The organism is Pseudonocardia sp. ICBG601, assembly GCF_020496245.1.
On record NZ_JAHLJA010000027.1, the window covers coordinates 57,333 to 103,340 of the forward strand.

32 protein-coding genes and 9 pseudogenes (1 of these 41 cut by a window edge) are annotated in these 46,008 nt (G+C 75.4%); 29 read left to right on the top strand and 12 right to left on the bottom strand.

Going from position 1 to position 46,008, the window contains the following annotated elements; all coding sequences use genetic code 11:
• A protein-coding gene (locus tag KPL57_RS09990; RefSeq protein WP_226351366.1) for a hypothetical protein crosses the window boundary here: on the top strand, positions 1–882 show its 3' portion. The gene continues 399 nt to the left of window position 1, outside the view; 882 of the gene's 1,281 nt are visible here — the last part of the coding sequence; the start codon falls outside the window, past its left edge; its stop codon occupies positions 880–882.
• Between the two features lie 406 nt (positions 883–1,288).
• Here the strand turns inward: KPL57_RS09990 and KPL57_RS09995 are convergent, their stop codons facing one another.
• A complete protein-coding gene (locus tag KPL57_RS09995) occupies positions 1,289–1,933 on the bottom strand; it encodes a hypothetical protein (RefSeq protein ID WP_226351367.1) in 645 nt (214 codons plus the stop codon).
• Between the two features lie 120 nt (positions 1,934–2,053).
• On the opposite strand from KPL57_RS09995, the gene KPL57_RS10000 reads away from it, so the two are divergent.
• From KPL57_RS10000 to KPL57_RS10060, 13 genes and pseudogenes are all read left to right on the top strand, one after another.
• Entirely contained in the window at positions 2,054–2,881 is an 828-nt protein-coding gene (locus tag KPL57_RS10000; protein WP_020623762.1) for a TIGR02569 family protein, read from the top strand.
• Position 2,882: 1 nt separating this feature from the next.
• Positions 2,883–3,692, top strand: a complete 810-nt coding sequence (locus tag KPL57_RS10005; RefSeq protein WP_226351368.1) for an NAD(P)-dependent oxidoreductase — start codon at positions 2,883–2,885, stop codon at positions 3,690–3,692.
• A gap of 131 nt (positions 3,693–3,823) precedes the next feature.
• Positions 3,824–5,197 carry a NarK/NasA family nitrate transporter gene (locus KPL57_RS10010; RefSeq protein ID WP_226351369.1) on the top strand — a complete coding sequence of 458 codons (1,374 nt, stop codon included), beginning with the start codon at positions 3,824–3,826 and terminating at the stop codon, positions 5,195–5,197.
• A 3-nt stretch (positions 5,198–5,200) separates the two neighbouring features.
• Positions 5,201–7,257 (top strand): annotated as a pseudogene (locus KPL57_RS10015) (molybdopterin oxidoreductase family protein); the annotation flags it as partial.
• Between the two features lie 288 nt (positions 7,258–7,545).
• A complete protein-coding gene (locus KPL57_RS10020; protein WP_226351370.1) occupies positions 7,546–7,923 on the top strand; it encodes a hypothetical protein in 378 nt (125 codons plus the stop codon).
• A gap of 283 nt (positions 7,924–8,206) precedes the next feature.
• Positions 8,207–9,646 carry an FAD-dependent oxidoreductase gene (locus tag KPL57_RS10025; RefSeq protein WP_226351371.1) on the top strand — a complete coding sequence of 480 codons (1,440 nt, stop codon included), beginning with the start codon at positions 8,207–8,209 and terminating at the stop codon, positions 9,644–9,646.
• 96 nt (positions 9,647–9,742) lie between these two features.
• Positions 9,743–12,448, top strand: coding sequence for a DNA helicase (locus KPL57_RS10030; RefSeq protein WP_226351372.1), 2,706 nt, complete (start codon positions 9,743–9,745; stop codon positions 12,446–12,448).
• A 242-nt stretch (positions 12,449–12,690) separates the two neighbouring features.
• Complete coding sequence (locus tag KPL57_RS10035; protein WP_226351373.1) at positions 12,691–13,215, top strand: AAA domain-containing protein; 525 nt, start codon at positions 12,691–12,693, stop codon at positions 13,213–13,215.
• Between the two features lie 134 nt (positions 13,216–13,349).
• Positions 13,350–15,896, top strand: coding sequence for a nitrite reductase large subunit NirB (nirB, locus tag KPL57_RS10040; protein WP_226351374.1), 2,547 nt, complete (start codon positions 13,350–13,352; stop codon positions 15,894–15,896).
• Positions 15,893–16,330, top strand: coding sequence for a nitrite reductase small subunit NirD (gene nirD, locus KPL57_RS10045; protein WP_226351375.1), 438 nt, complete (start codon positions 15,893–15,895; stop codon positions 16,328–16,330). Before nirB ends, nirD begins: the two co-directional genes overlap by 4 nt.
• A gap of 106 nt (positions 16,331–16,436) precedes the next feature.
• Positions 16,437–17,627, top strand: a complete 1,191-nt coding sequence (locus KPL57_RS10050) for a uroporphyrinogen-III synthase (RefSeq protein WP_226351376.1) — start codon at positions 16,437–16,439, stop codon at positions 17,625–17,627.
• Positions 17,624–18,331, top strand: a complete 708-nt coding sequence (locus KPL57_RS10055; RefSeq protein ID WP_226351377.1) for a sirohydrochlorin chelatase — start codon at positions 17,624–17,626, stop codon at positions 18,329–18,331. The genes KPL57_RS10050 and KPL57_RS10055 overlap by 4 nt, the downstream gene beginning before the upstream one ends.
• 2 nt (positions 18,332–18,333) lie before the next feature.
• Positions 18,334–19,176 carry a putative protein N(5)-glutamine methyltransferase gene (locus KPL57_RS10060; RefSeq protein WP_226351378.1) on the top strand — a complete coding sequence of 281 codons (843 nt, stop codon included), beginning with the start codon at positions 18,334–18,336 and terminating at the stop codon, positions 19,174–19,176.
• 28 nt (positions 19,177–19,204) lie between these two features.
• On the opposite strand, the gene KPL57_RS10065 is transcribed toward KPL57_RS10060, so the two are convergent.
• Complete coding sequence (locus KPL57_RS10065; RefSeq protein ID WP_226351379.1) at positions 19,205–20,161, bottom strand: zinc-binding alcohol dehydrogenase family protein; 957 nt, start codon at positions 20,159–20,161, stop codon at positions 19,205–19,207.
• A 79-nt stretch (positions 20,162–20,240) separates the two neighbouring features.
• Between KPL57_RS10065 and KPL57_RS10070 the strand changes: the two genes are divergently transcribed.
• A complete protein-coding gene (locus KPL57_RS10070; protein ID WP_226351380.1) occupies positions 20,241–20,870 on the top strand; it encodes a TetR/AcrR family transcriptional regulator C-terminal domain-containing protein in 630 nt (209 codons plus the stop codon).
• Between the two features lie 6 nt (positions 20,871–20,876).
• Here KPL57_RS10070 and KPL57_RS10075 read toward each other — a convergent pair whose 3' ends face one another.
• Entirely contained in the window at positions 20,877–21,158 is a 282-nt protein-coding gene (locus tag KPL57_RS10075; protein ID WP_020622958.1) for an MGMT family protein, read from the bottom strand.
• 44 nt (positions 21,159–21,202) lie between these two features.
• Here KPL57_RS10075 and KPL57_RS10080 point away from each other — a divergent pair, with 44 nt between their 5' ends.
• On the top strand, positions 21,203–24,664 hold the full coding sequence (locus KPL57_RS10080; protein ID WP_226351381.1) for an ATP-dependent DNA helicase: 3,462 nt from the start codon (positions 21,203–21,205) through the stop codon (positions 24,662–24,664).
• A 48-nt stretch (positions 24,665–24,712) separates the two neighbouring features.
• Here KPL57_RS10080 and KPL57_RS10085 read toward each other — a convergent pair whose 3' ends face one another.
• Together KPL57_RS10085 and KPL57_RS10090 are read right to left on the bottom strand one after the other, a co-directional pair.
• A complete protein-coding gene (locus KPL57_RS10085; RefSeq protein WP_226351382.1) occupies positions 24,713–25,387 on the bottom strand; it encodes a phosphatase PAP2 family protein in 675 nt (224 codons plus the stop codon).
• A gap of 10 nt (positions 25,388–25,397) precedes the next feature.
• Positions 25,398–26,246: an LLM class F420-dependent oxidoreductase gene (locus KPL57_RS10090; protein WP_226351383.1), complete on the bottom strand. Its 849-nt coding sequence runs from the start codon at positions 26,244–26,246 to the stop codon at positions 25,398–25,400.
• A gap of 80 nt (positions 26,247–26,326) precedes the next feature.
• On the opposite strand from KPL57_RS10090, the gene serS reads away from it, so the two are divergent.
• From serS to KPL57_RS10120, 6 genes and pseudogenes are all read left to right on the top strand, one after another.
• Complete coding sequence (serS, locus tag KPL57_RS10095) at positions 26,327–27,577, top strand: serine--tRNA ligase (RefSeq protein ID WP_149662959.1); 1,251 nt, start codon at positions 26,327–26,329, stop codon at positions 27,575–27,577.
• A 920-nt stretch (positions 27,578–28,497) separates the two neighbouring features.
• Entirely contained in the window at positions 28,498–29,571 is a 1,074-nt protein-coding gene (locus tag KPL57_RS10100; protein WP_226351395.1) for a family 16 glycosylhydrolase, read from the top strand.
• Positions 29,484–30,350, top strand: a pseudogene (locus KPL57_RS10105) (UvrD-helicase domain-containing protein); the annotation flags it as partial. The gene KPL57_RS10100 and the pseudogene KPL57_RS10105, both read left to right, overlap by 88 nt.
• A 224-nt stretch (positions 30,351–30,574) precedes the next feature.
• The gene (locus tag KPL57_RS10110) at positions 30,575–31,141 is read left to right on the top strand and encodes a 3'-5' exonuclease (RefSeq protein ID WP_226351384.1); all 567 of its coding nucleotides are present in this window, start codon (positions 30,575–30,577) and stop codon (positions 31,139–31,141) included.
• A gap of 91 nt (positions 31,142–31,232) precedes the next feature.
• Positions 31,233–32,747, top strand: coding sequence for a PD-(D/E)XK nuclease family protein (locus KPL57_RS10115; RefSeq protein WP_226351385.1), 1,515 nt, complete (start codon positions 31,233–31,235; stop codon positions 32,745–32,747).
• A gap of 114 nt (positions 32,748–32,861) precedes the next feature.
• The gene (locus tag KPL57_RS10120) at positions 32,862–33,518 is read left to right on the top strand and encodes an ester cyclase (protein ID WP_226351386.1); all 657 of its coding nucleotides are present in this window, start codon (positions 32,862–32,864) and stop codon (positions 33,516–33,518) included.
• Positions 33,519–33,632: 114 nt separating this feature from the next.
• On the opposite strand, the pseudogene KPL57_RS10125 reads toward KPL57_RS10120, so the two are convergent.
• From KPL57_RS10125 to KPL57_RS69535, 7 genes and pseudogenes are all read right to left on the bottom strand, one after another.
• Positions 33,633–35,253, bottom strand: a pseudogene (locus KPL57_RS10125) (cation acetate symporter).
• Positions 35,250–35,569, bottom strand: a pseudogene (locus tag KPL57_RS10130) (DUF485 domain-containing protein). The pseudogenes KPL57_RS10125 and KPL57_RS10130 overlap by 4 nt, the downstream one beginning before the upstream one ends.
• A 305-nt stretch (positions 35,570–35,874) precedes the next feature.
• A complete protein-coding gene (locus KPL57_RS66170) occupies positions 35,875–36,150 on the bottom strand; it encodes a hypothetical protein (RefSeq protein WP_308252839.1) in 276 nt (91 codons plus the stop codon).
• A gap of 23 nt (positions 36,151–36,173) precedes the next feature.
• A complete protein-coding gene (locus KPL57_RS66175; RefSeq protein WP_264197943.1) occupies positions 36,174–36,527 on the bottom strand; it encodes a hypothetical protein in 354 nt (117 codons plus the stop codon).
• Positions 36,528–36,564: 37 nt separating this feature from the next.
• The gene (locus tag KPL57_RS10140) at positions 36,565–37,392 is read right to left on the bottom strand and encodes a hypothetical protein (RefSeq protein WP_226351396.1); all 828 of its coding nucleotides are present in this window, start codon (positions 37,390–37,392) and stop codon (positions 36,565–36,567) included.
• A 492-nt stretch (positions 37,393–37,884) separates the two neighbouring features.
• Positions 37,885–38,690: pseudogene (locus KPL57_RS10145) on the bottom strand (LytR/AlgR family response regulator transcription factor); the annotation flags it as partial.
• A 1-nt stretch (position 38,691) separates the two neighbouring features.
• A complete protein-coding gene (locus KPL57_RS69535) occupies positions 38,692–39,300 on the bottom strand; it encodes a histidine kinase (protein ID WP_308252840.1) in 609 nt (202 codons plus the stop codon).
• Between the two features lie 599 nt (positions 39,301–39,899).
• Here KPL57_RS69535 and KPL57_RS10155 point away from each other — a divergent pair.
• The 7 genes and pseudogenes from KPL57_RS10155 to KPL57_RS10185 form a co-directional block, all read left to right on the top strand.
• Positions 39,900–40,902: pseudogene (locus KPL57_RS10155) on the top strand (TrkA family potassium uptake protein).
• Between the two features lie 61 nt (positions 40,903–40,963).
• Positions 40,964–41,655 (top strand): annotated as a pseudogene (locus KPL57_RS10160) (transketolase).
• Positions 41,656–41,719: 64 nt separating this feature from the next.
• Positions 41,720–42,591 (top strand): annotated as a pseudogene (locus KPL57_RS10165) (transketolase family protein).
• Between the two features lie 10 nt (positions 42,592–42,601).
• On the top strand, positions 42,602–43,465 hold the full coding sequence (locus KPL57_RS10170) for an exodeoxyribonuclease III (RefSeq protein WP_226351387.1): 864 nt from the start codon (positions 42,602–42,604) through the stop codon (positions 43,463–43,465).
• A gap of 117 nt (positions 43,466–43,582) precedes the next feature.
• Positions 43,583–44,422 (top strand): DUF4142 domain-containing protein, encoded by an 840-nt coding sequence (locus KPL57_RS10175; RefSeq protein ID WP_226351388.1) that lies wholly within the window; start codon positions 43,583–43,585, stop codon positions 44,420–44,422.
• Positions 44,419–45,342, top strand: coding sequence for a class F sortase (locus KPL57_RS69540; protein ID WP_226351389.1), 924 nt, complete (start codon positions 44,419–44,421; stop codon positions 45,340–45,342). Before KPL57_RS10175 ends, KPL57_RS69540 begins: the two co-directional genes overlap by 4 nt.
• Positions 45,278–46,008 (top strand): annotated as a pseudogene (locus KPL57_RS10185) (gamma-glutamyl phosphate reductase); the annotation flags it as partial. The gene KPL57_RS69540 and the pseudogene KPL57_RS10185, both read left to right, overlap by 65 nt.

The window sequence follows — 46,008 nt, forward strand, 5'->3', positions numbered from 1 at the left end:
CAGTGGGCCGGGCAGGCCCGGATCGCGCTGGCGGCCCTCGACGACAAGCTCGGGACCCTCAACGCGAGCGAACGGACCTGGCAGGCGTCCGCGCACGAGACGGAGCGCACCCCGGTCGCGGTCGCCAAGCTGCAGCAGCAGCGCGACACCCTGCTCCAGCAGCGTGCCGCCCTGCAGTCCCAGCTGCAGGTCTACAGCTCCCGGCAGGACGCCGTGGACGCGCTGGCCGCCGCCGAGCAGCAGCTCGCCGAGATGGACCGGATCGTCGCCGCCCTGCCGCCCGCCACCCGTCGGACCCCCGACCAGATGGCCGCGGCCGCGTCGCTCGAGGAGCAGCGCGACCTGCGTGCCCGCAACCGCGACGCCTGTGCGGAGCGGCTGGCCGCCATCGACGACGGCATCGACCGGGCCCGCACCGCCCCCTGCCCGGTGACGGCGACGAGACCGAGAAGGTCTCCGACGACGTGCTGGCCCTCGCCCGCGGCGAGGACCCCGCGCCCCCGGAGCCGTCCGGCGTGCGCCGCAACCCCGAGGTCCTGGCCGGTGGCCGGGAGACCGGCGGGGACCGCGAGCGCGCCGACGTCGGTACCGCCGGGCCGCCCGACCCGCGGGGCCCTTTGGACGAGACCCGGCCGCGCGCCGAGGGGCCGGAGGGTGCCTCGGCCCGTGGCCCGGGCAGCGCAGCCGGCCGGGACGCGGGGCCGGGGGAGAAGCTGGGCGGTGCCGTGTCCCGTGCCGCCGACGGCGTCGCCAACCTGGCCGGCGGCGCGCCGAGCCCCGGGGAGGGCGCTGGTTCGGGCGCTGGTTCCGGTGCCGGTTCCGACGCGGGGAAGAAGGCGAACCGGGCCGAGGTCGCACCGGCGTCGTCCGACGGGCCGGTGAAGAAGCTCGGCGACGGCGTCGGCGCCGCCGCACGGGGTGTCGGGGACGCCGCCGAGTCGGTGGGCAAGGGCGTCGACGACGTCGCGAGCGGGCTGACCGGGAAGAATCCCGGCGGCCCCGGGGCCGGCGCCCGCTCCGGCGGCGACTCCGCTTCCGGCTCCTCCGACGATGCCCCCCGCCCGTCCACCCCCGCTCCGCGGGAGGAGCCCGCCGCGCCCGCGGCCGCCTCGCCGGAGACCACCCTGCGCGCGCCCAGCGCGCCCGTGCTCAGCGCGCCCTCGTCGGTCGCGCCGTCGGAGGGGGTCGGCACGGAGCGTTCCGGCTCGGGGGCGCAGGGGGCCGGCGGCTCCGGCGGCTCCGGCGGCTCCGGCGGCTCCGGCGGCATCGTCACCGCCGTGGCCGGGCCCTACGTCGAGTCCGCCCTGGGACCGGAGGCGGCCGCGCCGGTGCTGGCGGAGGCCGACCGGCAGGCGGCCGAGCAGATGGCCGAGCGCACCGGGTCCTCCGGTTCGCGCTCCGGCGGCGGCTCGGAGGGGTCCGGCTCCAGCCAGTCCTCGCGCAGCTCCTCGGGCAGCTCGTCTGGCAGCTCCTCGGACGGTTCCGGCTCGCGGTCGTCCGCCTCGCAGTCCTCCGATCGGGGTTCCGACCAGGGGTCCTCGGGCTCGCGGTCGTCCCGGTCGTCGGACTCGGGCTCGTCGGGGTCGCGGTCGTCGGACTCCGGCTCGTCGGGATCCCGGTCGTCGGACTCCGGGTCCTCGGGGTCGCGGTCGTCCGGCTCGTCCTCGTCGGACTCGGGGTCGTGGGACTCGTCGTCGGATTCGGGTTCGACGGATTCGGGTTCGTCGCGTGGGGAGTCCTCGCGGAGCAGCGGCTCGGACGACTCCCGCTCCTCCTCGTCGTCCTCCTCGGACTCGGGGTCGCGGTCGTCGGGCTCGGACTCGGGATCCAGCTCGGACTCGGACTCCGGCTCGGACTCCGGATCGGGTTCCGGCGGCGGCAGCTCCTGGTAGTGGGGTGTCTCCCGTGGCCGGCTCCGTGCGGAGCCGGCCACGCTGGTCGTGCGTGCGGGAGCCCCGATCGGCCCGCCGTTCACCCGATCGGTCGTGGCGCGACGCGCGGTTCGGGCGTGGCGTGACGAACGTGAGCCGGTGGCGCGGGTACCGTCCCCGCTGTGACCGCTGCCCGCACGCTCGCCACCGCGCCGGCCGCGAGCGTCCTGCCCGAGCACGTCCGCACCGCCTTCGGGGTGCGTGAGACGTCCCCCCGTCCCGTCGTGTGGGCGGGCCAGCGGGCCTGGCAGTGCGGGGAGGTGCTGCTGCGGCCGGTGTCCGACCACGTCGTCGCCGCCTGGTCGGCGACGGTCCTGGAGAACCTCGAGGTCGACGGTGTCCGCCTCGCCCGCCCCGTCCGCAGCTCGGACGGCCGGTGGGTCGTGGGCGGCTGGGCCGCGTCCCGGCACGTGCCCGGCGTCCCCGAGCCCCGGCACGACGAGGTCGTCGCCGCCTCGCTGCGCCTGCACGCCGCCACCGCGACCGTGCTGCGCCCGCGCCTGCTCGACGACCGCGACGACCTGTTGTCCCGGTCCGCCGCCGCCGCGTTCGGCGAGCGCCGGCTGGATCTGCACCCCGAGACCGGCGGTCGGCTGTTCGCCGAGCTCGCCGCGCACCGCCGCACGATCCGGCTGACCCCGCAGGTCGTGCACGGCGAGCTGTTCGGAGCCATGCTGTTCGACCCGACGGGGCGGCCCGCGGTACTCGACCTCGTGCCGTTCTGGCGGCCCGCGGAGTGGGCGGCGGCGGTCGTCGTCGTCGACGCGGTGGCCTGGGGCGGCGCCGACGAGGAGCTGGTCGAGCGCTGGTCGGAGCTGCCCGAGTGGCCGCAGTCGCTGCTGCGCGCGGTGCTCTACCGGCTGGCCCTGCACGCCCAGCACCCGGACGCGACGGCCGAGTCGCTGGCCGGGATCGAGCGGGTCGCGAGCCTGGTCAGCCGCCGGCTCTGAGGTGTCCGCTCCCGGCACGCTGCTGCTCACCGGAGCCGCGGGGAACATGGGGACGCTACTGCGTCCCTGGCTGGCCCGCGACGGCCGGACCCTGCGCCTGTTCGACACCGCGGAGCTGCAGGCCGGCCCCGGCGAGCAGGTCCGCACCGGCTCGGTGACCGACCGGGACGCGGTCGCGGCCGCGACCGACGGGGCCGACGCCGTCGTCCATCTCGCCGGGATCAGCGGTGAGGCGGGCTGGGACGACATCCTGGCCGTCAACGTCGAGGGGACCCGCGCCGTGCTCGACGCGGCGGTCGCCGCGGGGGTGCGGACCGTCGTGCTCGCGTCCAGCAACCACGCCGTGGGCTTCCGCACCCGCGACGACGGCGTCCCGCTGGCGGCGACCGTCGGGCACGCCCCGGACACCTACTACGGCTGGTCCAAGCACGCGATGGAGGGGCTGGGCAGGCTCTACCACGAGCGGTTCGGCCTGACCGTGGTCTCCGCGCGGATCGGCAGCTGCTTCCCGCGGCCGTCGAACGCCCGGATGCTCGCGACCTGGCTGTCCCCGGACGACGCCGCCCGCCTGGTCGAGGCGGCGGTCGACCCGAGCACCCGAGGGCACCACGTCGTGTGGGGAGTGTCGGCCAACACCCGTCGCTGGTGGTCGCTCGAGGAGGGCGCCGCGATCGGCTACCACCCGCGCGACGACGCCGAGGTCCACGCCGCGGACCTGCTCGACGGCCCCCCGCCGGACCCGGCCGACCCGGTGCACCACCGGGTGGGCGGCGCGTTCTGCGACGCCCCGCTCGGCGTCCCGATGCGCTGAGGCGGCTCACAGCCGTCGCGGCTCCCGTGTGAGATAAGCGTTTCGGGGGTGTCACGTGGGGCCACCCGTCGGAAACTGGGGCTCCCTAGCGTCGTCGACGACGTGACCGCCGGCGATCAGGAGACCGATCCGTGACCACCACCTCCACCCCGGGGCGCCGCATCGGCGGCCGTTGGATCGACCACTGGGACCCCGAGGACGAGGGGTTCTGGCAGCGGACCGGCTCGGCCATCGCCCGTCGCAACCTCTGGCAGTCGATCTTCTCCGAGCACATCGGCTTCTCGATCTGGACGATCTGGTCGGTCCTCGTGCTGTTCATGGGGCCGGAGTACGGGTTCACCGCGGCGCAGAAGTTCTTCCTGGTCGCGGTGCCGACGCTGGTCGGGTCGATCCTGCGGCTGCCCTACACTTTCGCCGTCGCCCGCTTCGGCGGCCGCAACTGGACGATCTTCGCGGCGTCGCTGCTGATCGTGCCCACGATCCTGGCGATGGTGGTGCTGGAGCCGGGCGTGTCGTACACGACGCTGCTGGTCGTCGCCGCGGCCGCCGGTGTCGGCGGTGGGAACTTCGCGTCCTCGATGGCGAACATCAACGCGTTCTTCCCGGAGAAGGAGAAGGGCTGGGCGCTGGGCCTCAACGCGGGCGGCGGAAACCTCGGCGTGCCGGTCGCGCAGCTGCTCGGCCTGCTCGTCATCGCCACCCTCGGTGCGGGCTACCCGCGGGTGCTGCTCGCGATCTACCTGCCGTTCATCGTCATCTCGGCGTTCCTCGCCTGGAAGCGGATGGACAACATCGCCGCGATGTCCAACGACACCGGCGCCTTCACCGAGGCCTGCCGCGACCGCCAGACCTGGATCATGTCGTTCCTCTACATCGGGACGTTCGGGTCGTTCATCGGCTACTCGTTCGCCTTCGGCCTGGTCCTGCAGAACCAGTTCGACCGGACCCCGCTGCAGGCCGCCGCGGTCACCTTCATCGGCCCGCTCATCGGGTCGCTGATCCGGCCCTACGGCGGCAAGCTCGCCGACCGGTTCGGCGGCGCCGTGGTCACCCTGTGGAACTTCGTCGGCATGGCCGTCGCCACCCTGGTGATCATCTTCGCCTCGGGGATCGAGTCGCTGACGCTGTTCACCATCGGCTTCATCGCCCTGTTCACGCTGTCCGGTGTCGGCAACGGGTCGACCTACAAGATGATCCCGGCGATCTTCACCGGCCGGGCCCGCGTCGCGATCGCCGGGGGCGCGGACCGGGAGACCTCCTTCAACACCGCGCGACGGCTGTCCGGCGCCGTCATCGGCATCGCCGGCGCGGTCGGCGCTCTGGGCGGGCTGTTCATCAACCTCGCCTTCCGTCAGTCGTTCATGACGGTCCAGTCCGGCACGCCCGCGTTCTGGAGCTTCCTGGTCTTCTACGTCCTGTGCATCGGCGTCACCTGGGCCGTCTACCTGCGGCCGCGCCCGGCCCTGGTCGGGAGCACCGACGCCGCCGCGATGGCCCGGGTCTGAACCGTGGGTCCGGACGACCGGACCGCCACCCACTGCCCGTACTGCGCCCTGCAGTGCGGGCAGTGGGTCGGCCCGTCCGGCGAGGTCGACGCCCGTGAGTTCCCGACCAACGCCGGGGGCATGTGCCAGAAGGGCTGGACCTCCGGCGCTCTGCTCACCCATCCGCAACGCCTGACGTCGCCGCTGGTCAGAGCCTCGCGCGACACCGGTTTCGTCGAGACCGGCTGGGACGACGCCCTGGCCGGCGTCGCCGCGAGGCTCGCCGCGCTGCGTGCCGAGCACGGGCCGGACTCGGTCGCGGTGTTCGGCGCGGGCGGGCTGACCAACGAGAAGGCCTACCTGCTCGGCAAGTTCGCCCGGGTCGCGCTGGGCACCAGTCAGATCGACTACAACGGCCGGTTCTGCATGTCCTCGGCCGCCGCCGCGGGCAACCGGCCCTCGGCGTCGACCGTGGGCTGCCGTTCCCGGTCACCGACCTCGACGACGCCGAGCTGGTCGTCCTCGCCGGGGCGAACGTCGCCGAGACCATGCCGCCGCTGATGTCGCACCTGACCGCGGCGCGACTGGTCGTCGTCGACCCGCGGCGCACCCCGACCGCGGAGCGCGCGCTCGCCTCCGGGGGGCTGCACCTGGCGCCGCGCCCGGGCACCGATCTGGTCCTGGCGCTGGGGATGCTGCACGCCGCTGTCGTCGACGGACACCTCGATCTGTCCTACGTGGACGAACGCACGACCGGCTTCGACGACGTCTGGGCGATCGCCTCGCAGTGGTGGCCCGAGCGCGCGGAGCGGGTCTGCGGGGTCGCCGCCGCCGACATGCGCACCGTCGTGCGGTGGCTCGCGGAGTCCACCCGGCGCTACGTGCTCACCGCGCGTGGTGCCGAGCAGCACGCGCACGGCGTCGACACCGTCGCGGCGTGGATCAACCTGTCGCTGGCGCTCGGCCTGCCCGGCCGCCCCGGCTCCGGGTTCGGGACGATCACCGGGCAGGGCAACGGCCAGGGCGGGCGCGAGCACGGCCAGAAGTCCGACCAGCTGCCCGGCTACCGGCACATCACCGACCCGGCCGCCCGCGCGCACGTCGCACGGGTGTGGGGGGTGCCGGAGACCTCGATCCCCGGGCCCGGCCGCAGCGCCGTCGAGCTCCTCGACGCCCTCGGCCGCCCCGGCGGTCCGCGTGCGCTGCTGGTGTTCGGCTCGAACGTGCTCGTCTCCGCGCCCGACGCCCGCGCCGTCGCCGAGCGGCTCGACGCGCTGGACCTGCTCGTCGTCGCCGACGTGCTGCCCGGTGAGACCGCGATGCGCGCCGACGTCCTGCTCCCGGTCGCCCAGTGGGCCGAGGAGGAGGGGACCATGACCAACCTGGAGGGACGGGTGCTGCGTCGCCGTCGCGCGCTCGCCCCGCCGCCCGGGGTGCGCACCGACCTGGAGGTGATCGCGGGGCTGGCCGCGGCGCTCGACGCGCCGGGGGAGTTCCCCGCCGACCCGCGGGCCGTGTTCGACGAGCTGCGGCGCGCCTCGGCCGGTGGGATCGCCGACTACGCGGGCGTGTCCTACGACCGGCTCGACGCGGGCGAGGCGCTGCACTGGCCGGTCCCCGCCGACGACCATCCCGGCACCCCGCGGCTGTTCACCGAGCGTTTCGGCCACCCCGACGGACGTGCCCGGATGCTGCCGGTCGACCACGTCGAACCGGACGAGGGTGTCGACGAGGGATTCCCGCTGACCGTGACGACCGGCCGGGTGCTGGTGCACTACCAGTCCGGCGCGCAGACCCGCCGGGTTGCCGAGCTGGCGGAGGTGTCGCCGGAGGTGTTCGTGGAGGTGCACCCGGACACCGCCGCCCGGCACGGTCTCGGCGACGGCGACCTGGCCGACGTCGTGTCCCGCCGCGGGACGACGACGGCGCGCGTCCGCTGCGTCGCCACGCTGCGCCCGGACACGGTGTTCCTGCCCTTCCACTTCGGCGGCGTGGGGTCGGCGAACAACGTCACCAACCCGGCCCTGGACCCGGTGAGCCGGATGCCGGAGTTCAAGGTGGCCGCGGTGCGGCTGGAACCCGCCGGGACCGGGCGGGACACCACCGCCGGAGCCGCTGACACCGCCGGAGCCGCTGACGCCGCCGGAGTCGCGACCGACGGCCTGGCCCCGGCGCTCCCGGTGGGCGCCGGGGCCGCCGCCCGAGCGAGCCGGTCCGCGCGCTGATCCGTCGTTCGCGCGCGTCCGGACGCGCGCGGACCGTGGATCATCGCGCGAACAACGGATCATCGCGCGGGCCGTGGAGCACCGCGTCGGCCGGCGCCGGGAATCCGGCGGACACCGTGTCTCGTCAGGGTTACCCTGACGAGCATGCCCGCATCCGAGCACCGCACGACCCTCGACCACGCCCTCGTCGTCGACGTCACCGAGGCCGCCCGGGCCGTCACCGCTGCGGCGGTCGCCGAGCTGGACCGCCGCGCCGACGCCGTCGCGGGGCCCCCGCCGCTGCCCGGCACGCCGGAGTGGGACGCCGAGCAGGGCACCGACGGTCCGGCCCGTCGCGAGACCGCCTGGCAGGTGGCCGCGTTCCGGATCGCCCTGGCCGCCGGCCTCGACCCGCTGCCGCAGCTGGTCGGGCTGCGGCGCCTCGGGACCAGCTGGGAGACGATCGGCCGCGCCGCCGGGATCACCCGCCAATCGGCGCACGAACGCTGGGCGGGCCGCGTCTCCGCCGTCCTCGACCGCTGAGCCCCGTCCGCGTTCGCCCCGCTGCCCCCGCCCACCTCGCGCGGGCTGCCGAGTCCCGCACGGCGGGAGGACCCTGCGGTGGTCGATCCCCTGGTGGCCGCGGCACCCGGCACGGGCTCCGCCGCACCTCGCACGCCCTCGGCCCGCCTCGTCGGTCCCGGCACGGGCGCCGAGGTGGGTGGGTCCCGGCTCACGGTCTGCGCCCGCCGAGAATGAGGACCTCGTAACGCCCGTGCAATGGCGGGCGTTCCCCTCGTAACCCCCCATTCCTACCGTCGATGGCATGAGCAGGCGCGTGGTGGTGATCGGGCACGGCATGGTGGGTGCCCGTTTCGTGGAGGAGGTCCGCCGGCGCGACCCCGACGGCGAGCGGGTGTCGCTCACCGTCCTCGGCGCGGAGTCCCGCCCTGCGTACAACCGGGTGCTGCTGTCCACCGTGCTCGCCGGCGGGCTGCGACCCGCCATGGTCGCGCTCCCCGTCGTCGACGGCGTCGACCTGCACACCGGTGTCGCGGCGACGAAGCTCGACCGGGCCGCGCGCGTCGTCCACGCCGCCGACGGCACCACCCACCCCTACGACGAACTGGTCCTCGCCACCGGCTGCCGGGCCTGGCTCCCGCCGGTCGACGGCCTCGCCGACGCGGGCGACCGCGACGTGCCCACCCGCGGTGTGAGCCTGTTCCGCGATCTCGACGACTGCGAGCGCATCCTCGACGTGGCGGTGCCGGGCGCGCGGATCGCCGTCGTCGGGGGCGGGCTGCTCGGGGTCGAGGCCGCCCGCGGGCTCGCCGGACGCGGCGTCGCCGTCACCCTGGTGCACCCGCGCACCCACCTGATGGAGCGCCAGCTCGACCCGGGCGCCGGAGACGTGCTCGCGACCGCGCTGCGTGGGCTCGGCGTCGACGTCCGCTGCGGCGTCGGGGCCAAGGCCTGGGATCCCGACACCGGCCTGGACTGCGACGACGGCTCCCGGGTCGCCGCGGACCACGTCGTCGTCGCCGCCGGGGTGCGCGCGAACACCGGGCTGGCCGCCGACGCCGGGCTCGCGGTCGACCGCGGGATCCTCGTCGACGACCGCCTCGCCACCGACGACGGCCGGGTGCACGCCGTCGGCGACTGTGCCCAGCACGCCGGTGCCCCGGGCGGGCTCGTGCAGTCCGGTTGGGAGCAGGCCGCCGTCCTCGCCGACCTGCTGACCGGCACCGACCCCGCCGCGCGCTACCGCGGCACCCGCCCGGTCACCCGGCTCAAGGCCCGCGGCATCGACCTCGCCGCCCTCGGCGACCCCACCGCGGGCGAGGAGGAGCTGCGCGTCTCCGACCCACGCCGCGGCCGCTACGGCGTGCTCGCGCTGCGTGACGACCGCGTCGTCGGGGCCGTCCTCATGGGACTCCCCGACGCCGCGGCCATGATCACCGAGCTGTACGACTCCGGCGCCCCGGCCCCCGAGGACCGGCTCGCGCTGCTGCTCGGCCGGGCCTTGCCGGGGGAGGCGTCCTCCGCCACCGACCCCGTCCGGATGCCGGGCACCGCCGTGGTCTGCCGCTGCAACAGCGTCACCAAGAACACCCTGGTCAGCGCCTGGCGCGCGGGCGCCCACGACGTCGACGCGCTCTCGCGGCGCACCCGGGCCGCCACCGGCTGCGGGAGCTGCCGCGACGTCGTCTGCGGGATCCGGGACTGGCTGGCCGACATCGACCCGCCGGAGGTCCAGGTCGCCTGACGCCCCGTCCGCCGGGCACCGAATGTAGTCGTTCCGTTCCGGTGAGTGCCCTGACCGATCTACGATCCCGGGTGGACGGTCACCGGGAGGTACAGCGTGGGCTCGAGCGGACGGGCGTCGGACATCGTGGGGTTCTGGCGGGCCGTCGAGCTGTTCGACGTGCAGAAGGTGCCCGATCCGGTGCAGGAGCAGCCGCGGGTGGTCGTCGACGTCGCCTCGGACGGACTGTTGCCGTGGCAACCCGAGCACCCGGTACAACGACGGCCGATCCGGTCCGACTACGAATGGTGCTACACGGTCTACCTCGGTCTGTACGAGGCCGCCCGAGTGGTGGACCAGCTCTGTTCGGCGTTCGGCCCCGAGTCGCCCTACACCGCCGGCACCCGGGCGCAGGGCGTCACGTCCGCGGTCATCGCTTTCGTCGTCGGCCCGGACGGGGTCATCGGGCCGGATACCCCGGTGCTGTCCAGCGCCGCGTGGGCCACCGGCAGGCTCCGTTCCCCAGGGCCGGGTTCAGCGCAATGGCTCGACGGTCTGGCACGGGAGCAGAGCGCGCTCCGGCGGGCGTTGACCGGGTTGAGCGACCCTCCCGTCGTGTCACCCCCGTCCGCCGTCCCGCCGGCGCGGGACAGCGGGCGAACCGACCGGTCGGTCGTCTCGCGTGCGGGTGCCGCGGTCCGCACACAGGTCACCTCCGCGGCTCGCGATGCGCTCGATGAGGGGGCCAAGTCCGCCGGCACCGGGGTCGACGGGATCGTCACCGCGGCGATGGGGGCGCTCGTGGGACCCGTGGTCGGGACGATCGCGGGTCCTCTGATCGGCACCATCGCCGGAGGAGTGGCCGGGAAGTTCGTGGAGAAGGTGCTCACCGCACGCCGGGCAGCCGGGCCGCGCGGGGACACCGAGCCCGCCGGCGGCTCGGCCGTACCGACGCCCGTCCACCGGGTCACCATGCACGACCTGACCGCGACGGAACTGACCGAGTTCGTGGGGGAACTCTCCGCCGCGCTCGGCATCGCGGACGTCCTGCAGCCGGCCGGGATCCGGGTCGAGTGCTGGCAGCGGCGACGGCGTCCCGACCGCCCGCCGCGGCCGCTGGAGGCGCCCCTGCTCAACAGCATGATCGCCGACGACCTGGACCGGATCGCGGCGTTGCTGCGCGACGGCGGGGCAGGCCGCGCGTTGCGGGACTACCTCACGGCCGACGCCGACATCGATGACGAGCGGCGCCGCGACGTGCAGGACCACCGCGACGAGGTCCTGAAGCTGGTCGGCCCTGAGTGCAAGCCCGCGGGCCGGTGGCCGACGGAGAGCGACCGCCCCCTGGCGATGGCACAGCAGTTCGCCGTCGACGCGATCCATGCCGAGCTGTCCAGCTCGTCAGGGCTGTTCGCGGTCAACGGCCCACCCGGAACGGGCAAGACCACGCTGATCCGCGACCTCATCGCCGCGCTCGTGGTCGACCGGGCGAAGGTCCTCGCCACCCTCGAGCGGCCCTCCGACGGATTCGGCGGCGTGCTGACCTACGACGACGGGGAGAAGCTTCGCGAGATCGATCTGCTGCGGCCCGAGCTGACCGGTTTCGAGGTGGTCGTCGCGACGAACGGCAACGACGCGGCGAAGAACATCACCCACGAGATCCCGGGGGCGAAGGCGGTGGCCGCGGAGTTCGATGCGCGTGACCGGTGCGACTACTTTCCCGAGCTCACCGACGATCTGCTCGAAGGCCCGTCCTGGGGACTCGTCGCCGCGGCGCTGGGCAACCGGAGCAACAACCGTGCCTTCACCAGCAGAGTCCTGCACGGTGATGGAGCGCCCCGCCCCAAGGGAGGCGCACCGGCGCCCCGGCGGGTCGGCCTTCTCAACCGGTTGACGACGGGCTCGGCGTCGGGACCGTCCTGGTCCGAGGCCCGTCGACGGTTCCGGGCGGCATGCGACGAGGTCGCGCGACGTACGGCAGCCCAGACAGCGGTCGCGGCCGCCGTCTCCGCTCTGCCGGAGCTGCGCGACGCGACGACCTCGGCCGAACGGGAGCTGCGAGCCCAGGGTGAGATCGTCGCGGCGCGCCGCGGGGAGGAACGGACGGCGGCCGACCGGGCATCCCGGCTGCGAGCCCGGCTCGACGACGCCACGGCCGATCTCGATCGTCACGTCGCGGGCAAGCCTGGTTTCTGGGACTCTCTGTTCAGCATGTGGGCGGTCCGACGCAGCTGGTACGCCGACGGCGTCGAGCTGCGTGGACGGCAGCGGACCGCGCGAGAGCAGTGGGAAGCCGCGGAGACCGAGCTCGACGCGGCCCGGGCCGCGACCGCGCAGGCCGAAGAGCAGCTGACCGGGCTCGACCGGAAGCACGCGACGATGCGGGGCGATCTCGCGCGCGCCGAGGAGATCGTGCGTACGGCGCCGACGCTGCCACCCGTCGCCGACGCCGACGACGCGGATTTCGAGCTGACCGCCCCCTGGGCGGATCCGGAGCTGGACCGGGCGCGGTCGGAGCTGTTCCTCGCGGCGCTGACCCTGCACAAGGCATTCGTCCTGGGTGCGCCGACCCGGTTCCGGCGCATGCTCATCACCGCCGGCCGGGTACTCGCGGATCCGGGCGGGATGCCACCCGCAGCGGTTCTTGCGGCGTGGCAAGGCCTGTTCCTCACCGTCCCCGTCGTCTCCACGACCTTCGCGTCGTTGCCGCGCCTGTTCGATCGCGTCGAGGTCGATGCGCTCGGCTGGCTGGTGGTCGACGAGGCCGGCCAGGCGACCGCGAGTCGGTGGTCGGGGGGCTGTCACGCTGTCGGCGCGCGGTGATCATCGGCGATCCGATGCAGCTGGAACCGATCGTGACCACTCCCCGTCCGGCTCAACGTGCTCTGGCCCGCCACTTCGCCGTCGACGAGCAGTGGCTCCCCGATGCGCGCTCCGCGCAGACCGCCGCCGACCGGCTCAACCGGTTCGGCCGGCGGGTGCCCCCGCGCGACCCGACGGCAGCCCGGGCGACCGACGACTGGATCGGCGCCCCGCTACGCGTTCACCGGCGGTGCGACCGGCCGATGTTCGACATCGCCAACACGATCGCCTATGGCCACACCCCGATGGTGTTCGGCACCCCGCAACGGATCGGCGAGTTCCCCTTGCCGAGCGTGTGGTTCGACGTCCGCGGCCAGGCGCGGGGACATGTCGTCGAGGAGGAGATCGAGATGCTCGCCGATGTGGTCACGAAGCTCCGGAGGGAGCTGCCGGTCTCCGGAATCCGCGTCGTCACGCCGTTCACTGACGTCCGGTGGGCTGCAGCCGGTCGGCTCCGCCGTGACGCGAAGCGGCTGAAGGAGCCGACGGAGGACGATCTGGTGAAGGTCGGCACCCTCCACTCGGTGCAGGGTATCGAGGCCGAAGCCGTGGTCCTCGTGCTCGGCGGCGGCTCCGATGGCGCCCGCAGGTGGGTCACCTCGGCGCCGAACCTGGTCAACGTCGCCGTGACCCGGGCGCAGCGTTGCTTCTGTGTCATCGGGGACCGCCAGGCCTGGTCGGCGATGCCCTACCTGTCGACAGCCGCTGAGCACCTCGGCGTCCGCTGATGACGAGCCCGCATCTCACACCGGGACGCCACCCGGAATGAGGACCTCGTAACGGCGCTGCAATCGCGCACAGTCCCCGTGTAATCCCGCGTTCCTACCGTCGTTCCCGAGCGATCGTGACGGAGGAGATGCACATGAGCCGCCACCTGGTGGTCGTCGGGAACGGCATGGTCGGCCACCGCCTGGTCGCCGCCGTCCGGGACCGTGACACCGCGGGGGACTGGGAGATCACCGTCCTCGGCGAGGAGACCCGCCGCGCCTACGACCGGGTCGCCCTGTCCTCCTACGTGGACGGCAAGTCGGAGGAGGAGCTGCGCCTCGACGACGACGACCTGCGCAGCGATCCGCTCGTCACCTACCACCTCGGCGACGCCGTGGCCTCGATCGACCGCGACGTCCGCCGCGTCACCACCGCGTCCGGCCGCACCCTGGCCTACGACGCGCTGGTGCTCGCCACCGGCTCGTACCCGTTCGTCCCGCCGGTGCCCGGCAAGGATCTGCCCGGCTGCTTCGTCTACCGCACCCCCGACGACCTCGACGCGATCAAGGCGGCCGCCGCGGCGGCAGCCGACGACCCGGCTCGCAAGGGGCGGCCGTCGGCGATCGTCGTCGGCGGCGGGCTGCTCGGCCTGGAGGCGGCCCGCGCGATGCGGCTGCTCGGGCTGTCGCCGCAGGTCGTCGAGATCGCGCCACGGCTGATGCCGGTCCAGGTCGACGAGGGCGGCGGCGCGCTGCTCAAGCGGCTGGTCACCGCCCAGGGCATCGCCGTGCGGACCGGGGTGTCGCTGTCCGCGGTGTCCGCCGACCGCGGTCGGCTCGTCGGGACGCTCTCCGACGGCGTCGAGCTCGACGCCGACCTCGTCGTCTTCTCCGCGGGCATCCGCGCCTCCGACCAGCTCGCCCGCGACTGCGGCCTGCCGGTCGGCGAACGCGGCGGGGTCTGGGTCGACGACCGCTGCCGCACCTCCGACGACGCCGTGTGGGCGATCGGCGAGTGCGCCGCCCTGGAGGGCCGCACCTACGGCCTGGTCGCGCCCGGCTACGCGATGGCCGAGGTCGTCGCGGACCGGCTGCTCGGCGGGCAGGCCCGGATGACGCCCGAGGAGCTGGACATGTCCACCCAGCTCAAGCTGCTCGGCGTCGACGTCGCGAGCTTCGGCGACGCGCACGCCACGACCGAGGGCGCGCTGGAGATCGTCGTCAACGACCCGGTCGAGGGCACCTACTCCAAGCTGGTCGTGTCCGACGACGCGTCCACGCTGCTCGGCGGGGTCCTGGTCGGCGACGCCTCGCGCTACGGCTCGCTGCGCCCGCTGGTCGGGTCCCGGCTGCCGGACGACCCGGTCACCCTCATCTCGAAGGGCGGGGCCGAGCCCGACGCGTCGGCGCTGCCCGACTCCGCGCAGATCTGCTCGTGCAACGCCGTCACCAAGGGCACTCTGTGTGCGGCGATCGCCGACGGCGCGCACACCGTGCCGGAGCTGAAGGCGTGCACCCGCGCGGGCACCACCTGCGGCTCGTGCGTCCCGGCGCTGGCCCGGATCCTGGAGCAGCAGGGTGTCGAGGTCTCGAAGGCCCTGTGCGAGCACTTCGACCACTCCCGCGCGGAGCTGTTCGAGATCGTCGCCGGGGCCGGCATCCGGTCGTTCTCCGACCTGGTCGCCCGCTTCGGCCGCGGCTCGGGCTGCGACATCTGCAAGCCGGTGGTCGGGTCCATCCTCGCGTCGCTCTACAACGAGCACGTCCTCGACGGTGAGCGCGCGACGCTGCAGGACACCAACGACCACTTCCTCGCCAACATGCAGCGCAACGGCACCTACTCGGTGGTCCCGCGGATCGCCGGTGGCGAGGTGACCCCCGAGGGCCTGATCGTGATCGGCGAGGTCGCCCGCGACTTCGGGCTCTACACCAAGATCACCGGCGGGCAGCGGATCGACATGTTCGGCGCCCGCGTCGAGGACCTCCCCGCGATCTGGCGACGCCTGGTCGACGCCGGGTTCGAGTCCGGACACGCCTACGGCAAGTCGCTGCGCACCGTGAAGTCCTGCGTCGGCACGACGTGGTGCCGCTACGGCGTGCAGGACTCGGTGGGCCTCGCCGTCGAGCTGGAGCTGCGCTACCGCGGGCTGCGCAGCCCGCACAAGCTCAAGTCCGGCGTCTCCGGCTGTGCGCGCGAGTGCGTCGAGGCCCGCTCCAAGGACTTCGGCGTGATCGCCACCGAGCACGGCTGGAACCTCTACGTCGGCGGCAACGGCGGCTTCACCCCGCGTCACGCCGAGCTGCTCGTCTCCGACGTCGACACCGAGACGCTCGTGCGCACCATCGACCGGTTCCTGATGTTCTACGTCCGCACCGCCGAGCGGCTGCAGCGCACCGCGCCGTGGATCGAGGCGATGGAGGGCGGGCTGGACCACCTGCGCGCGGTGATCGTCGACGACTCGCTCGGCATCTGTGCCGAGCTCGACGCCGCGATGGCCCGCCACGTCGACTCCTACGCCGACGAGTGGGCCGGCGTCCTGGCCGACCCGCAGAAGCTGGAGCGGTTCGTGTCCTTCGTCAACGCGCCCGACACCCCCGACCCCACCGTCCGCTTCGTCGAGGAGCGGGGACAGAACGTCCCCGCCCCCGGCCGTCCCGACGAGCCCGTCCTGATCGGCCTCCCGGAGGTGTCCTCCCGATGAGCACCCAGCTCGACGCGTCCACCAGCACCAGCACCACCACCGCCACCAGCACCGGAGCGACCACGACCGCCGCGCCCGCCCCGGCCGGGACCGAGCCCACCGGCTGGCTCACGGTCTGCCCGGTCGAGCGGCTGCAGCCCGGCCGGGGGGTCGCCGCACTCGTCGGCGACACCCAGGTCGCGTTGTTCCGTCTCGCCGACGGCTCGGTGTACGCACTGGGCAACATCGACCCGTTCACCGGGGCCGCGGTCGTCTCCCGCGGCATCGTCGGCGACCGCGGCGGCGAGCCGACCGTCGCCTCGCCGCTGTACAAGCAGGTCTTCGCCCTGCGCGACGGCCGCTGCCTGGCGGGTGCCGACGAGGGCGACGCTGTGAGCCTGCCCGCGTTCGTGGTCCGGGTGATGGGCGAGGAGCTGCAGGTCGGGCTACGGTGAACGCCCCTTCCCGTACCGTCGTGCCCACCACCACCCGCGACGCTCCCGGCCATCTCCGCGCGTCCTCAGCGCCGGCCGGCCGGGACATCGGAGGAACGGAGAACCGGTGACCCGATCCGCCGCACGAGACGTCGCCGCCGCGCCCGACGCGGCGGCGGTGCCACCGCTGGCCGGGTTCACCGTCGGGATCACCGCGGCCCGGCGCGCCGAGGAGCTGGCCACGATGCTGGAGCGCCGCGGCGCCACCGTCCAGCACGGGCCCGCGCTGCGCATCGTGGCCCTCGCCGACGACGCCGACCTGGAGAGCCGCACCCGCGAGCTCGTCGCGGCACCACCGGACATCACCGTCGCGACCACCGGGATCGGCTACCGCGGCTGGATCGAGGCCGCCGACGGCTGGGGGCTGGGCGAGGAGCTGCTCGCCGCGCTCGGCCGGTCGGAGATGCTGGCCCGCGGGCCCAAGGCGCGCGGCGCGATCCGCGCGTCGGGCCTGGTCGACGCCTGGTCCCCGGAGTCGGAGTCCACCGCCGAGGTGCTGGAGCACCTGCTCGACCGCGGCGTCGAGGGGACCCGGATCGCTGTGCAGCTGCACGGCGAGCCGCTGCCCGACGTCGTCGACGCGCTGGAGATGGCGGGCGCCGAGGTCGTGACGGTGCCGGTCTACCGGTGGGCGCCGCCGCTGGACCTCGCCCCGCTGGACCGGCTGATCGACACCACCCTGGCCGGCGGGATCGACGTCCTGGCGTTCACCAGCGCCCCCGCCGCGGCCGGGATCCTCGCCCGTGCCGGGGAGCGGGGTCTGCGCGAGGAGCTCCTCACCGCGCTGCGCGGCCCCGTGCTGGCGCTGTGCGTCGGCCCGGTCACCGCGGCGCCGCTGGAGGCGCTCGACGTGCCGACCGTGCAGCCGCAGCGTTCCCGGCTCGGCGCGATGGTGCGGACCTGCGAGTCCGTCGCCCCGGCCCGTGCCCGCAGGCTCCCGGTCGGCGGCCACCAGCTGGAGCTGCGCGGACACGCGGTGCTCGTCGACGGCAGGTTCTGCCCGCTCCCGCCGACGCCGATGGCGCTGCTGCGGCTGCTCGCCAGGCGGCCCGGCCGGGTCGTGTCCCGTGCCGAGCTGCTCGCCGCGCAGCCCGGTGGTGCGGGCGACGAGCACGCCGTCGAGAACGCCATCGCCCGGCTCCGCGCCGCACTCGGTGTCCCCGGCCTGGTGCAGACCGTGGTGCGCCGCGGCTACCGGCTCGCACTGGAACCCGAGCACGGCGCGCACTGCGCCGAGGACCCGGAGGTGACCCGGTGACCGGACTCCCGCTGCTGCTCGTCGCGCACGGGTCGCGCTCCGACGCCGCCGACGCGGTGATCCGGTCGCTCGCCGAGGCCGTCGCCGCACGCGGCCCGCAGGTCGAGATCTGCTACGTCGACGTCCGCGGTCCGAAGGTCGTCGACGCCGTGATCGGGCTGCGGGACCGCGGCCACGACGGCGCCGTCGTCGTCCCCGCGTTCCTCGCCGCCGGCTACCACGTGCGCACCGACCTGCCCGCCCAGCTCGCCGAGGCCGGCGCCGACCCGGCCCGGTTCGCGGTGACCCGCTCCATGGGGCCCGACCCGCTGCTCGCCGCAGCGGCCCTGGACCGGCTGCGCACGGCCGGCTACCGCGACGGCGACGCCGTCGTCCTCGCCGCGGCCGGCTCGTCGGACCCGTCCGCGGTCGCCCAGGTGCACGCGAGCGCCGGGATGCTCGCCCGCCGGGTCGGCCGTCCCGTCCCGGTCGGGTTCGCCGCCACCGGCAGCCCGTCGGTGGCCGAGCTGGTCGCCCGGCTGCCCGACGCCGGGGAACAGCGGGTCGCGGTCGCGTCCTGGCTGCTGGCACCCGGTGTCTTCCAGACACGGCTGCTCGGCTCGGGCGCCGACGTCGTCGCCGACCCGCTGGGCGTGCACGACGACGTGGTCGCCGCCGTCCTCAAGCGCTACGCCGCCGGGGCCGCCGCGGTGCTCGCCGCCTGACCGTGCCCCGGCCCGACCCGGACCTGGTCGCCCGGCTGCGGGCGGCGGGCTGCGTGTTCGCCGAGGACGAGGCGGCGCTGCTCGCGACCGCGGCCGACGGCCCGGAGCGGGAGGCACTCGTACGGCGTCGTATCGCCGGTGAACCGCTGGAACACGTCCTGGGCCGGGTGGACTTCGACGGGCTGAGGGTGCGGATCACCCCCGGGGTGTTCGTGCCGCGCCGTCGCAGCGAGGCACTGGTGCACGCGGCCGTCGCCGCCCTGCCGGCCCTCGCTCCCGGGCACCGACCGCTGGTGGTCGACCTCTGCTGCGGCTGCGGTGCGCTGGGCCTCGCCGTCGCCCGCCGGGCCGCCGCCGACCGTCACGGCGCCGACCGTCATGTCGCCGACAGTCGCGCCGCCGACTCCCGCGCCGTCGATCTCCACGCGGCCGACGCCGACCCGGTCGCCACCGCCTGTGCCGCGGCGAACCTGGCCGGGATCGGGACGGTGCACACGGGCGACCTGTTCGCCGCGCTCCCCGGCCGGCTGCGGGGCCGGGTCGACGTGCTCGTCGCGAACACCCCCTACGTACCCAGCGGCGCGATCGCGTCGATGCCCCCGGAGGCCCGCGACCACGAGCCCCGCGCCGCGCTCGACGGCGGCGCCGACGGCCTCGGCCCGGCCCGCCGCGTCGCCGCCGGGGCGGGGGAGTGGCTCGCTCCCGGCGGGACGCTGCTCATCGAGACCGGCACCGCACAGGCGCCGGTGCTGGCGGAGGTGTTCACCGCGCACGGGCTCACCGCCCGGATCGGCACCGACGACGACCGCGGCGCGACCTGGGTGCAGGGCCGCGCTCCCCGCTGACCGGGGTGTCTCGGTCGGCGACGACGGGTCACCCGGTGGTGATCACCAGGCGCCCGGGCCCGTCGGCGGTCCAGGCCCGCTCGACGTCGGCCAGCTCCGCGGTCCGGACCGGCACGTCGAGACCCTCGGTGACGACGGCGTCCAGCAGCCGCGGCAGCTCGGCGAACAGCAGCGCCGGGTCGATGCTCCCGCCGCCGCTGCCGGTGACCTCGATCCGGCGGGCGCGCAGGATCGCCGCGTCCAGCTCGACGGTCCGCCCGGCGAGCGAGCCGATCTGCACGTAGCGCACCGCCCGCCCGCCGTGCTGCAGGCTGCCCGAGCGCAGCGCGTCGAACGCCGCGACCGCGACCGGGCCCCACAGGTAGTCGAGGACGACGTCGGGACCGCCGTCGAGCGCGGCCACGAGAGCGGCGGTCGTCGCGGCGGGGTCCTCGCCGATCCGGACGCCGACGACGCGGTCGTCGGCGCAGACCCGCTCCAGCGCGGCGGGGTCGCGCCCGGCCGCGACCACCCGGCCCGCGCCGTGGTGTAGCGCGATCCGCACCGCCAGCGAGCCGGAGGCGCCGGTCGCACCCAGGACCAGGACCGTCCCGCCGGTCGGGACACCGCGGTCGGCCAGCGGCATCCACGACGACATCGCCGGGTTGACCACGGCCGCGGCGAGCTCGGTCGGCAGCGCGTCCGGGACGGGCACGGCCCAGCCGGCCGGGACCAGTGTGCGTTCGGCGATCGTCCCGTACGGGTCCGGGCAGCCACCGGTGTAGACGCGGCGGCCGTCGTCGAACTCGGCGATCCCGTCGACGCCGGCGACGAACGGCAGCCGGTCCCCCGCGGAGTAGTGGCTGCCCGCGGCGACCGAGCGCACCAGCTGGTGCACCCCGGCGGCGAGCATGCGCACCTCGACCGTCCCGGCGACCGGATCGGGATCCGGGAAGTCGGCGTACGCGGGCGGGGTGGTGAACGACGTGACGACAGCGGCCTTCATGGGGCACCTCCGTTGAACATTGTTCAAATCCAGGTGGCCTACACTCCTCTGAACACTGTTCAACGTCAAGGGGGGTCCGGTGGCGCTGCACCGCGAGGCCATCGTCGACGCGGCGTTCGAGCTGCTCGCCGACGGCGGGCTCGACGCGATCACCGCCCGCGCGCTGGCGGCTCGGCTCGGGGTGCGTGCGGGCGCGCTCTACTACCACCTGCCGGACATGGCGGCGCTGCGCGACGAGATGGCGACGCGTGTCGTGCGGCGGGTGCTGCAGCGCGTCGGGGAGGCGGCCGGGTCGGACTGGGCGACACTGTTGCGGACCGCGGCGGCCGGCACCCGGGACACGCTGCTGGGCTACCGGGACGGGGCGATGCTCGTCGCCGGCACCCGCCTGCTCGACGACGAGGCGCTGCGCTCCCTGGAGGTGCCGCTGGCCGCGCTCGTCGCCGCGGGGTTCGCCCCGCTCGACGCCCAGCGCGCGCTGGCCACGGTGAACGCCTACGTCGTCGGGTTCGTGATCGAGGAGCAGGAGCGCCGGGACCCGGTCCGCGGCGCCGCGTACACCGCCGAGCACCGCCGGGCCCGGCTCGACCCGGACGCGCAGCCGCTCAGCCACGCCCTGAGCGACGAGGTCGTCGCACTGCCGGAGGAGGCCTTCACCTGGGGGGTGGAGGCGATCGTCGCCGGGATCGGCGCGCGCCGTGGCGGGTGAGGCCGGTCAGCGCCTGCGGTGCTCACGGGGCAGCCGGCCGTCGACCATCAGGATCCCCTCGGCCCGCAGCCGGGCCGCCTGCTCGGCGGCGAGGTGCGGGGCCGAGCGCCCGTCGGAGCGCAGCACCCGGTGCCACGGCAGGTCGTGGCCGTCCTCGGCGAGGATCCGGCCGACCAGACGCGCCGAGCGGATCCCGGCGAGCTCGGCCACCTCGCCGTAGCTGAGGGTCTGTCCGGGCGGGATCGACCGGACGACCTCGCGCACCCGCTCCAGGATCTCGGAGTCCACGCCTGCAGTCTGACGCTGTCGGTGCCCCGTGGTCTCATCGCCCCATGAGCCGAACAGCCACCGAGCAGGCGTCGCCGCGCCTGGTGCGTGCGGACCCCCGGCCCGCTCCCGCGCGGGAGTGGACCGGTGCCGCCGCGCGGGTGCTCGCGCACGAGCGCGGCGCGCTGCGGGTGCTGGGCGGGCCGGGCACGGGCAAGACGAGCCTGCTGCTCGACGCGGTGGTCCGGCGCATCCGGGCCGGTGAGCCGCCCGGGTCTGTGCTCCTGCTGGTCGGCAGCCGCCGCGCCGCGGAGGAGCTGCGGGGCCGGCTGACGTCGCTGCTCACCGCGTTCGGCGGCGAGCTCGCCGGGGACTTCGGGGTGCGCACCACCCGTGAGCTGCTGGTGCGGACCGTGCACTCCTACGCGTTCGGGGTGCTGCGGCTGCACGCCGCGCGCCACGAGGACCCGCCGCCGCGGCTGCTCGCCTCGGCGGAACAGGACGTGGTGGTCCGCGAGCTGCTCGCCGGGGAGATCGACGGCTGGAACGGCACCGTCCCCGGCTCGGGCTGGCCGGAGCGGCTCGACCCGGCCCTCGGACTGCCCGGGTTCGCCGCGGAGCTGCGGGAGCTGCTGCTGCGGGCGGCCGAGCGCGGGCTGGGCCCGCGGGAGCTGGCCGAGCTGGGGCGCGAGCACGGGCGCGAGGAGTGGGTCGCCGCGGCCCGGTTCTTCCGCACCTACGAGGAGGTCACGTTGCTGCGCGGGGCGGCCGGGCGGGGCGCCCCGCAGGCCACGGCGCCGGCGCTGGACTCGGCCGAGCTCGTCGCCGCGTCGCTGGACACCCTGGCCGCGGACCCGGACCTGCGTGAGCAGGAGCGGCGCCGGGTGCGCCACCTCCTGGTGGACGACGCGCAGGACCTCGACCCGCAGCAGATGGAGCTCGTCGCGGCGCTGGCCGAGCACGCCGGTTCCACGCTGCTCGCGGGCGACCCCGACCAGGCGGTCCTGACCTTCCGCGGCGCCGACCCGCAGGGCCTGACCGTGCTCGACGCGCCCACCGAGGTCCTCACCGTCGCCCACCGCCAGCGGCCCGGGGTGCGGGCGGCGGGCCTGCGGGTGGCGGAGAAGCTGCCGGGCGCCGGGGTGACCCGGACCCGGCGCGGCCCGGAGCAGGACGACGGGGCCCCCGAGGCCCCGGACGGCCCGGACGCGGCCGGGGTGGGTGAGGCCCTGCAGGTCCGGGTGTTCGGGTCGCCGTCCGCGGAGGCCGGCTGGATCGCCGACCGGCTGCGGCGCGCGCACCTCGTCGACGGGGTGCCGTGGGCGGACATGGCGGTGCTGTCGCGGTCCGCGCGGCGCACCCTGCCCGCGCTGCGCCGAGCGCTGGCCGCGGCCGGGGTCCCGCTGGCCGCACCACCGGACGAGGTGCCGCTGCCGCGCCAGCCCGCCGTCGTGCCGCTGCTGCTGGTGCTGCGCGCGGCCTGGCGGCCGTCCGCGATCGACGCCGACCTCGCGACCGCCCTGCTCACCTCACCGCTGGGCGGCGGTGACCCCATGCGGATGCGACGGCTGCGCCGCGGCCTGCTGCGGATGCACGCCGCCGCGGGGCACGACGTCCGGACCTTCGCCGACGACGACCGCGTCGAGGCGGGTGAGGTCGACCCAGCCGCGCCGAGCAGCGATCCGCTGTTGGTCGAGATGCTGCGCGACGCGGTCGCGGGCCGGCCCGACCCGCTGCCGATGCTCTCGCCCGCCGAGGCGGCACCGATGCGCGACGTGGGCCGCCTGCTCGACACCGCCGCCCGCTCGATCGGTGCGGGTGACCAGGTCGAGGAGACGCTGTGGAAGGTGTGGCGGCGCACCGGTCTGGCGAAGCGCTGGAGCGAGGCGAGCGCCCGTGGGGGCCCGGGCGGCGCGGCCGCCGACCGGGACCTCGACGCGGTGCTGGCCCTGTTCGACGCGGCCGCCCGCTACACCGACCGGCTGCCCGGTGCCGACGTCGGCGGGTTCCTGGAGTACCTGCTCGACCAGCAGCTGCCGGGGGAGACCCTGGCCCCGCAGGCCCCCCGGGGCGGCGCGGTCGAGCTGCTCACCGCCCACGGCGCCCGGGGCCGGGAGTGGACGGTCGTCGCGGTGCCCGGGGTGCAGGAGGGTCTGTGGCCCGACGTACGGCTGCGCGGCAGCCTGCTCGGCCACGAACGGCTCGTCGACCTCGTCGGCGGGGTCGCCGCCCCCGACGACGCGGTCTCCCGCACGGCGCCACTGCTCGCCGAGGAGCGCCGGCTGTTCTACGTCGCCTGCACCCGTGCCCGGACGACGCTGCTGGTCAGCGCCGTGCAGGGGGAGGACGAGCAGCCCTCCCGGTTCCTCGACGAGCTCGACCCCCGCCCCGCCGACGCCGCCGAGGCCCGCCCGGTGCACCGGCCCGAGCGGTCCCTGGTGATGGCCGAGCTGGTCGGGGAGCTGCGTCGCGCCGTCACCGAGCCCGACCACGGCGACCCGGGGCGCGCCGCGCGTCGTCGCCGGGCGGCGGCCCAGCTGGCCCGGCTCGCCGCGGACGGCGTCCCCGGGGCCCATCCCGACGACTGGTACGGCGTCGCCGAGCTGTCCGACGGCGCCCCGCTGCGCGCCGAGGGCGAGCTCGTCCCGATCTCCCCCTCCGACGTCGAGACGATCGCCGGCTGCCCCCTGCGGTGGGTGCTGTCCCGGCACGGCGGCGACGAGACCGGCGCGCTGTCGGCGGTCACCGGGTCCCTGGTGCACGCACTGGTCCAGGCCCGTGCCGCCGGGGCCGACCCGGCGGAGCTGGAGGAGGCACTGCGGTCGGCGTGGCGGCGACTCGACACCGGGGCCCCGTGGTTCGGGCGTCGCGAGCTGGTCCGGGTGCGCGAGATGCTCGCCGCCTTCGACGACTGGGTGCGCCGCAGCCGTGCCGAGGGGCTGGAGCTGGTGGCCGTCGAGCAACCGGTGCAGCTGGACCTGGACGCCGGGGACGACAGCGAGGGTGACGACCCGGGGGCGCCGGACGGCCCCGCGCTGCTGCCGGTCGACACCGACGGCGGTCCGGGGCGCGGCGGCGGTGCCGCGCGGGCGGCGCGCCGGGTCCGGCTGCGCGGTCGGGTCGACCGGCTCGAACGCGACGACCAGGGGCGTCCGGTCGTCGTCGACGTCAAGACGGGGAAGACGGCCACCTCGGCGAAGGCCACCGCCGAGCACCACCAGCTGGCCGTCTACCAGCTCGCGGCCTCGCTCGGCGCGTTCGACCAGCTCGTCGGGGCAGGGGTGGAGCCGGGCGGGGCGCGGCTGCTGTTCCTGGCCGACCGCAAGGCGAGCGGCGAGGCCAAGGAGCCGCAGCAGGCGGCGCTGCGCCCGGAGGAGATGGGGCACTGGCGGGACGTGCTGATGACCTGTGCCGAGGACTCGGCCGGGGCGGTGTTCGTCGCCCGCGCCGGGCCGGACTGCGACCGCTGCCCGGTCCGTACGAGCTGCCCCGCGGTCGAGACGGGCCGCACGGTGGTGGACGGGTGAGCGGGCCCGGCCCCACCGAGCGGACGCCCCGTCGGTCAGGGCCGGTGGTCAGGTCACGCGCGCCGGTCGGGCCCGGCGGTCGGCGACGCGGTCGATGACCAGCGCCGCACCCAGCCCGAGCGCGACCGCGGCGCAGAACCCGCCGACGGTGTCGGTGGCGTAGTGCGCCCCGAGTCGCACCATGCCCGCGCCGACGGTGCCTCCGGCCAGCAGCGCCGTCGCGGCCAGGGTGGCGACGGCAGGTCCGGTGCGGGCCACCGGCAGCAGCCCCACCAGCAGCAGGGCGACGACGAGCCCGATCGAGACCGCACCGCCGGTGTGGCCGGAGGGGAACGCGTAGCCGTCCGCGGTGGCGGTGCCGATGGTGCGCCCGATCAGTGGTTTGAGCACCGTCGTCGCGATGCCGGTCAGGCCGGGGCCGACGACGGCCAGCACGGCCAGCCGCGGTCGTCGCAGGTACAGGGTTAGCCCGGCGAGCAGCAGCGCGAACAGCACGACCGTCGGCGGGGAGCCGAAGGTGACCGCGTCCGCGAGCAGCGAGCCCGACCGGTGTCCCAGCGCGTCCACCACGGCGTCGGCGTCGCGGTCGATCCGCCCGGCGGTCGCGTCGCCGCGGTAGGCCCAGGCCAGGACCGCGAAGACGGCGACGGCCGCCGCCACGATCAGTGGCGCCGGCCGTCGCAACGGTCCCAGCAGGGACGGGTCGTCGGGAGTGGGGCGCACCTGGCCCAGGTTAGCCCGCGCTGGCGAGCCCCAGGGCGCTCGCCAGCCGTCGCAGGTCGCCCTCCGGCTCCGCCATCCCGGGCGTGATGACCTGGGCGCAGACGTGGTCGGCGCCGGCGTCGAGGTGCTCGTCGAGCCGGGCCGCGACCTGCTCCGGGGTGCCGTGCGCGACGAGCGCGTCGATCAGGGCGTCGCTGCCGCCGTCGTCGAGATCGGACTCGGCCCAGCCGAGCCGCTTCAGGTTGCTCCGGTAGTTGACCAGGCTCAGGTAGGGCTTCTCGACGGCCGGGCGGCCCAGGGCACGCGCGGTGGCGGGGTCGTCGTCGAGCACCACCTTGTGCTCCGGTGCGATCAGCGGTCCGGCGCCGTAGCGCTCGCGGGTCGAGCGGGTGTGCTCGGGTGTGGTCAGGTACGGGTGCGTCCCGGCGGACCGCTCGCGGGCCAGGTCGAGCATCTTCGGGCCGAGCGCGGCGACCGCGCGGCCGTCGCGGGGGACCCCGAGCTCGTCGAGCCGGTCGAGGTAGGCGACGAGCGCGGCGTAGGGGCGGGTGTAGTCGCTGGTGGCCTCGGGGTGCCCGACGCCGATCCCCAGCAGGAACCGCCCCGGGTGCCGCGCCTCGATGCGGTGGAAGGACTCCGCGACCTCGTCGGCCGGGGTGGCCCAGATGTTCACGATGCCGGTGGCCACGGCCAACGAGGTCGTCGCGTCGAGCAACGACTCGGTCAGTGTCAGGTCCCCGGGCGGGGAGCCGCCGACCCACACCGCACCGAACCCGAGCTTCTCGATCTCGGCGGCGAGATCGGGGGACAACCCGCTCTCGTGCCGCCACACGCCGTACCGGCCGAGGGAAACACTCATGGTGGTGACTACCACCGCGAGGGTCCGATCATTCCCGGTCCTACGATGGCCCCTCCACTACGCGAGAGGCTGGAACAGCAGTGATCGACCTCAAGGCGGCCCGACAGGACCCGGACACCTTCCGCACGGCGCTGTCCCGTCGCGGCGCGTCCGCGGACTTCGACGCGCTGCTGGAGGTCGACGCGCGCTGGCGCGAGGCCACCGACCGCGTCGGCAGCCTGCGTGCCGCGGCCAAGCAGCGGCCCAAGGGGAAGCCGACCCCGGAGCAGGTCGAGCAGTTCAAGCTGGAGAAGGAGGAGCTGCGCGCCGCCGAGGACGCCCTCGCCGTCGCCGACACCGAACGGTCCGAGCTGCTCGCCCGCATCCCGAACCTGCCCGACCCGACCGCCGCCGACGGCATGGCGGAGGAGGACGCGGTCACCGTCCGCACCTGGGGTGAGCCGCCGGTCTTCGACTTCACCCCGCGCGACCACCTGGACCTGGCCTCGTCGACCGGCCGGGTCGACATGGCACGCGGTGCGCGGCTGTCGGGCTCGCGGTTCGCCTACCGGTTCGGGGACGTCGCGCGGCTCGAGATGGCCCTGTTCCGCTACGTCATGGACAAGCTCGCCGGCGAGGGGTTCGTCCCGGTGCTCGGCCCGGTCCTGGCGAACGAGCGGGCGATGTACGGCACCGGCTTCCTGCCCACCGAGGCGTCGAACCTCTACGAGCTGGAGAAGGACGGCCTCTACCTCACGGGCACCTCCGAGGTCGCGCTCGCCGGGATCCACATGGACGAGATCGTCGACCTCGACACGCTCCCCGCGCGCTACGTCGCGTTCTCGACGAACTTCCGCCGCGAGGCGGGCGCCGCGGGCAAGGACACCAAGGGCATGTTCCGGGTGCACCAGTTCGACAAGGTCGAGATGTTCGTCTACTGCCTTCCGGAGAACTCCCGGGACGTGCACGAGGAGCTGCTCGCCCACGAGGAGTCGATCGTGCAGGAGCTGGGGCTGCCGTACCGGGTGCAGAACATCGCCGTCGGCGACCTCGGCAACCCGGCCGCGAAGAAGTACGACATCGAGGCCTGGTTCCCGGTCCAGGAGCGCTACCGCGAGATCACCTCGTGCTCGAACACCACCGACTACCAGGCGCGACGCCTGAACGTCCGGTTCCGCCGCGAGGCCGGTGCGCCGACCGAGAACGTGCACACGCTCAACGGGACCGGTGCCACCGCCCGCGCCATGCTCGCGATCATGGAGAACTTCCAGGACGCGAACGGGACGGTCACCGTGCCGGAGGTGCTGCGGGCCCACGGCGCCCCCGCGACGGTCGGCACCCCGCCGGCCTGATCGCTCTACCGCAGACGGGGTGACGCGCGCGACCTCCTGACGGAGCAACCGAACGGGGTCCCGTGCGTCCTGCTTGCGTGGAGAAACCGGGGAGTGGCGTGTCGCGGGGCGGGGAACGCCCGGACACGTCGCAGCACACCGCCGTCGGTGGTGGGCGCCCCCTCGGGCCCGACGCCCGTCGGCCGTCCGCCGTGCCGTCTCCCGTGCCGTCTCCCGAGCCGTGGCCGACCGGACGACGGGCCCGGGCGCGCCGCGCGGGCGTGACCTCCGGCGCCGAGATCGCCGAGGCGACCCGCGGGCCGTCCGCCGCCGCCCGGGACGCCGTACCGGGGCCCGTGTCCCCGGTGCCGCGGGCCCGCGGGCCCGTCCGCGCCGACGGCACCGTCGCGGCCGCGAGCGTCGGGGACGGAGCGGAACGCACCGTGGAGACCCGCGCCGTCGTCGCGCACCGGTCGACGGGCAGGCACCTCGCCCCGGACGCCGTGCCCGGTCCGCGCTGCGGGCCCCGGCCGCCCACCGCAGCGACAGCGGAGGTCGGTGGCACCGCGGCCAGGCCGGTCCCGCCGCGGACCTCGGCCGAGCCGACCCCCACCGCGCAGATCCCGACAGCGCAGATCCCCACAGCGCAGATCCCCACAGCGCAGATCCCCACAGCGCAGATCCCGACAGCGCAGATCCCCACAGCGCCGGCGCCGACTCCGCCGGCGTCGCCCCCCGTGCTGCGGACCTCGACGGCACGGGTTCCCGCAGCCCCGGGGTCGATCACCACCACGTCCCGCCTCCGCCCCACCGAACGCGGAGCCCGGGCCACGGGCGCCCGGGCCGGACGCCCGGACCGAGCCGGGCACCCGGACCGAGCCGTACGCCCGGACCGCGCCGTCACCGGCCTGCGCCGGCGGATCGCGCACGGCGCCGGGGCGATGGCGCTGGTGCTCGTCGCCGCCGCCGGGCTGACCTGGACCGTGCTCGTCCCGCCGGACGGCACGGCCGGTGCCGACCCGGCGACGTCCGCGCTGGACAACCAGCTGCCGCCCCCGCCGCCCCCACCTCCGCCACAGCAGTGGCGTCAGGTCGGCGGCGACGAGTTCGACGGCTCCCGCGTCGACCGCTCCACCTGGACCGTCTACAACTCGCCCGGCGGGTTCGGCAACGGCCTGCGCCGCCCGTCCGCCGTCGGCGTCGGCGACGGCCTGCTCACCGTCACCGCTCGCCCCCGGGCCGCGGGCGGCGGTGTCTCCGGCGGCGTCGCGATGCACGACGGACAGCTCTACGGCCGCTGGGAGTTCCGCGCCCGCACCGACGTCGGCACCGGGTACAGCCCGGCGATCCTGCTCTGGCCGGACTCCGAGCGGTTCCCCGACGACGGGGAGCTCGACATGATGGAGATCCCGTTCGGCGACCGGCACGCGGCCACCGCCTTCGTCCACTACGGTGCGCAGAACCACATCCTGTCGACCGCCAGCCCCGGCGACTTCACCCAGTGGCACACCTTCGCGCTGGACTGGCTGCCCGACCGGATCACCTGGTACGTCGACGGGGTGAAGAGGTGGGAGGTCACCGACCGCCGCGCGATCCCCACCACTCCGATGCACCTGGCCATCCAGCTCGACCAGGGCCCGGCCTCCGGGTGGATCCCCGCTCCGGACGCGTCCACCCCGACGAGGTGCGGCTGCAGGTCGACTGGGCCCGCGTGTTCGCACCCGTCGACGACGCCGGATAGCGCCCGAGACCGAACCGGGACGACGGCGGGGGCCGGGCACCGCTGTCGGTGGGGCCGGGTAGAACGGTCCCCGTGGACCCCACCCCCGCCGAGCTGGCACGCGCGCTCGGTCTGCACCCGCCGACCGAGGAGCAGGCCGCGGTCATCGCCGCGCCCGCCGGGCCCGCGCTCGTCGTCGCCGGGGCGGGGGCCGGCAAGACCGAGACGATGGCGGCCCGCGTCGTCTGGCTCGTCGCGACCGGCCGGGTGCTGCCCGAGCAGGTCCTCGGGCTGACCTTCACGCGCAAGGCCGCGCAGCAGCTGGGCACTCGCGTCCGGTCCCGGCTGCGCCGCCTCGCCGGGGCCCGGCTGCTCGACGACCTGGACCCGTCGGGCGCCCGGCGCGCCGCGCTGCTGGCGGGCGAGCCGACCGTCGCCACCTACCACGCCTACGCCGGGCGCCTGGTCGGCGAGCACGCGCTGCGGCTGCCCGCCGAGCCCGCCGCCCGGCTGCTCGGCCCGACCGCGGCCTGGCAGCTGGCCCACCGCGTCGTCTCCACCTGGGCCGCGGACCTGGAGATCGACCGGGTGCCCGCGACCGTCACCGGCTACCTGCTCTCCCTGGCCGGGGAGCTGGGGGAGCATCTCGTCGAGCCGGACCAGGTGCGGCGCCTCGCCGAGCGGATGCTGCCGGTGCTGCAGCACGCCCCGCCCGGCAAGCGGCAGCGCGCCGAACCCTCGGCCGGGTACAAGGCCCGCATCGCCGCGCAGCGGATGCGCTGCGAGCTGCTGCCGCTGGTCGAGGAGTTCGCCCGGCGCAAGCAGGCCGAACAGGCCATGGACTTCGCCGACCAGATGGCACTCGCGGCCCGCATCGCCGAGGCCGACCCGGAGGTCGGGCGGATCGAGCGTGCCCAGTACCGGGCCGTGCTGCTCGACGAGTACCAAGACACCGGGCACGCCCAGCGGGTGCTGCTCCGCGCGCTGTTCGGCGTGCCGCCGGGGCTCGCCCCGGAGCCCGGCGACGACCCGGAGTACCGCTCGGTCACCGCGGTCGGCGACCCCTGCCAGTCGATCTACGGCTGGCGCGGCGCGAGTGCCGGGAACCTGGCGCGCTTCCGCACCGACTTCCCCGCCGCGGGCGGCGACCCCGCCCCCGTGCACGGCCTGCTCACCAGCTTCCGGAACCCGGCCGAGGTGCTCGTGCTGGCCAACCGGGTCTCCGAGCCGCTGCGGACCGCGCCCGGCACCGTCCGGGTGGGGGAGCTGCGCCCGCTCGACGGTGCGGGCCCGGCGACGTGCGGGCCGCCCTGCTGCCCGACGTCGCGGCCGAGGTCGCCTGGACCGCCGACGGCATCGCCGAGCTCTGGCACGCCGGCCACGCCGACGGCACCCCGCCCACCGCCGCGGTGCTGGTCCGGCGCCGCTCCGACATGGACGCGCTCGCCGCCGCGCTGCGCGACCGGCGGGTCCCGGTGGAGGTCGTCGGGCTCGGTGGGCTGTTGTCCACCCCCGAGGTCCGCGACCTCGTCTCCGCGCTGCGGGTGGTGTCCGACCCGCTCGCCGGACCGGCCGCCGTACGGCTGCTGACCGGGCCCCGGTGGCGGCTCGGGATCGCCGACCTGGCCGCGCTGTGGCAGCGCGCCCGCGAGCTCGTCCCGCCCCGCCCGGCGGCCGCCCGGGCCGCTGTCGGCCGCCGACCTGGCGCTGGGGCGCTGCCCGGGGAGCAGGCCGAGCAGGCCGGTCTCGTCGACGCCCTCGACGACCCGGGCGGCCCGGAGCGCTACTCCCCGGCCGGTTCGACCGGATCCGGCGCATCGGCCGCGAGCTCGCCCAGCTGCGCGCCCGCACCGCGGCCCCGCTGACCGACCTGGTCGCCGACGTGGAGCGGACCCTGCTCCTCGACGTCGAGACGGCGGCCCGTCCCGCCCCCCCACCGGCCGGGCGCACCTCGACGTGTTCGCCGACGTCGTCGCCGACTTCGCCGCCGGCGCGGACGTGCCGTCGCTCCCGGGCCTGCTCGACTACCTGGAGACCGCCGAGCAGGCGGAGGAGGGGCTGACCCCCGGCGAGGTGGAGGTCGCCCCGGACCGGGTGCAGATCCTGACCGTGCACGCGGCGAAGGGGCTGGAGTGGGAGGTCGTCGCCGTCCCGCACCTGGTCTCCCAGGTCTTCCCCGGTCGCAAGATGTCCGGGTCCTGGCTGAAGGACCCGGCCAGCGCTGCCGGTGCCGTTGCGCGGCGACGCCGACGACCTTCCGGCCTGCACCTGCCGCCCCCGGGCGCCGACCGCAAGCAGGTCGAGACCGCGCTCGACGACCACGACGACGCCCTCGACGAGCGCCGCCTCGCCGAGGAGCGCCGGCTGTTCTACGTCGCGCTCACCCGGTCCGAACGGGTGCTGCTGGTGTCCGGGCACCGCTGGCCCGCGACGGGGGAGCGGCCGAAGGAGCCGTCGGCGTTCCTGACCGAGCTCGCCGAGATCCTGGAGGGGCCCGGCGGCTCCGAGGTCGGCGTGCTGGAGCACTGGGCGCCCCCGCCCGAGATCGACGCCGGGAACCCGGCGCTCGGCGTCGAACGGACCGCTCAGTGGCCGCCGGACCCGTTCGACGACCGCGCCGACGACGTGCGCTCCGGGGCCGAGATGGTTCGCGCCGTGCTGCGCGCCCGGCGGCCGAAGCGGCCGCGCCGCGCCGCGCAGACCGACCAGCTCGCACTCGAGCTGCCCCCGGCCCCCGACCCGGAGTCCGGGGCCGGCGTGGTCGACGCGGAGGGGGATCCCGAGGGCTGGGCCGCCGACGTCGACGTCCTGCTCGCGGAGCGGGCCGCGGCCGCCCAGCGGCCCACGGTGTCGCTGCCCGGGCGGCTGTCGGTGAGCCGGCTCGTCGAGCTCGCCGACGACCCGGACGCGCTCGCCGTCCGCCTGCGTCGTCCGGTGCCGATGCCGCCCAATCCGCACGCCCGCCGCGGCACCGCCTTCCACGCCTGGCTGGAGCAGCGCTTCGGGGCGGAACGCCTGCTGGACATCGACGAGCTGCCCGGCGCCGCCGACGAGTCGGTGTCCTCGGAGGCCGACGCGACCGAGCTCGCCGAGCTGCAGGCGGCGTTCGAGGCGTCGGAGTGGGCGGGCCGCCGGCCGGTCGAGGTCGAGGTGTCGTTCGAGACGGTGCTGGCCGGGGTCGCTGTGCGGGGCCGGATGGACGCGGTGTTCGCCGACCCCGACGGGGGCTGGACGGTCGTGGACTGGAAGACCGGCGGCCTGCCCGCCGAGGACCGCAGGCAGGCGGTCGGGGTGCAGCTGGCCGCGTACCGGCTGGCGTGGGCGGCGCTGCAGGACGTCGAGCCCGACCGGGTGCGGGCGGCGTTCCACTACGTCCGCGAGGGCGTCACCCTGCGCCCGGCGGACCTGCTCGACGCCCGCGCGCTGCACGACCTCGTCGCGGGAGTGCCGACGGCGGCCGTCGAGGCATAGATTCCGTCGATCGCAGACCGTCGGAGCATCGACGGCGCGACGGGATGGCTCCGCTGTCGGGGCGCGCTGTACCGGACGGGCACGGAGACACCGGTCCCGGAAGGAGTACAGGCGATGCAGGCGCACAGGGCGATCGGGACCGTGGTGGCCGCGGGGACGGCGACGGCCGTTCTCGCCGGCTGCGGTGCGGCGGGGACCGAACCCGGGACCCCGGCCGGCCCGGCGGCGGCCGGTGCCGGGCCGGCGGTGGCGGTGGGCACGGCACCGCGCCCGGCCGACGACGCCGACCTGGTCGACCGCAGCCACGGTCTGGTCGAGCCCGGCACGGTGCACGTGGACCGGTCACTCGACACCGACGCGGCCCGACACGCCGTCGACGTCGCACAGGAGCTCTACACGTTCTGGGACACCGGCGACCGGTCCCACCTGGACCGGGCCGTCGACCCGTCGTTCGTCGACCGGACGATGCCCGCCGGACGGCCCCAGGGGCCGGACGGGCCGGTGGCCGCCTCGGCCGGGTTCCGGGCGGCGGTGCCCGACCTCCGCTGCGAGCTCGTCGACCTGTACGTCACCGGCGACACGGTCACCGCGCGACTGGTGTTCCGCGGCCGCTTCACCGGCGAGTACCAGGGTGCGCGCGGTCGCGGGCAGGCGATCGACTTCGGTGCGATCGACATCCAGCACATCGGCCCGTCGGGTCGGATCGTCGAGGACTGGCACCTGGAGGACAACCTGACGTTCCGGCAGCAGGCCGGGATCGTGCGCGGCTGAGATCCGGCCGTGGCGCCCGGGCTCCGGACAGCGGAGAGCCCGCGCCCCCGGTGACGGGGACGCGGGCTCGGCGCGTGGGGTGGTTCGGGTCGGTGTGGCTGTCGGTGTGGCCTGTCAGTGTGCCTCGGCCTTGGCGATGCCGGCACCGGTCAGGGACCGGACCTCCATCTCGGCGTACTTGCTGCCGTCGTGGCGCTTCTGCCCGATGTAGGTACCGACCACACCGAGCAGGAACGACAGCGGGATCGAGACCAGACCGGGGTTCGCCAGCGGGAACCAGGCGAAGTTCACGTCCGGGAAGATCGAGGTCTCGGACCCCGAGACGACCGGCGAGAACACGATCAGCACCAGGGTGCTGATCAGTCCGCCGTAGATCGAGTACAGGCCGCCGGTCGTGTTGAACCGCTTCCAGAACAGCGAGTACAGGATCGTCGGCAGGTTCGCCGACGCCGCGACGGCGAAGGCCAGCGCGACGAGGAACGCCACGTTCTGGTCCTTGGCCAGGATGCCGCCGACGATCGCCACGATGCCGATCACGATCGCGGTGCGGCGGGCGACCCGGACCTGGGTGGCCTCGGTGTCCTCGACGTTCCCGCGCTTGATCACGTTGATGTAGACGTCGTGCGCGAACGACGCCGACGCGGTGATCGTCAGACCGGCGACGACCGCCAGGATCGTCGCGAACGCGATCGCGGCGATGATCCCCAGCAGCACCGGGCCGCCCAGCGCGGCGGCCAGCAGCGGCGCCGCCGAGTTCACCTTGCCCGGCGCGTTGTTGATCGCCTCCGGCCCGACCAGCGCACCGGCCGCGAAGCCGATGACCAGCGTGAACAGGTAGAACAGGCCGATCAGCCAGATCGCGACCTCGACCGAGCGGCGGGCCTCCTTGGCCGTGGGCACGGTGTAGAAGCGCATCAGCACGTGCGGCAGGCCCGCGGTGCCGAGCACCAGCGCGATGCCGAGCGAGATGAAGTCGATCTTCGAGGTCAGCGACTTGCCGTACTGCTGGCCGGGGGCGAACAGGCCCTCGCCCTTGGGCGAGCCGTCCGCGGCGGCCTGCATGATCGCCGAGAAGTTGAAGCCGAACAGCGACAGCGCCCAGATCGTCATGACCAGCGCGCCCGTGATCAGCAGCACCGCCTTGATCATCTGCACCCAGGTGGTGCCGCGCATGCCGCCGATGAGCACGTAGGCGATCATCACGACGCCGACGACGGCGATCACGACACCCTGGGCGAAGGCGCCGGAGATGCCGAGCAGCAGCGAACCAGCGCACCGGCGCCGGCCATCTGCGCGAGCAGGTAGAAGAACGACACCGCGAGCGTCGAGGTGGCCGCCGCGGCGCGGATCGGGCGCTGCTTCATCCGGAACGCCAGGACGTCGCCCATGGTGAAGCGGCCGGTGTTGCGCATCAGCTCCGCCACCAGCAGCAGCGCGACCAGCCACGCGACCAGGAACCCGATCGAGTAGAGGAAGCCGTCGTAGCCGTTGATCGCGATGGCACCCGCGATCCCCAGGAACGACGCCGCCGACAGGTAGTCACCGGCGATCGCGAACCCGTTCTGGGTGCCGGAGAAGCCGCCGCCCGCGGTGTAGAAGTCGGCCGCGGTCTTCTTCGCGTGCCGGTGTTGACGTAGAACACGATCCCCAGCGTCACGACGACGAACGCCAGGAAGATCGAGATGTTGAGGGCGGGGTTGCTGTCCGCCGTCGCCGCCAGGACTGTCGTGCTCATCGGGTCCCCTCGATCTCGCCGCGGAGCTTCGACGACAGTGGGTCGAGCACGCGGTCGGCGTAGCGGATGTAGACCACGGTGATCGCGAAGGTCGACACGAACTGCAGCAGCCCGAGGATCAGCCCCCAGGTTGATGTTGCCGAGCACCGGGGTGGCCATGAAGTCCGTCGCGAAGCTCGCGAGCAGCACGTACAGCAGGTACCAGGCCAGGAACCCTGCGGTCACCGGGAACACGAACCCGCGCAGCCGGCTGCGCCTCCTGGAAGTCGGGGCTCGCCTGTGCGGCGGCCCAGTCGGGAGGCGCCCGGCGTCGGATCGCCGGGCTGCTCGTCGGACTCGGTCGTACTCACGTATGCCTCCTTGCACAAGCCACGCACGGCCACGGGACCGGACCCAGGAAAGGGCCTTCGGCCGTGTGCGGAACCCCACACGCACGCTCCGGGCGACCCAAGATGCAAGCGGCCGAGACGACCGGACGATCGAGCGCGGCACCGGACGACGAGCGGTCTTGACGACGATGTCGCCGCTACGCTAAAGCGCTCACTCTCGATCGGCCAGATGGAGCCGTAGCATCGTAGCTTCCGCGTCCGACGGAGCGTGAATCGCCCAGTGACACTGCGATCATGACGAGGAACGCGCAGGGCACCGACCACAGCGCCGCTGGGCGAGCAGCATCCCCGCGGTCCCGCCGAGCCCGAGCGCGGCACCCAGTGCCATCGAGCCGAGCGTCGCGAGGAGCCCGGTGACCATCCCGGCGTAGGCGCCCCGCGCGGTGAGCCCCTTCCACCACAGGCCCAGCACCAGCAGCGGGCAGAACGTCGACGCCGCGACGGTGAACGCCGAGGTCACCGCCGCGCTGACGTCGACGCGCACCATCAGCAGGGCCGCCGGGACCACGGCAGCCGACGCGGCCAGCGCGGTCAGCCGCAGCCGGCGCAGTCCGAGGGCATGAGGTCGTGCGCGAGCGCGCCGGACAGTGCGAGGAGCAGCCCGAGCGAGGTGGCCAGGAACGCGGCGAAGGCACCCGCGGTGAGCATCGCGGTCAGTGCCGCCGCGGTGCCGCCGCCGGTGACCCGCCCGGGCAGCGTGACGATCGCGGTGTCGTGCCCTGCGAGAGGTACAGCTCGGGGGTGAGCACCGTGCCGAGGAGCCCGTAGGACGATCGGGAACAGGTAGAACGCGCCGAGCATCGCGACGGTGATCGCCGCGGTCCGCCGGGCCCCGCGCCCGTCCGGGCTGGTGTGGAACCGCACGATGATGTGCGGCAGCCCCATCGTCCCCAGCCCGTCGCGACCAGCACCGACCAGGTCGTCAGCAGCGGCGCGTGTCGGCGGCGCCGAGCAGCGGCAGCGCCCACTCGGCGCCGCCGGGCACCGGCAGCGACGCGTGGTCGCCACCCAGCTCGGGCACAGCGGCGCCGTCGGGGAAGACCCAGACGGAGTCGGCGGCGGCGTGGTGGTGCGGGCCGGGGGCGAGCGGGACCGGCGCCCCGTCGACGACCACGACGGTCGGCTCGGTCAGCACCAGCTCGGTGTCGAGCCGGAAGTCGACCGGGGTCGCGGCGGTGAACCGGGTGAACTCCGGCGGTGCGGCCATGTCGGCCCGCAGCGCCGGGCCCGCGAGCAGCAGCAGCCAGATCGCGGGCCCGGCGAACAGCAGCAGCTTGAGCGCGAACTGGAACGCCTGCACGTAGGTGGCCGCGCGCATCCCGCCCAGCGCCAGGGTCAGCCCGACGGCGAGCCCGGACACCACGACCCGACCCAGTAGTCGACGCCGGACACCAGCGTCAGCAGCTGCCCGGCCGCGACGATCTGCGGCACCAGGTAGAGGACCGCGATCACCACGACGACTACCGCGCAGAACCGGCGCAGCGACCGCGACCCCGAGGCGGGCCTCGGCGAACCCGGGCACGGTCAGCGCGCCGGAGCGGCGCATCGGCGCGGCGACCAGCGCGAGCATCAGCAGATAGCCCGCCGCGAACCCGACCGGGTACCAGAGCGCCCCGGTGCCCTCCTTGATCACCAGCCCGGCGACGCCGAGGAACGAGGCCGCCGACAGGTACTCCCCGGAGACCGCGGCCGCGTTGAGCATCGGCGAGGTCCGCCGGGACGCGACGAGGAAGTCCGAGGTGGTCCGCATCGCCGCGACGCCCCGTGCCCGATCAGCACCGTGACCAGCAGCAGGGTGACGACTGCGGCGGCCGTCACGGCGTTCCGCGCGTTCGGCCCGGCGCAGGTGCCACCACGCCAGCAGACCGAGCAGCGGGTACGGCAGCCAGGCGACCGCGATCCAGCCCAGCGGGAGCCCGCCGACCCGCCACCGGGCCAGGTCCGGCGCGAGCCGCAGCAGCACCGGCAGCCCGAACAACAGCACCGCGGCGCAGGCCAGGGTGACCACGGCCCGGCGCAGCTGGGCCCGGCGCAGGCCGCGGGCCCGCTCGGCCAGCCCCGGGTCGAGCGCCGCGGCCGGCTGCGGGCGCGGTACGGCCGTGGCCCGCTCGGGCGGTGCGCTGACCGCGACCCGGCGCGGGCGGGAGCTCACGGCAGCCCCCGGCCGCTTCCCTGGCCCCCGCTTCCCTGGCCCCCGCTTCCCTGGCCGCCGCCGTCGCCGTCGGGGGCCGCGGTGGCCGTCGAGCGCCCCGGCGGTGGCCGCGGCGAGCAGCTGGTCGCGCAGGTCCCGGGCGTGGCGACGGCTGACCGGCACGTCACCGGCGTCGGTGGGGGCGAGGAGACCGCCGCCGGCGTCACTGCGCAGCTCGCGGACCGCGGGCAGGTGCAGCAGGAAGCTGCGGTGCACCCGCACGAAGCTGTGCGGGTCCCAGTGCTCCTCCAGCCGCGACAGCGGGATCCGCACCAGGTGCGAGCCCTCGGGCAGGTGCAGTCGCACGTAGTCGCCGTGGGCCTCGACGAAGCGGACGTCCTCGCGGCGGACGTAGCGGCTGCGCCCGGCGGCCTCCACCGGCAGCACCGCGAGCTCGTCGACACGGGGCAGCGCGGGCCCCGGCGGCTCCGGAGAGCGCGCACCGGGGGCGCGCCCGGCCGGGCGGCCGAGCGGCCCGCCCGGGCCCGGTGCACCCGGCCGAGCGCGTCCGCGAGCCGGTCCGCACCGACCGGCTTGAGCAGGTAGTCGACGGCGCCGAGGCCGTACGCGGCGACGGCGTGCTCCTCGAACGCCGTCACGAAGACGATCTCCGGCGGGGTGGCCATCGCGGCCAGCACGCCACCGAGCTCCAGGCCGTCCATCCCGGGCATGGTGATGTCGAGGAAGACGGCGTCGAACCGGCCGGTGGGGATCGCGCGCAGCGCCTCGACCGCGCCACCGGCCCGGGCGACCTCGCCGACGTCGGGCGCGTCGGCCAGCAGCGCGCAGATCTCGTCGAGGGCGGGGGCGACGTCGTCGACGGCGAGCACCCGCAGCGGTGCGGCGGAGGGGACCACCTCAGATCACCACCCCGGGCTGGAATCGCGGGATCCGCAGCACGATCCGGGTGCCCGCGCCGGGCGCGGTCTCGATGACCAGGCCGTGGTCGGGGCCGTAGACCGCGCGCAGCCTGCGGTCGACGTTCACCAGCGCCAGCCCGGCCCCCTCGGCGGTCCCGGCCAGCACGTCGCGGGCGTGCTCGGGGCTCATGCCCGGACCGTCGTCGTCGACGGTGATGACGCAGACGTCCCCCTCGGCCTCGCCGCTGACCTGCACCAGCCCGCCGTCGGCGGAGCGCTCGACGCCGTGCTGCACCGCGTTCTCCACCAGCGGCTGCAGCGCCAGCACCGGGACCGGCACCGGCAACACCTCGGGCGCCACCCGTACCTGCACCCGCAGCCGCTCGCCCAGCACCGCGCGGGCGAGGGTCAGGTAGGCCTCGACCGACCGGAACTCCCCGGCCAGCGGCACGTAGTCGCCGCGTGCGGCCAGCGAGTGCCGGATGAACTCGGCGAAGGTCTCCAGCAGGTCGCGGGCGCGCGCCGGGTCCGAGCGGACGAACGAGGCGATCGTGGTGAGCGCGTTGTAGACGAAGTGCGGCGAGATCTGGGCCCGCAGCGCGCGCAGCCGGGCGGCCTCGGCCTCGGCCTCGCCGTCGGCGCGGCGGGCGCGTTCGAGGGCGTCGGCGACGAAGGCGGCGGCCCGGCGGGCGCGGCGGACCCGACCTCACCGGCCAGGACGAGCACCGGCCCGTCGCCGACGGGCAGTGCGGTGCGGCCGGCCTCGGTGAGCCGCCGCCCGCGGGTCCGCCCGGCGAGCGCGAGGCCGTCCGAGCGGCCGGGGCCCCACCAGGAGTCGGGCAGGCCGGGCCGGACCAGGCCCGCGGCGTCGGCACCGCAGAGCCCGGCGAGCCTGCGCAACGCCTCGGTCGCGGCAGGGGACCCGGCCGGTTCGCGCAGGCCCGCGGCCACGGCGACGCCCGTCTCGAGCGTCTCGGTCGGGTCCGGACCCGGTGCGGCGGCACCGCGGAACCGGCGTGCGCTCAGCCGCGGCCGCAGCGACGTGCGCGCGGTCGGCGTCGCACGTTCGTGGTCCCCGTCGGCCGACACCTGAGTGAGGATAGGGCCCGCGCGGTCGGTGCGGCGCGACCTGGGCGCTAGCCTGCGCAGGTGATCGGCTCCACCCGGCTCAGCGCACTCGACCCGCATGTCGAGGGTGCGCTGCGGATGCCGGACACGCGGTCGGGTCCGGTGCGCTCGCTGATGACCCGCCTGGTGATCGCGGTGTTCGCGCTCGGCGCGACGACGTTGATCGTCTTCTTCGGGCGCGACGGCTACCTCGACAACAACGGTGCGGGCGAGATCTCGCTGCTCGACGCCCTCTACTACGCGACGGTGTCGCTGTCGAAGACGACCGGCTACGGCGACATCGTCCCGGTCAGCCCGATGGCCCGCGGCATCAACATCGCGGTGATCACCCCGTTGCGGGTGCTGTTCCTGATCGTCCTCGTCGGCACGACCGTCGAGCTGCTCACCGAGCGGTCTCGGCAGTCGTTCCGGATCCAGCGCTGGAGGTCGCGCGTGCGCGAGCACATCGTCGTCGTCGGCTACGGAACCAAGGGTCGTGCGGCGGTGGAGACGCTGCTGGGCGACGACGTGGACCCCGGGAAGATCGTCGTCGTCGACAACCGACCGGGCGCGGCTGGACGTGGCGTCGGGGCTGGGGCTGGTCACCGTGTCCGGCAACGCGACCCGGTCCGCGGTGCTGCGCATCGCCGGGGTGCAGCTGGCGACGACGCTGGTCGTCGCCCTGGACCGCGACGACACCGCGGTGCTGGTCACCCTGACCGCCCGCGAGCTGTCCAAGTCCATCTCGATCGTCGCCGCGGTGCGCGAGGCGGAGAACGTGCACCTGCTCCGCCAGTCCGGTGCCAGCTCGGTCATCGTGTCCGACGAGACGGCCGGCCGGCTGCTGGGCGTCGCGACCCGCTCGCCCGCGGTCGTCGAGGTGGTGGAGGACCTGCTCACCCCGGACGCCGGCTTCGCGATCTCCCAGCGCCAGGTCGAGCCGACCGAGGTCGGCGGCTCGCCGCGGCACCTGCCCGACATCGTGCTCGGCGTGGTGCGCGGCGAGCAGCTCCACCGGGTGGACTCCGCCGCCGTCGACGCGCTCGAGCGCGGCGACCAGCTGCTCTACGTCCGCAAGGCGACCCCGCCGGACGAGGAGTAGACCTCTCGGCCTGAATCGGCCCCTTGACCTGAATCGGACTTCAGGTCGCACGGTGGTGACCATGCGATCACCGACCGGCTACACCGACCTCCCCGGGCTGATGACCCGGTTGACCGGCGACGAGAAGCACGAGGCCGCCGCGACCTCCACCCTCGACGTCCTCTGGGTCCTCTACGACCGCATCCTGCGCGTCGACCCGCAGCACCCGGACGACCCCGACCGCGACCGGCTCCTGATCTCCAAGGGGCACGGCCGATGGCGCTCTACGCCGTCCTCGCCGCCCGCGGCTTCCTCGACCCCGCGACCTTCGACCGGTTCGCCGCGTTCGACTCGAACCTCGGCCACCACCCCGACCGCACCCTCGTGTCCGGCGTCGAGATCTCCTCCGGCTCGCTCGGGCACGGGCTCGGCCTGGCCGTCGGCACCGCGCTCGGGCTGCGGCTGGCCGGGCGCGACGCACGCACCGTCGTACTGCTCGGCGACGCCGAGTTCGACGAGGGGTCCAACGCCGAGGCCGTCCAGTACGCCGGCCGGGCCGGCCTCGCCGGGCTGACCGCGGTCGTCGTCGACAACAGCTCGGCCTCGCACGGCTGGCCCGGCGGGATCGCCGCGCGCTTCGCGGTCGAGGGGTGGGCGACCGTCGACGCCGACGGCCGCGACCACGACGCGCTGGAGCGGGCGTTCCGCACCGACCACGCCGACCGGCCGCTCGCGGTCGTCGCCCACGTCGAGCCGAAGGGGAGTGTCCGATGACCGGCTTTGCTCTGCTCACCGATACGCAGCACGCCACCACCTCCGAGCCCACGACCCGCCCGACCTGCGGGAACGCTTCTACGGCCTGCTGCCGGAGCTGCTCGCGTCCGACCCGCGGGCCGTCGCGCTGCTGGCCGACATCGGCGCCGGCTACATCGAGGCACCGGCCGCCGTCGCCGACCGGGTGATCAACCTCGGCATCCGCGAGCAGCTGCTGGTCTCCGCCGCCGGTGGGCTCGCGCTGGCCGGGATGCGCCCGGTCGTCCACACCTTCGCGCCGTTCCTCGTCGAACGGCCCTACGAGCAGCTCAAGCTCGACCTCGGCCACCAGGGGGTCGGTGCGGTGCTGGTGTCGGCCGGCGGGTCCTACGACATGGCGGGCGCGGGGGAGACCCACTTCGGCCCGCGCGACGTGCCGCTGCTCGACACCCTCGAAGGCTGGACCGTGCACGTGCCCGGGCACGCCGACGAGGCCGAGGCGCAGCTGCGCGCCGCCCTGCCCGGCGACGACCGGGTCTACCTCCGGCTGTCGGGCGCGTCCAACGCGCGGCCGTACGGCACCGGGCCGTCGATGACGGTGCTGCGCCGCGGGAGCCGGGGACGGTCGTCGCCGTCGGGCCGCTGGCGGACCGGACGCTCGCCGCCGTCGAGGGGCTCGACGTGACCGTGCTCTACGCGCCCACGGTGCGCCCGTTCGACACGGCGACGGTGCGCGCCACCCTGTCCGAGCCGGACGTCGTGCTCGTCGAGCCGTACCTGGCCGGGACCTCGGTGCGGCCGGTGGCCGAGGCTCTGCGCGACGTGCGGCACCGGGTGCTCGGACTCGGGGTCGGCGCGGCCGAGCTGCGCCGCTACGGCAGCCCGGACGACCACGACGCCGCCCACGGCCTGGACGTCGCGGGCATCCGGCGATCGGTGACGCGCTTCCTCTCGTAGGGTCGGGGCCGTGCGTCTGGCCACCTGGAACGTGAACTCCGCGAAGTCCCGGCTGCCCCGGCTGCTGCCGTGGCTCGACGAACGGGAACCCGACGTCGTCTGCCTGCAGGAGACCAAGCTCTCCGACGACGACTTCGCCGCGAGCTTCGACGAGGCACTGGCCGAGCGCGGCTACGCGTGGGCGCACCACGGCCAGGGCCGGTGGAACGGTGTCGCCCTGCTGTCGCGGGTGGGGCTCGACGACGTCGTCCGCGGCCTGCCCGACGAGCCCGTCTTCACCGAGGGCGGGCTCGCCGAGCCGGACGCGCGCGCCGTCACCGCCACCTGCGGCGGACTGCGGGTCACCTCGGTGTACGTGCCGAACGGCCGCAGCCCGGAGGACCCGCACTACGCCTACAAGCTGCGCTGGCTCGCCGCGCTGCACGACCAGGTGGCGGCGGGCGACCCGGACTCGACGGTCGTCGCCGGGGACGTCAACATCGCCCCCACCGACGACGACGTCTGGGACCGGTCCCTGTTCGACGGCGCCACCCACGTCACCCCCGCCGAGCGGGCCGCGCTCGCTGCGCTGCTCGGGACCGGGCTGCGCGACGTCCTGCGCGAGCGCTGGCCCGACGAGCGGGTCTTCAGCTACTGGGACTACCGGGCCGGCCGCTTCCACCAGGACCAGGGGATGCGGATCGACCTCGTGCTGGCCGGATCGGGCCCGGCCGACCGGCGCGCCGCTGTGTGGGTGGACCGCAAGGCACGCAAGGGGAAGCTGCCCAGCGACCACGCCCCGGTCGTCCTGGACCTGGACGAAGCCCCCGACGGCGACGTCGGGCCGGTCGTCCCGCCGCCGTCGGCCCCGGCGCCGCTCAGCCGTCGGCGATAGCCACTCGCCGCCCGCCAGGTCCGCCGCGCGGTTGGAGCTGCGCCACATGGGGTAGGGCGATAGCCCATAAGGCCTAGCAGTGACTCCCGGGGGATGACTCGCATGACGCGTAGGACCATGACCAGCCCGCGCCGGATCAGCCGCACCGTCGGTGCCGCCGTCGCCGCGGCCGCGCTCGTCGGACTGACCGCCTGTGGTGGCGAGACTCCGCAGGTGCCGAACCTGCCGGACAACCTGCCGCAGGTCCCGGGCGTCGGTGACCCGCGCCAGGCGTTCGGCGACGCCCACCAGAAGGCCCTCGGGCTCGCCGCGCTCGGCGGCATCGGCCTGGAGCAGGGTGTCGGGAACACGGTCAAGGAGCTCGCGCCGCAGGTGCAGGGCGAGGGCCAGCAGCTCAACGACAAGCTGCGGGGGCTGGCGTCGGCGATCGGCGTCTCGCTGCCCGACCAGGTCTCCCCGGAGATCCAGGCCCAGGTCGACGACCTGAAGGCCCGCACCGGTGAGCAGTTCGACCAGGGCTGGCTGCAGGCCGCGCAGGCCCAGGTCGGAGCGCTCAGCGACCAGGCCCAGCAGCTGCTGAACGTGCCCGGCCTGCCGCCGGAGCAGCTCGACCAGGCCCGGGCGCAGCTGACGAACCTGGGTGAGCTGAAGACCAAGCTGGACCAGGCCGCGGCCGAGGCCGGCGCCACGACCCCGGGCTCGGGCTCGGGCTCGGGCAATGCTGACGGGAACGGCGCCGACGGGAACGCCGCCGGAAACGGGACCGCGCCCGGCAACGGCTCCGGCAACGGCTCCGGCGACGGGACTGCCTCCGGTTCCGGCTCGCCCGCCGTCGACGCCGGTACCGGCGGCCAGGCGGCGTCGGCCTCCGACGTCGCGCTGCCGGTCGCGCTCGGCGGTGCCGGGCTGCTGCTGCTCGTCGCCGGCGCCATCCGGCTGCGTCGCGCCCGCGCGTGACCCGTCGGCGCCGGCGCCCGGCCGGGGGCGTCCGGGGAGCGGCCGCGCTGCTGCTCCTCGGCGTCGTCCTGCTGGGCTCCGGCGCCGGTCTCGCGCTCGGCGGTGACTCCCGCCTGGAGGCGAGCGACCTCGGCGCGGTCCCCGCGGAACCCACCGCCGCGACGCGCGCGGTGCCGGCGGCCCGGGTACTGCCGGTCCTGGCGCCGCCCGACCCGGTCGCGGTGCCCGGGGCCCCGGCCCCGATCGCGCCGCGCGAGCCGTGGACCGTCTCGGCGGTCTTCCCGCGCCCCGCGGCCGGGCCCGGCGCCGCGGCGCCGCCGGTCGTCCCGGCCGTCCTGGAGCTCCCCGCGCGCGGCCTGGCCGCACCCGTCGACGCGGTCGGCACCGCCCCGGACGGCGGGATGGTCGTCCCCGAGCAGGTGCGCACGGTCGGCTGGTGGGCACCCGGCGTCCTGCCGGGCGGCACGACCGGGAGCGCCGTGATCGCCGGCCACGTCGACTCCCGCACCCAGGGCATCGGGTTCCTGTCGGTGCTGCCGCAGCTCGTCGTGGGCGAGCCGGTCGTCGTGCGTGGTGCCGACGGCCGCACCGCCGGCTACCGGGTCGTCGCGCGTCGCGAGTACGGCAAGCACGACCTGCCCCGCGAGGTGTTCCGCCGCGACGGCGACCCGCAGCTCGTCCTGATCACCTGTGGCGGGGTGTTCGACCCGGCCGCACGGAGCTACGAGTCGAACATCGTCGTCTACGCCGTCCCGGGCCCTGATCCGTCGCCGGCCCTGCTGCGTCACGGTGAGCAGAGCGGCCTCACCGGATACCCGGTCGGCCCCTCGCCGGCGACCGCCTACCCTGACCTGCGTGAGCAGCACCGTGACCGCCCCGCAGGAGACGACCGAGGCCCCGGAGTACGCCGCCGTCCGTGAGGCCGCGCAGCGCGCCCGGGCCGCCGCCCCGGCCGTCCGCGCGGCGGGCGAGGGCCGGATCGACGACGCCCTGCGCGCCGCCGCGTCGCTGATCCCGGGACCGGGCGCACGAGCTGCTCGAGGTCACAACGCCGCCGACGTCGCGACGGCCGAGCGGAACGGCATGGCCGCGGGTCTGCTCGAACCGGCTGCGCCTGGACCCCGAGCGGCTCGCCGGCATCGCCACCCAGCTCGAGGTGCTCGCCGCGACCCCCGAGCCGCCCACCGAGTGGCCGGTCCGCACGCTGGAGACCGGCGAGCGGGTGTTCGAGCGACGCATCCCGGTCGGCGTCATCGGCGCGGTGTTCGAGGCCCGACCGAACGTGACGGTGGACGTCGCCCTCGCAGGTCCCTCAAGGCCCGCAGCGCCGCCGTCCTGCGCACCGGGTCGGCCGCGCTCGGCAGCGCCACCGCACTCGTCGAGCAGGTGCTGCGCCCCGCACTGGCCGACGCCGGGCTCCCCGAGGCCGCCGTCCAGCTCGTCCCGCTGCCCGGCCACGCCGGCGCCGAGGCACTGGTCGGGCTGCCCGACCTGGTGCCGCTGGTCGTCGTCCGGGGTTCCGGGGACGTCACCCGCAAGCTGTCGGTGCTCGGTGCGACCGCGGGCACCCGGGTGCTCGCCCACGC

Bases quoted from the DNA above. Each gene is read 5' to 3' on its own strand.
- KPL57_RS10080 (WP_226351381.1), top strand. From the start codon at position 21,203: ATGAGCCGAACAGCCACCGAGCAGGCGTCGCCGCGCCTGGTGCGTGCG.
- nirD (WP_226351375.1), top strand. From the start codon at position 15,893: ATGAGCACCCAGCTCGACGCGTCCACCAGCACCAGCACCACCACCGCC.
- KPL57_RS10025 (WP_226351371.1), top strand. From the start codon at position 8,207: ATGAGCAGGCGCGTGGTGGTGATCGGGCACGGCATGGTGGGTGCCCGT.
- KPL57_RS10020 (WP_226351370.1), top strand. From the start codon at position 7,546: ATGCCCGCATCCGAGCACCGCACGACCCTCGACCACGCCCTCGTCGTC.
- KPL57_RS10140 (WP_226351396.1), bottom strand. From the start codon at position 37,392: ATGCGGACCACCTCGGACTTCCTCGTCGCGTCCCGGCGGACCTCGCCG.
- KPL57_RS10065 (WP_226351379.1), bottom strand. From the start codon at position 20,161: ATGAAGGCCGCTGTCGTCACGTCGTTCACCACCCCGCCCGCGTACGCC.
- KPL57_RS66175 (WP_264197943.1), bottom strand. From the start codon at position 36,527: ATGGGGCTGCCGCACATCATCGTGCGGTTCCACACCAGCCCGGACGGG.
- KPL57_RS10100 (WP_226351395.1), top strand. From the start codon at position 28,498: ATGGCGCTGGTGCTCGTCGCCGCCGCCGGGCTGACCTGGACCGTGCTC.
- KPL57_RS10175 (WP_226351388.1), top strand. From the start codon at position 43,583: ATGACCAGCCCGCGCCGGATCAGCCGCACCGTCGGTGCCGCCGTCGCC.
- KPL57_RS10090 (WP_226351383.1), bottom strand. From the start codon at position 26,246: ATGAGTGTTTCCCTCGGCCGGTACGGCGTGTGGCGGCACGAGAGCGGG.
- KPL57_RS10035 (WP_226351373.1), top strand. From the start codon at position 12,691: ATGTTCGACATCGCCAACACGATCGCCTATGGCCACACCCCGATGGTG.
- KPL57_RS10120 (WP_226351386.1), top strand. From the start codon at position 32,862: ATGCAGGCGCACAGGGCGATCGGGACCGTGGTGGCCGCGGGGACGGCG.
- nirB (WP_226351374.1), top strand. From the start codon at position 13,350: ATGAGCCGCCACCTGGTGGTCGTCGGGAACGGCATGGTCGGCCACCGC.